Here is a 57,671-nt window from a genome sequence, read left to right on the forward strand (position 1 = left end):
CCGCGAAGCAGGCGGCGGGCGGCTCGGCCGTGGCCCCCACTGCGTCCCTGCTGGACCGGTGGGGGCTGAGCCCCGCGCAGCGCAGCGCGGCGGGGCAGGCGCTGCGCTTTCTGGCGCAGCCGCACAAGCTCTTGGCGCAGCCGGCCGAGCTCCCGGCGGAGCCGGCGTTGGCCACCCCGTCCAGGCAACCGGCAGCCTCGATGACGACGCCTTCGACGTCTGTTTTTGCTCAGCGGGCGGAACAACAGACCGCACCGCTTGCCGAGCGCACATTTGACCAAAAGGTTCTATCCGAAGCGGCACCGTCACCAAGTTTTCCATTTGCTTTGGGTGGCCTGCGCTCGGCGCCAAAGTCCATAACTGGATTATCGCCGTTAGGACATCGGGCTGCCTTGAAGAACTTGCTGAGGTCCATAGTTACGCCGCCGTCAGGCCTACGGCTTGCCATGCAGGCCCTTCGCTCAGCCCGGGGGGACGCCCCCCGCTTCACGCTCTTTTCCCGGCTCATGCGCCTGCTGCCCTTTGGCAGGCCGGCGGATACTCGGCCTCCTCGGTTTTTGCTGTGGGCGGTGACCGGGGCCGGCAAGACGGAAATGATATTTCCGCTGCTGCGTTACGTACTGGACAAGGGAGGGCGGGTCCTGGTGGCCACGCCTCGCCGGGACGTTGTGCTCGAGCTGGCGCCGCGGGTGGCCAAAGCTTTTCCCGGGGTACCGATGGCGGTGCTGTATGGCGGGAGCGAGCAGCGCTGGGAAGAGGCAAGGCTGTTTATTTCCACAACCCATCAGTTGCTGCGTTTTTACGAGGCGTTCGATTTGGTCATCATCGATGAGCTTGACGCGTTTCCGTACCATAACGATCCGATGCTGGAATTTGCCGCGGAGGCGGCCTGCAAAAAAGATGGACGATTCATCTTTCTGTCCGCCACGCCACCCCCGGCCATGCAGCGGGAAATTCGCGCCGGCAGGCTGCCCCATGCCAAAGTGCCGGCCCGTTTCCACGGCCATCCGCTCCCGGTTCCGGTTCGGATTGCGATGGATCCGGTGATGACCTGTCTGCGCCGCCGTTCTCTCCCGCGTTGCCTGCTTCGGCCTCTGGAGGAATCGGTCCGCCGCGGCGCGCAAATTTTTGTGTTCATCACTCGCATCCGGCAAATCGAGCCGTTTACGGCGCTGCTCCGGAGCTGTTTTCCCGGGCTGCCGATGGCGGGAACCTCTTCCCAGGACTGGGAAAGGAGCCGGAAGGTGCTTGATTTCCGCGAAGGAAAAATCAGGCTGCTGGTGACGACGACGATTTTGGAGCGCGGCGTTACGGTGCCGCGAAGCGATGTATACATATTGGATGCGGACAGCGACCTATTCGATGAAGCATCCCTCGTGCAAATGGCCGGGCGTGCGGGGCGCTCGAAGGATGACCCGAACGGAACGGTGGTGTTCGCCTCGCGCGAATGGACGAAATCCCAGCGCGGAGCTCTGCGGCAAATTCGCTGGATGAACAAAGCCGCGCTAAGGGACGGTTTTTTGAAACAAAAGGAGGTAGTCTAAATGACGAAGTCATCCCAAAATTTGACGGTTCGGGGACCCCGCAGAAGAAGACGGAGCGGGACGCGGGTCTATGCGGCGGACGGCAGGCTCCGCCTGCCATCGCCAGAAGTTCATTACGCCTTGACGGAGGGGAATTCCCCTTTGACGGGGTTGTTTTCCTCGCTGCACACTCTGCTTGCCCCTCCGGGAATTCCGTGCTTAACCTGCGGCAAAACGATTTCCGACCGCGTCCGGGGATACCCGGAAATCTGCATGTCCTGCTACTTGTCGATCCCTTGGATCAAGCAAACCCGCTGCCAGATTTGCGGGCGGCCCGTAGGCTGTCCGGATTGCAGCAGACCCGAACGGTCGCACTCCAGTTTTGTGATGAACCGCAGCGCGGTGAGCTACAATGCGGTGATGCGGGAATGGCTCGCTCAATATAAGTTCCGCGGAAATGAATCTTATGGGGCCGTGCTCGCGAGAATGACCGCTCAAGCTCACAGGGCGATGCTGCGGGAACTGGAAGATGCTAATGGCTTTGGGCGTTTCCGGTTTGATGCCGTTACCTATGTGCCGGTCAGCGGCGACCGCATGCACGAGCGGGGATTTAACCAGGCCAAGCGTCTGGCCTACGGCGTTGCTGCCGCCGGACATCTCCCACTGCTTAGTTTGGTGGAACGCTCACGGCATACCGAAAAACAAAGCTTTAAAAGCCGTTGGGAACGGCTGCGGGATTTGCATGACGTATTCCAGCCGTCAGCCCATGGGGTACAGCAGCTGTCGGCGGTTCTGACGGCTGCCGGGCGGAAGCGGAACGGTTTCTCCATGCTCGCCGACCGCTGGTTTGGCAAATACACCCCCGCCGAGCATGTCGCCGAGTCCGGTGTAGCGGGGACGGGACAGTATCCCGTTTCAGCGGCCCTTACTTTTCCGGGTACAGCAGCTATGAAGTTTGCCGATCCTTCTGCGGCCCCCATACGGATCGTTCTGGTTGATGATGTGTATACGACAGGCAGCACCATTGAATCGTGCTCCAAGGTTTTGCATGACATTTGCGGGCGGTTGGGCCGGCAGGCGGAAGTTTACAGTTTGACGTGGGCCCGTTCCTGAATCTTACATTTTTCTGTAAAAAATATAGACGAACCCCCCTTGAATAGAGTAATCTAACATTATATAGATGTTATGTGAAGGGACGATTAAGCATGGGTATGAATCTTGGGAATTGCCCGCGTTGTGGAAAATTGTTTGCCAATAATTTCAGAGACATCTGCCCCTCTTGCATTAAGGAGATCGAAGAGGAGTACGAGAAGTGCCTGAATTATTTGCGTGAGGAGAAATTGGCCACAATTCAGGAGGTCCACGAGGCAACGGGCGTTTCGATCCGGCAAATTACCAAGTTCATCAAGGAAGGGCGCATTTCGGTTGCCAACAACCCGAATATGACGTATCCTTGCGAGGTATGCGGAGTGCTGATTCGGGAAGGTAACATGTGCGATTCCTGCCGTACCCGGTTGACTCGTGATTTTGCCTCGGCCGCGAGGGAAGAAACACAGAAGCTGGCGGGCCAAAACGATAAATCAGGTCATGGAGCCTACAGCGCCATGGACAAATTCCGCAGTCCGTAATCGACAAAAAGACCGATAGTTCGGTATAATATTCTTTATAAACCAATAGTTCGCTATTAAAAATGATTCAAACGCCGCCGATAAACTTAGTAAAGATTATCGGCTTTTTTATTTGGAAAGAAAGGTGGAGCCCATGAAAATCAACGAAACCGGACGGGCCGGAGCCATTAACAATTATCAGCGCCAACTGGATTCCCAGCGTAAAGATACAGACAGTAAAGCACGCCGCAAGGACGAACTTTCTATTTCCGAGGAGGCCAAAGAACTTCTCAAGGCGCAGGAGGAAGGCATGGATACAGAACGCGCCAAAAGAATCGAGGAGTTGAAATCGCAGGTGTCCGCGGGAACGTATCAGGTAGACGCCAAGAAACTGGCGGAGAAGCTGGTTCCGTACTTTAAATCTTTTTTTAATGATAATTAGGGGGCGGCTATGTCAGTTCAGTTAATCATCGACAGTCTGTCGCAAATGGATCAGCAGCAGTCGGCTTTACTGGAAATCATGTTGCAAAAAAAACAAGTAATACTGGACCGGGACTTTGATGAACTGGTACGCATCTTGTCGCGTGAATCCAAAATGCTGAAATCGATTGAAGAGCTGGAACAGCAGCTTCTAACGGTTGCCCAGACTTTTTTGCAGTCCAAGGGGATCAAATCAAAACTGAACTTGACGATTACGGAAATATCAAAACTCGTCTTTGACCCTGAAGAGAAACGGATGCTGATGGAGTTTAAGGAGAAGCTGGAGAGCCGGTTGGCTGAAGTGAAACGGGCGAATGCGCTGAATCAGGAATTGATTAAGCAGAACCTTTCGTTCATCGACTTTTCCTTGAACCTGCTCACCGGCTTCGAGGATGACGATGCGACCTATTCGCCGCCGACGGGACAGGACAGAAAGTCCGCGACCCGAAGAATGTTTGATACAAGAGCTTGATTCATAAAGAAACGCGTAAAGGAGATGGGATAAATGACCTCCACTTTTCATGGAATAGAGACCAGCAAACGAGCGCTTTTTGTAAATACGGTATCGATGCAAACCCTGGGGCATAATATTGCCAACGCCAACACGGAAGGGTATTCCAGACAGCGGGTGAACTTGACCGAAGCGAATCCGATCTGGGCTATGGGGATGACGAAAAGCCAGCAGCCGGGACAATTGGGGACCGGGGTTGAGTACACCAGCATTACCCGGGTAAGAGACAGCTTCCTGGATACGCAATTTCGCCGGGAAAATCAGCTGCTAGGCTCTTGGGAAGTGCTGAATTCGACGATGACCTCCATTCAGAACATTTTGAACGAGCCTTCGGGCAACGGACTTAGCTCGGTCATGGATGATTTCTGGAATTCCTGGGAGACCCTGAACCGCGATCCATCTCTCCTTAGTGCACGTGTAGCCGTGGCCGGGGCTGCCAGCAACATGGTGGATACGTTGAAGCACATTAGCGAATCGCTGACCAATTTAACGACCGATGTGAACTCCAACATCGATAAGAAAGTACAGGAAGCCAACAATATTGTGGAAAATATCGCGCGCTTGAACGTGCTGATTCGCGACAACGAAAGCTTTGGCGACCATGCCAATGACTACCGGGATCAGCGGGATTTGCTGTTGGATAAGTTGTCGACGATCGTTGACGTCCAGTATACCGAGGATGAAAACGGCATGGTCAACATTACGTCCGCAGGTGTCAATGTTTTGGATGGAGAAGCGGTAACCGCTTTGACTGCGGCCAATGCCACCACGGCAACGGCGGGTCAGCTGTATGGATACGTTCAATCGCTGCAGGAAACCGACTTGATCCGCAACCAGTTGAACGGTATGGTCAGCACGCTTGTGTCAGGGGATATTAAAGTCACTTTAAGCAATGGTTACATCACTTCCAGTGATATTGTCGCTTTGAACGATGTGACGGTGGAGGGCATGGGGGTAGTTGTTGCCGGCACCACGATACCAGCGGGCTCCAAGATTACCTCATCGATGGATGTCATGGTGAAAGGCTTCAACGGACTTCATCAGTTGGGTTATACACTTACCGAGCCTACGACTTCCGGTATTCCCTTTTTCGTATCCAACGGCGGTACGTTTGCGATTGACAATATTCAAGTGAATCCCGAAATTCTTGCCAATACGAATAAAATTGCTGCCTCATCGCAGTATGAAGTTGTGAATGGAGTAAATAAGGTTATCCGCGGGAACAGCGACATCGCAAACGCCATTGCCAGCCTGCGGGACGGCATCTTTACCTTCCCCAACGCGTTAACTTCACTGTCCCAGGGGACAACGGACGATTATTTCCGGGCATTGACCGCCGATCTGGGGATTCGGGCCAGCAATACGGAACGCAACTTCAATAATCAGCAAACAATGGCGGACAACCTGCAAATTCAACGCCAATCCGTCAGCGGCGTCTCGATGGACGAAGAATTGGCCGACATGATTCGTTTTCAACAGGCCTATAACGCTGCCGCCCGAAATATGACCACGGTGGACGAAATGCTCGACCGGGTCATCAACCAAATGGGCCGGGTAGGTTTATAACATAGATAGCTTGTAGCTTTGGATTTATAAGGAGGTTTATGGAATGCGTGTAACGGGTATGATGCAGAACTTGCAGCTATTAAAAAACCTGCGAAACATCAACACGGCGATGACAACCGGCCAACAGCAGCTGGCAACCGGCCAAAAAATCAGCAAACCAAGCGACGATCCGGTCGGAACCGGCTATCAAATGCGCTACGATACCGACTTAGCGCGGAGCGACGAGTTTTTGACGAATGCGCAGACAGGCACGGAAATTTTGAAAACGATGGACGCTTTACTGCAGCAGGCGAGCGATGTGTTGAAACGTTCGCGTACGCTGGCGTTGCAGGGTGCCAACGGGACATTGGATGCGCAGCAAAGACAAACGATCTCATCGGAAATTAAACAATTAAAAGAGCAATTGGTTACGATCGGTAACAGCACCTTTAACGGCAGATATTTGTTTAACGGTCAGAAAACGGATCAGGCTCCCTATACCGTAGCTGGAGCGGCTAACGCGCAAACGGATCCCGGATTGTTTTATCTTAACGTAAGCCCGTCCGTCAAAGTGCCGGTAAGCATTACCGGTGAAGTTGTTTTCGGAGCAGCCGGAACGGATAATGCCTTTAAGGTTATGGACGATCTGGCGAATGCGCTCGATACCAATAATGAGGCCGGAATTCAGACAGCCATCGATAATATCGACGTTACTTCCGACCGGCTTAATGTGAGTTGGTCGGAGATCGGGGCGCGGATGAACCGGTTCGAATTAATGACAAACCGGATTCAGGATGAACAGGTAAATATAAAGGAACAAAGATCAAACGTAGCCGACGTGGATTTTTCGCAAGCAATCGTAGATTTGAAGATGAAAGAAAATGTTCTTCAAGCAGCCCTGTCTACGGGAGCGAGAATTATGCAAACCTCGCTGGTTGACTTCCTGCGATGATTAGCGCCATTCTGCCAAATGACTGGGGGAAGTATAGACCGGCGGAAATTAATGTTCGCCTAACTCCCCCCGAATTGGAAACCGATTGGACAAGCGTTTATGATGATTTGGATCTGAAACGTCCGCGTTCACTTACGAGGGAATTAGATGGACAAGCTCAGGCGGCGGTTTTAAGGGACATTTCTTCCAAGGCTCAAGAAGGTGACCGGGTAGCGAATATTTCCTCAGGCGAAAAAAACGTGTTTGGTCACATTGCCCATGAAAGATATATGCGAAAAGGGCAAAAGGAAGTAACGATCGAAGCTCTTCCAAGGCAGGGAGTAATTATCGACTTCCGGATTTATCCCCCAGAAATTCAAGTTGATCCGAGAGGAGCACTTCCAAAATGATGCAGATTCATAGTGAGACATACGGGGTGCTTGAAGTCAAAGAAGAGCAGATTTACTCCTTCGAACCCGGAATTTTGGGTATTCCTGAGATCAAGCAATATGCATTACTGCCTATGCAGGATACCCCTTTCTATGTATTGCATTCTTTAGAGGACGAAGTCAGCTTCATTTTACTTCCTTCTCATCAGGTGGTTGAGAACTATAGCTTTCGCCTTCCGGAAGAAATCGTGGATTCGCTTCAGCTTGCATCACCGGATGAAGTGGGCGTGATGCTTATTGTGAACTTCCAGTCGAGCGAACTGTTTGTAAACCTGATGGCTCCCGTCCTTCTTGCTCCGCATTCGCAAAAAGGATGCCAGTATATTATCAAGGATCAGGAGTTTCCGATCCGGCATCCCCTTCTTATACAAAAAGGAGGCGTGTAGATGCTGGTCCTGAGAAGGAAAATCGGAGAAGCGGTCATGATCGGAGACGAAATCCAAGTGCAGATTTTGGGGATCGAAGGCGATCAAATCAAGCTTGGCTTCTTGGCCCCTAAGGATGTATCTATTTTACGCCAAGAGTTGTACCAAGGAATCGTTGCCGAAAATTTGGCAGCAAAGGAGCAAACCAGTCTATTGCAGCAAGAACAAATCCTGGACCTGCTAAAAAAATTTAAAATGTAAATCATTTTGAAGGTAGGTGGGTTAGGTTATGAACCTGAATCGGTTGGATGCGAATGTTCAAGAGTTAAGGTCCGGGGATTACGGCTTGTCAAAGACGACCCCATCTCTTGCTCAAAACAGCAGCAAAATTGAAGAGCAAAGAGTTCATGCGCTGACAAAGGAAGAACAGACAAAGCTGGAGGAGCAAATCAAGAAGCTTAACGAGTCTATCGCGGCCTCAGGCAAGGAACTCAGATTTAAGTACAACGATGATGCGGAGCAACTGTACGTAGAAGTGCTGGATGCAAAGACGCAAGAAGTCTTAAGTAGCCTGCCGCCGGAATTTATCATCGATCTTTCGGTCAAGATGAAGGAATTAATCGGCATGTTTTTTGATGAAAAAATTTAAAACGAGAGGAAGAGGTGTAAATTATGGGAGTTGCTTTATCGGGTTTGGCATCCGGTATGAATACCGGAGATATCATAAAAGGCTTAATGGATATTGAAAGAGTTCCTTATAAGAAACTGGAAACCAAAAAAAGTACAATTTCAAACAACAAAAGTATTTTTAATAGCATTAATTTGAAATTGAAAAACCTGCGGGACGCAGCTTCGGCTTTCACGGACCTCGGTTCTTTTCAAGTCAGCAGCGCAGTCAGTTCCGACACGACCAAATTGACGGCTACGGGCGGAGGATCTTCGGTCAACGGCAATTATACCGTAGAAGTTACGAAATTAGCCAAGCAGCAGATGAATGCAACAACCTCGATTCAGGTTAAGGATGCGGACGGCAAAGACATAAAGTTTAGCGCTGATGATCTGGCCGCAGCCAGATCGATTTCGATTGGGGGAAAGAGTATTGTCCTGAGCGACGATCTGGACTTAACCAATAAAAGTTATAGTGATGCGCTTTCGACCATCGCAGGGCAAATCAATAAGCAGTTCGGCGATGTTCAGGCTTCCGTCGTTCAAACATCCGATGGATATAAAAGCTTGGTCGTCACGACTAAAGACGGGAAAACAATCGATATGAGCGGTACCGGCTCGTTTACTCTAGAAAATAAAGTGGCGGCGCAACCGGCTATTTTAAAAGTTAACGGTATAGATATTACCAGTTCCAGCAACACGGTAAAGGATGCGATTCCCGGGGTAACCCTGCAGTTGTTGGCCGAAAACACCAAAGTTAATGTAGAGGTCAAACAGGATACGGATAAGATCGCCGAAAAGGTGCAGACTTTTGTCGATGCATACAATGATGTTGTTAAACTCATTCGCGAAAATACCAAAAAGATTGAGAACAAAAAGGATGCGGACGGCAACTACATCGATTTTAAAACGAATCTCCAAAGCGACTCTTTGCTTAGACAGTTGAACTCAGAACTGTATGATATCGTTAGTACTGTTTCCGGCAGCTCCGATAACCTTAGACTTTTGAGCGATATTGGCCTGGAAATCGATAAAGGGAAAAAATCAGCTTCGGACATGACCGGGGAGCTTTCCTTTGATAAAGATGTGTTTAAGAAGAAATTGACAGATAATCCGAGCGCTGTAGAAGAATTGTTTAATGGCGAGAACGGGCTGGGAACCATAGCCAAGGACCGGTTATATAACTATACTAAGGCCAACGGCCTGATGGCTTTGAAAATGGAAGGGCTCGAACAAGACATCGATTTTATTGATGAACAAATGGAGAATATGGATGCAAGATTAAAGCTAAAAGAGGAGAGGCTTACGAAACAATTTACCCAAATGGAAGTAGCGATGTCTAAGCTGCAAAACCAACAATCCTGGATGGCCGGCCAGCTAAGTTCGTTAATGTCGTCCAGTAGCTGATCGTTTTTATAGTTCCTTTTAGGAGATGAAAAATCCATGGCTATGCCCAATGCTTACCAAAGCTATCAAAAAAATAAATACGAGACGGCCTCTCCTCACCGTCTCACCTTAATGTTGTACAATGGAGCCGTGCAATTTGCCGAACGTGCCCATAAGGCCATTTTAGACGGAAGTTTGGAAGATACCAACAAGTACATACAGAAGGCCCAAGACATCATCTATGAATTGATGACCTCTTTAAATGAGCCGGGAGGCGGCGAGTTGGCTCGTAATTTAAAAAATATTTATGTATATTTGATTGATAGGTTAGTGCAGGCTAACATCAAGAAAAACGCCGACTTTGTCGAAGAGGTTATCCGTCATCTCAAAGAGTTGCAGTCTGCCTGGGAGCAAATCGGAAAGGAAGTCAGCCTTGGATAATCACGACACTTCAATCATGGCGGAATATCGGGAGCTTTACGGCCAATTGCTTGAGTGTACGAAACATCAGTTGGAGTTATTATCGGCTGAGGAGTCGCTGGAACGCATGACGGAAGTTTATTTGCAGTCGGCGGAAAAGTGGGAGGAGATCAGAGGCCGGATTGATCGTATGACTATGGAATTTCCGACTTTAAAAGATATTCAGGATGCAGCTTTGGCAGAGATGATGAAGAACATCCAGACTTACCTGCAGATGATTGAAGCCTGGCTCAGCGATTCGATCCAAGAAACGGGCGGTGATTTACGAACGGTAAAGGACCAGAAGATGCTGATGAACGCTTATTACGGCATGAATCGAAGAGGATATCATTCTTTCTATTTTGACGAAAAAAAATAAAAAAATTCTTTGGATAGGTATAAAGTTATATTTTAACGATGCCGATATATTGATTAGGCCACAAGGATGTAGCCAATATAAACCAATCACGGAGGATGATTAGAATGGGAATGTTTATTAACACGAACGTTGGCGCATTGAACGCTAACCGAAACCTGAACTTCAACAACACGTCAATGGGTAAGACAATGGAAAAATTGTCTTCCGGTTATCGTATTAACCGTGCTGCGGACGACGCTGCAGGTTTGGCGATCTCCGAAAAAATGCGCTTCCAAATCAATGGTTTGACGCAAGCGCAACGCAACGCTCAAGACGGTATCTCCCTGATTCAAACGGCTGAAGGTGCTTTGACTGAAGTTCACTCCATGCTGCAACGTTTGAACACGTTGGCTAACCAAGCAGCAAACGGAACTTACGACAGTACTGACCGCGCTAAGATCCAATTGGAAGTTAACGAGCTTGTTGGTGAAATCAGCAACATCGCTCAAACGGTAAACTTTAATGGTATCGACCTTCTTAAAAGTAGTGGTTCTGTTTCTTTCCAAATCGGTTCCGATGCCAATACGTCGATTTCGGTTACTCTTGCAGGAATGAAGCCAGGTGATCTTGATCTTACGGGATTGTCCGTTGCCGGTAATGATGCAGCTGCTGCAAATAGTGCCATTGCAAAAGTTAAGGCTGCAATTAGTACTGTTTCCACTCAACGTGCTACTTTTGGTGCCGTACAAAACCGTCTGGAACACACTGTCAACAACCTGGGCGTAATGGTTGAGAACTTGTCCGCTTCCGAATCGCGGATTCGTGACGCTGATATGGCTACTGAAATGACTTCGTTCACGAAGAACCAAATCTTGGTGCAAGCAGGTACAGCAATGTTGGCTCAAGCTAACTCTGCTCCACAATCCGTTCTTAAATTGCTCGGATAATATTTAACCTTTTTTACGGACCCCCTTTTGGGGGTCTTTTTGCTTTATTTTACCTATACACTTAAGTTGCTTTTATTCCGATATAATAGATATATTTCAATGAGGGCGTGAACGAAATGAAGGTAATGATTAACCAGCAGCAAGAACAAGTCATTGGCGGATCGATTGAGCAGCTTGATAAATGGTGGAAAGAGGCGACGGGCTCTATTTTTCAAACGGGGCAACTTATCCATTGCGTTGAGATTGACGGCAAAATCTTTTATGACGGATACGAACAATATCTATTTCATAATGTGGAGCGAATACAGTGCGTTAATATTAATAGCTTGTCCAGATTGGAAAGTATCGTGTCTACTGAGCAAGAGTTGGATCAATACCTCTGTCGATTTATTCCGGCGGCCAAAGGTGTCGCTAATCGGTTATATGGTGGACTTAATGAGGAGAATGTGGGCTTATTGTCACAAGTTGTACAGGGACTGGGATGGATAAGCAGTGCCCTTGATTTAAATGTTAAACTTTATTCTGAGGAAGCAGGGAATCTTCCGGAGTATCTTACTACAGTGGCTTCAATAAGTCAGTTTATTGGCACTTTGCATGACAATATACAGAATGATGATTTTGTAGGAGTGAGTGATGTGTTGGAATATGAAATCATTCCTGCTCTCGAAAATTATCATTCGCTGTATAAGGAAAAGGTGTCAGCATGAAATTGTTGAAAGCTAACGAACAGATTTTACATAACAAATATCCTGAGTTGGCTAGGGTTATTGACTACAATGTTCCTGATCGGGAACGATATGAAGTGGTTTATACGAAAAACAATGAGTTTAACCTGAAGCGGCACGAAGATGGCATAGAATACTTTTACCATAGTAAATATAATGCCGAAGTGGAAGCTGTTAGATGGATTCAGGCAACGATGGATGGGAAATCAGATAATGAAGGGCCTTTACTGCTGTTTGGAGTGGGAATGGGCCATTTTCTGAAAGCTGTATTGGAAAAGACCGAGGTTAAACAGATCATTGTATATGAGCCTGATATAAATGTATTCCATAGCATGTTACAATACCAGGATGTCAGTGGATTGTTAGACAATGATCGGGTTAAGATGGTGGCTGTGGGAGAACATGAGCTAATCCTTTTAGAGCTAGCAAGTTATATCAGTGAACAGTTATCTGGAACAATTACACTGATCGCTGCACAAATATACAGACGGCTATATAAAGAAACGTTTATTCAATTAGAAAAAGTGATTATAGAAGCAGTCCGCAATAGCAAGTCAAACTTTCAAACTTTTCAAAGATATCAAATGGAATGGGTGCAGAACATCCTTTATAATATCCCGCATTGTATTGTAAATCCTTCTATAGCCGCTCTTAAAGGAATTAGCAATAACGGGGTGATAGCTGTTATCGGTTCGGGCCCATCATTACAGGAAGATATTCATTTACTTGAGCAATTGAAACAAAAATGCATTCTGATTGCAGCGGGTTCCAGTATTCAGATTTTACAGCACCATAATATTGACCCCCATTTGATCGTAACCATGGATGGGGGGATCCCGAATTTAAATGTATTTAAAAATATAGATCGTGGACGAACTCCCTTGGTCTTTGTAAATCAAAGTCATTATCAAATTCAAGATATCTATCAGTCGGAGATGTTTCATTCCACTTTTGAAGGCGATACGATAAGTCAATATTTGCTGGAGGGGCATAAGGGGCCCTCATTTGAACCAACTGCATCAGTCACCGGAACAGCCATGCAATTAGCGGCTTATATGGGCGCAAAGGATATCATTTTGCTTGGGCAGGATCTATCTTTTCCTGATCAAAAGTATTATAGTGCTGGAGCTAATCATGTGACAGAACAAGGCTTGGACAATGCTTTAAGGAATGCAACGGAATATGTAGAAAACGTATCTGGCGGCATGAATCCTACTAGTGCGGTTATGACAATTACACGTAAAAATATAGAATTTATTATCTCTGTTCTACAGCTTAATGGAATAAGGTTTATAAATACTTCTTCCAAGGGAGCAAAAATAAAGGGTGCCGAGTGGGAAAGCCTTGAGGACATCATAAAGGTGTTGCAGGCAAATCAGGTGCCTGCTTTGCATAGTTTAAATGCCATTTCAAAAACGGAAGAAAACTTAAGTGAGAAAGTTTCGAATAAAATGAATCATATATTAAATGAAGCCAAAACACTGGATAAAAGTTTGACTAAGATAAAGCAAGAATTGACTTCAATGGCTAAGAACGTAAAAACCAAAAACGCAAATAATTTAAACAAAAATTTATTGAAAGTCAATAAGCTATGGCAATCAATAACTGATCAAGACATTTTTAAGTATTTTCACAGTTTTGGACTGGCTTATCATATCAACCACTATATGAGATTTGTTCCCAAGATCGTTGACGCAACGAATCCATTCACGAAAGCTGCATTAATTATAGAGCACTTAGGCAAATTAGTAGATGAACTAATTTCTTTTAACCCCAAAATGACTAATTATATCCAACATTCTCTTCATCGCATGGATCAATTGCATCAGCAGGAGGAACAGCTGTGAGTTTATATAGAGGTAAGAAAATTTTAATAACCGGGGGAACTGGGACAATAGGCCAGCATCTCGTTAGACATTTGTTGCAGGAAGAACCCGGTGTTATTCGCATATTTAGCAGAGATGAATTCAAACAGTTTGAAATGGCTCAAGAGCTGCAGCAATATGCTAAACAGTTGCGTTTCTTAATAGGCGATGTAAGAGATGCGCAAAGATTGTCTCGGGCCATGGCGGACGTAGATTTTGTCTTTCACTGTGCTGCTATGAAGCATGTCCCGGCATGCGAATATAATCCTTTTGAAGCCGTTCAAACAAATATAATCGGAACGCAAAATGTAATACAGTCTGCACTGGAAGCTAGAGTGAAAAAAGTCATTTTTGTGAGTACAGACAAAGCCATTGCCCCAACAAATACTTATGGTGCATCTAAGTTAATGGCCGAACGTCTAATTTCTTCTGCACAATACCAAGCGGGTTCAGCCAATACCACATTTGCAGCTGTACGTTTTGGAAACGTTATGGGATCAAGAGGATCTGTCATACCACTTTTTAAAAAGCAGATCGAATCTAAGCGTAAAATTACAGTTACTCACAAAAATATGACTCGTTTTATGATGACTATGGAGGAAGCCACTGAGTTAACCCTTAAAGCTGCAGATTTCGCTCAAGGCGGAGAGGTTTTTGTATTAAAAATGCCTGTAGTTAGATTGGAAGATCTAATTAATGCTGTAATTCTAGAAATGTCAAAAAAAATAGGAGTAACTCCTGAAGAAATAGAGATTGAAGAAATTGGTTTGCGGCCCGGTGAAAAAATGTATGAGGAACTTATGACGGAAGATGAAGGAAACCGGGCAAGAGAATTAAAGGAAATGTTTGTCATTCCAAATGAATTTTATAAAAAGGGAGATTATCCAAATTCAAAGCCTGTTGAAGATGGGAAGTATAGCTCAGAGGATCAAAAAACGTTGGAATTTAATGAGGTAACAGAGTTGCTAATACGTTCACGGGCTTTGGTCTGATAGAACGATATAAAGGCTATTTGCAGTTTATCATGAGTGAACGAAAATCCATAAATACCGGACAAGGTATACTTGTTGGTGGACAAAGGAATCGTGTTCGGTGGGATGAGCGGGTTATGGCTCCATACTGATAGCGGTTCTTTTTCGATATACGTGGGATCAATTTCCAATAAATAAATTCTCTATTCAGTAGAGTAAAATGCCGATATATTATATAACGATAAAAAAAACTACATTCGTTTAACTTTTGCAATTTCGTCATTTGTCGGGGGGATATAATTGATAGCAATTATAGGTGGCGCGGGTTATATAGGCTCACACATGGTGAAGTACTTGCATGAATTAGATGAACCTATTGTTGTATTCGATAATTTTAGTACAGGTCACAGAGAGTTGGTTCCCCAATCTGTTAATTTGGTTCAAGGTGACTTGGCTTCCATAGAGGATTTGCGAGGCTTATTTTCTCAATATCCAGCTATCGATTCAGTTATACATTTTTCTGCATTTGCATACGTAGGTGAATCAGTAGTAGCTCCATCTAAATACTATCGTAATAATTTAGCTAATACAGTGAATTTATTAGATGTCATGTTGGAGGCAGGCGTGAAACATTTGGTGTTTTCGTCTACTTGTGCTACCTATGGAAACCCTGTATTTTCGCCCATAACGGAAGAACACACGCAAAACCCCATTAATCCGTACGGAAGAACGAAATTAATGATGGAGCAGATGATCGAAGATTATGCTGCTGCATATGGCATCAAGTTCGCAGCCTTGCGTTATTTTAACGCCGCGGGTGCAGCTCCGGACGCCTCGATCGGAGAGTGGCACGAACCTGAATCTCATCTGATTCCATTAATTATGGATGTGGCTATCGGGAAAAAAGAGTCCATCCATGTGTTTGGAGCTGATTTTGATACTCCTGATGGAACGTGTATAAGGGATTATATCCATGTCATGGATTTGGCGGATGCTCATTATAAAGCACTGAAATATATTGCGGAAGAAGGACAAAATCTAAAGTTAAATCTCGCAAACGGTCAAGGTTATTCCAACCTGCAGGTTATAGACGAGATTGAAAATATAACGGGATTAAAGATCAATTACTCCATTACAAGTAGGAGACCGGGGGATCCTGGACAATTAATTGGTTGTGCAGACAAAGCAAAACAAGTAATTGACTGGGAACCAAGTTATAATTTGAAACAAATTATTGAAACAGCTTGGACTTGGCATAAGAGAAAATTCGGAGGGCAGTCATGAAAAGGATATTAGTGACGGGTGGCGCTGGTTTTTTGGGATCACACCTAATAGATCGTTTGCTAGAGCAAGGGCATGAAATTGTTTGTGTAGATAATTTGCAGACAGGCTCAATTAAGAATATTGATCATGTAATGGATGCCATTACTTTTATTCAGCATGATATTACTGAGCCGCTTCCTGAACTGGGTGTGTTTGATGAGATTTATAATCTGGCTTGCCCTGCTAGTCCTATTCATTACCAAGCCAATCCAATACATACGTTCAAAACAAATGTACTGGGCGCTCTCCAATTGCTTGAAATTGCACGGAAATGTGGTGCGAAAATTCTGCAAGCTTCGACTTCTGAGGTATACGGAGATCCCATAGTACATCCACAACCTGAGCAATACTGGGGGCATGTGAATCCCATTGGAATTCGCAGCTGCTATGATGAGGGTAAGCGTGGAGCGGAGACACTATTTTTTGATTATGCAAGAATGTATGGTGTTGAAATTAAAGTTGTGCGTATCTTCAATACGTATGGTCCAAGAATGGATGCCCAAGATGGACGAGTTGTAAGCAACTTTATCGTTCAATCTTTGAAAAATCAGCCACTTACTGTATACGGGGACGGGAAGCAATCACGTTCATTTTGCTATGTAGATGATTTGGTAGAAGGCTTTATACGCATGATGGCAACTCCAAAGGAAATAACGGGTCCTATCAATCTTGGGAATCCAAACGAATTTACGATGCTAGAGCTTGCTGAAAAAGTAATGAAGTGGACGGATAATGAATCACCGTTGCTATTCGAGAAGCTGCCGCAGGACGACCCTAAACAACGTCAACCCATCATTGATGAAGCAAAGCGAGTGCTGGATTGGGAGCCAAAAGTGATGTTAGATGAAGGCTTGCAACATACGATTGCTTATTTTATAGAAAAGATGAAAAACTAAGATGCTATGTAATCAACATAAGGGTGGTTTGGACAGTATGAATGTAACAATAATTGGAACGGGTTATGTAGGATTAGTTACGGGAGCAGTTTTATCTGAAATCGGACATACTGTTACTTGTCTAGATATTAATGAGCAAAAAATTGCAGTGTTGCAATCTGGTAAATCACCAATTTATGAACCAGGACTAGACGAAATACTGGAACGTAACATTACCCAAAATCGTTTGTTTTTTACAACGAACTTAATGGATGCTTTCCGAAATACAGAAGTTATTTTTATCGCTGTAGGGACTCCGCAAGGGGATGATGGGTCTGCGGATTTAAGGTATATTGAACAGGCGGCTAAGGATATTGCTACTCATGTGGAACACGATGTGATCGTTGTCGTAAAAAGTACCGTCCCTGTAGGAATGAATGATCGGATAGAACAAATGATTCGGAGTAAGGTGAAACCAGGTATACATGTAAACGTGGTATCAAACCCCGAGTTTTTACGTGAAGGACACGCAATTAACGATACATTCCATGGTGACCGGATTGTTATTGGGGCAGAGGATGAAGAAGCTGGTTATACTGTTGCAGCTTTGTTCAGTGCTATCGATATTCCTGTCTTGCATACTGACCGCCGAAGCGCGGAAATGATCAAATATGCGTCCAATGCTTTTTTGGCAGTGAAAATAAGCTATATTAACCAAATCTCCAATCTTTGTGAGAAGATTGGAGCAAATATTCATGCTGTAGCTGATGGGGTAGGGATGGATCAGCGAATTGGCCGTGCATTTTTGAATGCGGGGTTAGGCTATGGCGGATCCTGCTTTCCAAAGGATACGGAGGCTCTTACATGTTTAGGGCGTCAACACAATGTCTCTGTAAGCATAGTAGACTCTGCCATTAAGGCGAATAAGGATCAGCGCCTACTCTTTATCAATAAAGTACTGAAACATTTCAATGGTAATGTGAAGGATAAGAAGATTGCAGTGTTAGGATTAGCATTTAAGCCAAACACGGATGATATGCGAGAAGCGCCTTCGATTGATATTATTAAAGCTTTAGTAGCTAGGGGAGCTATGATTACCGCTTATGATCCTGTAGTAAAGCATACAGAGCTGTTGAGTGATGTATCGATCGTGTATGCAGAGACAGCTGATGCATGTGTAGAACATGCAGAGCTAATACTTCTCGTAACTGAATGGGCAGAATTTACAGAAATATGTAAAGCCAACCATGATAGAGTATTATATGGCAGAACGCTTTAGTTTTTTTGCATGATTCTATTTAAAACTACTATTGAAAGAGTGAAGTATATGAAGATTCTAGTAACAGGAGCGGACGGATTTATAGGTTCACATTTAACGGAGCAACTTGTGCGTCAAGGTTATGATGTACGGGCTTTTGTTTACTATAACTCCTTCAACTCATGGGGCTGGTTAGATCACGCTTCAAACGATGTAAAGTCACAGTTCGAAGTGTTTTCAGGTGATATTCGTGATCCGTACGGTGTTAAGCAGGCGATGAAGGGATGTACTCATGTCTTGCACCTGGCTTCCTTAATTGCTATTCCGTATTCTTACCATTCACCGGATACTTATGTGGATACGAATATTAAAGGAACATTGAACGTTGTTCAAGCAGCACGTGAACTTGATATAGAGAAAGTTGTACATACTTCCACAAGTGAAGTTTATGGTACGGCACAATACATTCCTATTGATGAAAATCACCCTCTGCAAGGCCAGTCTCCGTATTCAGCTTCTAAAATTGGGGCGGATCAGATTGCATTATCCTTTTATCGTTCGTTCAATACACCAGTTTCCATCTTACGTCCATTTAATACGTATGGACCGAGACAATCTGCAAGAGCAGTTATTCCAACTATCATTAGTCAGTTAGCCAATGGCAAATCAACGATTAAGTTGGGTGCTATTAGTCCAACACGTGACTTTAATTATGTAAAGGATACCGTAGAAGGATTTATTACTGTGATGCAATCTCCAAATTCAATTGGCGAGGTCATCAATATTGGCTCAAATTATGAAGTTGCAATTGGAGAAACTGCCCAGCTTATTGCTGAGATTATGGGTGTTAACCTCACCATTGAGACAGATGAACAACGTCTGCGCCCCGAAAAAAGTGAAGTAGAACGACTTTGGGCAGATAATAAAAAAGCACTGGAATTGTTAGGATGGAAGCCTGAATACGGGGACAAAGAAGGATTGAGGAAGGGGTTAAGTGAAACGATTGAATGGTTTACTGATCCTGAGAACTTATCCAAGTATAAGGCAGATGAATATAACGTATGAACAATCAATGGAAGCAATTTGCAGACAGTATTAAGCTGGCTTATGGTAAACCATTTGTTCCTTTACATGAACCTTCCTTTAATGAGAAGGAAGTTGATTATGTCACGGATTGTATTAAAACGGGGTGGGTATCTTCTGTTGGATCTTATGTAACATCTTTTGAAGAACAACTAGCCCGGTTTGTTGGTGTGAAACGAGCCGTTGCTGTAGTTAATGGTACAGCAGCATTGCATATCTCATTAAAATTAGCTGGTGTAAGAGAAGATGACGAGGTTTTAATGCCTGCACTTACTTTTATAGCTACGGCAAATGCGGTCTCTTACTTGCAGGCCATTCCACACTTTATAGATGTTAATTTAGAAACATTGGGTGTAGACCCGTTTAAGCTTGATTGTTATTTAGAGCAAATAACAGAGTTGCGTCAAGGAGCTTTGTATAATAAGCAAACGAATCGTCGAATTAAAGCATTGGTGCCCATGCATACGTTCGGTCATCCTTGTATGATGGATGAGCTAGTAGCGTTATGTGAGAAATACAATTTAGTACTTGTGGAAGATGCAGCAGAATCACTTGGAAGTTTTTATAAGGGTAAACATACTGGAAGCTTTGGAGAAGTTAGTGCTATAAGCTTTAATGGGAACAAAATCATAACGACAGGCGGCGGCGGGGCAATTCTTACCGACAATGAGGAGTGGGCGGATTACGCTAAGCATTTAACAACGACTGCTAAGGTGCCTCATAAGTGGGAATATGTACATGATGAAATCGGATATAATTACCGCATGCCTAACATTAATGCTGCTCTAGGAAGTGCACAACTTGAGAAATTGAAAGACTTCCTTGCACAAAAAAGAGCGTTAACAACATACTATGAGAAATTAGTGTCAACGATGGAAAACGTAAAACTATTTACAGAGCCTGCGAATACACACAGTAACTATTGGCTACAAACACTTGTTATAGACGAGTCGACCACGAGTATTGAACAATTGTTAGATTTTCTAAATGAACAAGGTATAATGAGTCGACCCATTTGGTCACCTATGCATAAACTTGTGATGTATCAAAATTGTCCTAGGTCAGATTTAACGATAACTGAGCAATTATGTAGAACTGTCATCAACATTCCAAGTACGCCAATAAGTGAGGTGAAAACAATTGAGTCGTAAGGTTTGTGTTGTAACTGGAACTAGAGCTGAATACGGATTGTTGTATTGGTTAATGAAGCGCATTAAGGATGATCATGAGTTAACATTACAGTTGCTTGTAACCGGAATGCATCTCTCGCCAGAGTTTGGGATGACATACCAACAGATTGAAAAAGACGGCTTTACAATAGATGAAAAAGTAGAGATGTTGCTTTCTAGCGATACCACTACGGCAATTACGAAGTCGATTGGTATGGGAGTTATTGCATTTGCTGACTCCTTTAAAAGATTAGATCCAGACATAGTAGTTGTTTTAGGGGATAGATTTGAGATTTTTGCAGCTTCGCAGGCAGCAATGATCATGAGAATACCAATTGCACATATTCACGGTGGTGAGTTAACTGAAGGGTTAATCGATGATCCCATACGACATTCTATTACGAAGATGGCACATATTCATTTTACTGCTGCTGAGGTTTATAAAAAGCGTGTGATCCAAATGGGTGAACAGCCCGAAAGGGTACATAATGTAGGTACATTAGGGATAGAGGGAATTAAAAGCATTAACTGTCTCAGCAGAGAGGAACTATCGCATCGTATCGGACTAACTTTGGACAAGTTTTTTCTAGTGACACTGCACCCGACTACGTTGCAAAATAGTACGGCCGAAATGCAAATTCAAAGTTTATTGAAGGCATTAGATAGATTTCCGGAGCATCAAATTATATTCACTAAAACTAACGCTGACACAGATGGTCGAATTATAAACCAATACATTGAAAGTTGCGTGAAGGATAATTCCGAGCGAGCTTGTGTGCATGACTCTTTAGGACAGTTGAGATATTTAAGTGCGATTCAACACTGTGAGCTGGTTGTTGGAAATTCATCTAGTGGGCTGCTTGAAGTTCCATTTTTCAGAAAGCCTACTGTTAATATAGGTTTGCGTCAAAGAGGCCGATTAAAAGCAGAGTCTGTTATAGACTGTTCATTTGAAGTAGATGAAATCGTTCAAGCTATACAAAAAGGCCTATCAGTCCCTTTTCGCCGACAAATAGAAAAAATGCCTATGGTTTATGGGGAAGGTAATACTTCAGAGCAAATCGTAAAGGTACTACGAGAGCAAAATCTTGACGATATTCTGATGAAACGATTTTATGATTTAATGAGGTAATTATGAAAATATTATTTATTGGCTGTGTTAAAACTAGTGAGGTATTTTTAAAGGCCATTTTTAATAAAACAGATGCCGAAATTATAGGTGTAGTAACAAAGACACAATCTAATTATAACGCCGATCATGTCGCGCTTAACGGTTTTTGCGAAGAACATAAAATTGATTGGTTGGACTATAGCAACAATGAGCAGCTACTGCAATGGGTAAAGTATAAAAGACCGGATATCATTTATTGCTTCGGTTGGTCCTATTTATTGCCGTCGGACATATATTCGCTACCGCCGCTAGGTGCTGTAGGCTATCACCCTACGTTATTGCCTCGTAATAGAGGCAGGCATCCTATTATTTGGGCACTTGTGTTGGGACTGCAAGAAACAGGCTCTACTTTTTTCTGTTTGACGGATATTCCCGATGCGGGAGATATTTTAAGCCAACAAAAGGTTACTATTGATCCATTTGAAGATGCTAATTCACTTTACAATAAATTGTTAGTAGTTGGTGAAAAACAAGTAATAGAGCTGACTAACAATCTCATGAACCATCATATAACACCTATTAAGCAAAACGAGCAGGAAGCTTCCTACTGGAGAAAGAGAAGTAAAAAAGATGGAAAGATCGATTGGCGAATGAGCAATAAATCGATTGTCAATCTCATAAATGCACTGACAAAGCCATATGTTGGTGCTCACTTTGAACATGAACATAAAGATATTATTGTGTGGAAAGCAGTCATTGAAGATTCACCTGTTAATGACTATATTGAACCAGGAAAAATTATATATGCTGATAAGAATACGTTCGTTGTAAAAACTGCAGATGGGTGTTTGCGCGTCTTAGAATACGAGGGAGACTTTAGAGCTCAAGAAGGGGAATATTTATGAGCAAAAACATAGTTGTTATAGCTCCGCATCCTGACGATGAGACGCTAGGGTGTGGCGGGACATTATTAAAGCATGCCCAAGCAGGAGATAACATATATTGGCTTATTGTTACCAGGTTGGGAGACTCTTATTCGGAGGAAACCAAAAATAGAAAAGCTGAAGAAATAGTTCAGGTTTCGAAGTTGTATCCATTTGAAAAAGTGTTTGAATTGGGATTTGATACGGCTACATTGGACCAAATCTCAGATGGGATTTTAATAGAAAAAATAAGCAAAGTATTTCAGGAAATAAAGCCTAATATTGTGTATGCACCATATCCAAGTGATATACACTCGGATCATAAAGCAGTGTTTGATGCAACCATGGCATGTACAAAATGGTTCAGATACCCTTATGTGGAAAGAGTATTGATATACGAGACGCTATCCGAGACCGATTTTACAATTAATCCTGACAGCAACGGATTTAGACCCAATGTGTTTGTAAATATTGAACCCTATCTTGCAAAGAAGATAGAGTTAATGAGAATTTTTAAATCAGAAATTAGTGAATTCCCGTTTCCGCGTAGTGAAAAATCCATTACATCACTTGCTTACATTAGAGGAGCCGCCGGTGGATTTGAAGCTGCAGAAGCATTTATGTTGTTAAAGGAGAGAGTATTATGAAGACCTATATTATTGCAGAAGCGGGCGTCAATCATAATGGCTCCATAGAATTGGCAAAAAAGCTTGTAAAAGTTGCTAAGGACGCAGGTGCTGACGCAGTTAAGTTTCAAACTTTTAAAGCGGAGAATTTAACTACAAAACAAGCAAAACAAGCAGATTATCAAGTTGAAAATTTAGGCGAAACAACTTCACAATTTGAGATGTTAAAGAAGTTAGAATTAAGCTATGAGGAGTTTGTAGAACTGCAATCTTTTTGTCAAACGGAGCAAATTGAATTTTTATCAACGCCATTCGATTTCGAGAGCGTTGATTTTTTAGTCGATGAGCTCCAGCTTTCTAAAATTAAAATTCCATCTGGAGAAATTACGAATGCACCATTTCTTCACTATATTGCAACAAAAAAAAGACCAATTATTTTATCGACGGGTATGGCAGTAACGGAGGAGATCCATGAAGCATTAGCTTTTATTGCATATGGGCTTGCCAAGCCAACTGAACCGGTTGTGCTAGAGGATGTATTAGCCTTTTACGAGAGTGAGGAAGCTAAGGAATTATTGCGAAAATACGTAATGTTACTGCACTGTACGACACAATATCCGGCACCAGTAGATTCCATTAACTTGAATGTTATCAATGAAATGAAAAAAACGTTTCAACTGCCTATTGGCTTATCTGACCATTCCGAGGGCATTCATATTTCAATGGCAGCAGTTGCGCTAGGGGCTCAGGTTATCGAAAAGCACTTTACGTTAGATAGAGAGCTAGAAGGTCCGGATCATGTAGCATCCTTAACTCCGGATGAACTTAAGTCGATGATAAGAGGTATAAGGGAAGTTGAGCTTGCTTTAGGTGATGGTATTAAGCGGCCAAATGAGGTCGAACTTAAAAATCGCATTCCAGTACGTAAAAGTCTAGTTACTAAAAAAGCGATAGAAGCCGGTGAGCTGTTTACAACGGATAACTTGACGATTAAAAGACCGGGAAACGGTATATCTCCTAATCAATATTGGAACTATATTGGACAGCCTGCATCTAAAAAATATGATGAAGATGAATTAGTATAATAACGAGGTATCCACGATGAGAATTGGTTTCTTTGGTGATTCCATATGGGCGCAAAAAGCTTTAATACGGTTAATTGAGGATAATAAGTATGAAGTAGCTTTTGTCGTACCTAGATATCAGAATCCTGATTTGCAACTCATTGAAATGGCATCCAAGCATCATATACCTGTTCTGAAAATTAAAAATGTAAATGATGAGAATTTTTTAGAGCAAATAAAACGACTAAATATTGACCTGAATGTGTCGATGTCGTTTGACCAAATTATAAAAAAAGATCTAATTCATGTTGCGCGAAGGGGGTTTATTAACTGTCATGCAGGCGCTCTTCCTTTTTATAGGGGGAGAAATATTCTGAATTGGGTACTTATTAACGGCGAACAGCACTTTGGGGTCACGGTGCATTATATAGACGAAGGAATCGACACAGGAGATATTATTTTACAGCATATAGAACCGATAAGCTTGCAAGATACTTACAATGATTTGCTCATAAAATGCTATGATATTTGTCCCGATATATTAATAAAGGCGATCCATGCTATTTATGATGGGACCGCAGAGCGGATACAACAATCAACTATTCATCCAGTAGGCTTCTATTGTGGTAAACGAATGGAAGGGGATGAAATCGTTAAGTGGGAATGGACCTCGGAAAGAATCTACAATTTTGTTCGTGCCATCTCATATCCAGCGCCTTATGCTCAAACGAGATTATCGAATAATCAAACCATTAAAATTGCAAAGGCATCCTTAATAAAGGATGCGCCTATTTACATAGGAACATGCGGAGAGGTTGTTGGAAGAGATCATAGAGGAATTGTAGTGAAAACTGGAGATTCTACCATTCTAATCGAAAAGATTGTGTCCGATGAAGGCGTGTCTGTGCATACACCGCAATTTCCAATCGGGTGTAGATTTAAATAGATAAGGAAGGTATCTCATATGAAGTTTTGGCATAAGGCACTTGTACAATCTAACAAAAATCTACTATACACGATGAAAGTTATTGAAGAATCTACTCTGCAATTTGCAGCAGTTATAGATGAAAACTGGAAATTACTTGGGACGGTTACAGACGGAGATATTCGTCGTGGCATATTGCGAGGGGAAGGATTTGAAGTATCTATTACCTCAATTATGAATTCTAGCCCTATTACGGCACAAGTAGGGAAACAACCTCATATCTATAAGCAAATCATGAAGTCTAAGATGTTAAGACAATTGCCGATTGTTGATGAGAATAATCGAATTGTCGATATTTTATTCATGGATAAATTAGAGGCAGTTATAAATCAAAATAGTGTTGTTTTAATGCTGGGCGGATTAGGGACCAGGCTGCGTCCGCTTACTAATGATATCCCTAAGCCAATGTTGAAGGTTGGAAATAAACCTATTTTAGAAACCATTATTGAAAGCTTCAAGCAATATGGTTATTCGCATTTTATATTTTCGGTAAATTATAAAAAGGAAGTTATTCAAAGTTATTTCCAAAATGGAGAAGCTTTTGATGTGCAAATTGATTATGTAGAAGAAGAGAAGCGAATGGGGACAGCGGGGGCACTTTCTTTGCTGAAAGACCGACCGGAAGCACCGTTTTTTGTAATGAACGGCGATCTGCTAACACAAGTGAATTTTGAACATCTGATGCAGTTCCATTTGTTACATAACTCTATGGCAACGATGTGTGTAAGAGAGTATGAATATCAAATTCCTTACGGTGTAGTTGAAACAGAAGGCACTAATCTAATTAAAATTAAAGAAAAACCTGTTCATCGTAGCTTTGTTAATGCAGGTATTTATGTGCTTAATCCTGAGGCATTGGATTACATTCCGAAAAATGAATTTTATGACATGCCCTCTTTTTTTGAACAGTTAATTTCAAAAGGAAAGGCGTCAGCAGCTTTTCCGATACATGAATATTGGCTTGATATTGGGCACTTAACTGAGCTTGAACGGGCGGGTAAGGAATATACTAAAATTTTCATGAAAGAAGACTTTTGACATGAATGCACTCGTCATTGGATATGGTTCAATAGGTCAACGACATACACGCTTGTTGAGAGATATGGGGATCGAAGTATCCGTTGTTTCAAAAAGATTTCCACAGGACGGTGTTTTCTTCAATAGCTTGTCTACTGCTTTGCAATCGAAAGCATACGATTACGTTATCATTGCAAACGAAACCTCTGCTCATATTGAAGCATTACAAAAAGTTCTCAATAGTGATTGCACGGGGACTATTTTAGTGGAAAAACCTTTGTTCTCAAAAAATGAGTCTATTACACTCAATGGTAGTAAAGTGTTTGTTGCTTATAACTTTAGGTTTCATCCATTAATTATACAGCTGAAAGAAATGCTCCAAAATGAGCGCGTACTAAGTGTTAATGCTTATGTTGGGCAATATTTGCCGAGCTGGAGACCGTCAACCGATTATACGAAGTGTTATTCTGCTTCACGCCAGCAAGGCGGAGGGGTGTTAAGGGACTTAAGTCATGAGCTAGACTATTTAACGCTTTTATTTGGCCAGTGGCAGGCATTACATGCGACGACTACAAAAATTAGCAGTTTGGAAATTGATTCTGAGGATTATGTACAAGCATCCTATGTTACCCATAAAAATATACACATCTCTGTTGAGTTAAACTATATAGATCGTATTAGTCAGAGGTATCTAGTTGTTCATACTGACCATAAGACGATCAAAATTGACTTCATTAATCATTATGTTAATGTTAATGGCGAAGTTACTGAACTAGATAAAATAGATCGGGATTACACGTATATAGAGCAACATAAATCCATTCTAAGAGGATCATCCCGTAGTTGCTCCTTTGCTGAAGGAATCGAGGTTGTGAACATGATCGAGGCCGTTGAAAAATCTTCCTTGCTTAAGGAGTGGGTGTACAATGAATAGAATTTGTACGATATGTGCCCGTGGAGGCTCTAAAGGCGTAAAAAATAAAAATGTGCGAGAGTTATTAGGAATGCCGCTAATTGCTCATAGTATACTTCAGGCAAAGGAGAGTAAGCTCTTTAATGTTGTTGCTGTAAGCAGTGATAGTGATGAAATATTGCAAGTTGCCAAAAGCTATGGAGCGGATTATATGGTAAAACGTCCTAGTGAATTTGCCACTGATAGCGCAGCAAAATTGCCAGCCATTAAACACTGTGTTAGACAAGTTGAAATGGAGGCTGATATCCGTTTTGACACGATAACGGACATTGATGCGACATCTCCATTGCGTACAATCGAAGATTTACAACAAGCAATATTTATGCTGGAAAAGCATGAGTATGCTAGTAACTTAATTACTGCTGCTCCTGCTCGTAGAAGTCCTTACTTCAATCTTGTAGAAGAAAAAGATGGATACGTAGCACTCTCAAAAACATTAGAACAGCCCATAGTACGACGCCAAGATGCACCAAAAGCCTATGATATGAACGCATCGATTTATGTATGGAAAAGAGAAGTGTTTTTAAAAGTAGAATCGAATTTTACGAATCGAACGATTTTGTATGTTATGCCAGAAGAGCGTTCTCAAGATATTGATTCTGAACTTGATTTTGAAATTGTTAAATTGCTTGCAGAGAAAAGAGGAAGTTTAATATGAGTTATATGGGTAAATTTTCATTGGCTGGAAAGGTTGCAATCGTCACAGGTGGGGCAGGAATTATAGGGACCCATTTCTGTAAAGGGCTGGCTGAAGCGGGAGCTAACGTTGCGATAGTGGATCGAAATATTGAAGCAGCCACTAATATGGCGAATGACCTGCGAAAAGAATATGGAGTTAAAGCGGAAGGTATCTATTGTGATTTAACCTTAGAGGACTCAGTTAAAGAAATGGTGGCGAAGACCGTTTCTTTGTTTGGGCAGATTAATATTTTGCATAATAATGCTGCGGGTAAATCCAATAACTTAGATGCCTTTTTTTCTCCCTTCGAAGATTATGATTTGGAGCAATGGAAGGAAATCATGAGTCTCAATTTGGATAGTATGTTTCTTGTTGCCAAGCATGTAGGGAAAGTAATGAAAGAGCAGAAAACTGGGGGCTCAATTATTCAGACATCGTCAATTTATGGTGTATTAGGGCCTGATAATAGAATATATGAGGGATCATACTATTTAGATCGTCAAATTAATACACCAGCTATTTATTCCGTCTCCAAAGGTGGGGTTGTTGCGCTAACTAAATATTTGTCGACCTACTTTGCAAAAGACGGCATACGTGTAAATACCATTACACCTGGTGGGGTAGAAAGTGGCCAAAATGATACTTTTAAACAAAAATACGGCAATCGAATTCCTTTAGGAAGAATGGCGCAACCGGAAGAAATGGTTGGCGCTTTATTATATTTGGCATCAGATGCTTCCAGTTATGTTACAGGACATAATTTGATGGTAGATGGAGGACTGCATGTATGGTAGAAAGGTATATAGTTTGGGGAGCCGGAGACATTGGAACTCAGTTTTATAAACATTGCGTAGAGCTAGACCCGTTGTTTAGAGAGCGAGTCATTTGTTTTGTAGATAAAGACAGCAGCAAGTGGAAGGAAACAATTGATGGAATTGAAATAAGTTCCCCTGATAAGCTTGGTCTGATTGAGGATCAATATAAGATTATTGTATGCACACATTACTATGATGACGTTGTTTCTTATGTAACCCAGAGCTACAACGTTGATCAGCCAGTCATTTATTTTCAATTTTTCTACGATAAGCATCAGGAGATCATTAAGAGAAGGATTGAAAAGTATAGTGATATTATCTTAAGTAGAATGAATGCCTTACAACAGAAACTGTATTCGTTGCTACATTTGGATGCAGGCGGATATGATGATCTGCTTACGTATAAGCTATACACACTTCTTGACCATCGTCATGCTGAAATAGCAAAGTTATTAGCGCTTAGAGATCAACAAATCTACTCGAAGAGAATCGCAATCAATTCATTGCATTTATACTTCCCTGAATTATCTTTAGCCTATTTATACGCAGTAAATGGATGTACGGTTCATTATTTTTATAGATCACGGACGGTAATACAACCGCTGGAGGGGAGCAAATATGCTCCTAAATCGCTCGATATTCTAACAACTTCCATAGAAGAACTGTATTTGAAAGAGTTTTATGCCCACCCTAATATGAAGTTTTTGGAGTATCGAGAGTGTATTGGAGCAGTTAATGATACCGTGGAGAATCTCTATACCACGAAGCATGCCATAAGCTCCACTCGCAGAATGTTCAAGACTGACGACATTGATCTGAATGGGACTGTTGTGAAGCATGTCTATCAGCAACAATTGAAGCAAGCAACAGAAAGCTACTATTTAGGGAAGTATATCTATGAGCATCTTGAGATTGATACTTTCATAACAAGCCATGGAATTTATTCATTATGGGGCCCATGTTTTTCGTATCTAAGAGATCATAATATTCATTCCGTAGTATACGGTACCCATAGCTACAACAAAGAGAAATGGATCATTATTAAAAATGCTGTTGTCCAGTTCGCTAATGAAAGTCTGCAATGGAAGGACTTCAGGAACCAAACGCTTAAAAAGGACCAGTATGCTGAAATAGATGAATATATGAAAAATAGAAGTTCGGGCAATGCTCAGGATACCCAAATCTATTACAGCAAGGTAAATAAAGAAATTGTATCGCCAGTCATGGAGAAAATCATCAAATTTAAGGGAGACAAAAAACTATTTTGTGCATTTCCAAATGTAAGTTGGGATGGTGCGGAGACAGATAGAGATATCGTGTTTAACAATTTGATTGACTGGCTTCAGTATACAATACAGGCCTTTGAACAAGAACTAGATGCAAAATTGATTGTTCGTTTCCATCCTGCGGAAAGCACGCTTCATTCCAGTGTGAAAAATACAAGAAGCTTTCTGGAGGAACGAATGAATCTTAACAGCTTGCAAAATACTTTGTTCATCGATTGCGATGAAGAACTTCTTACCTACGATATGTTTGATTATTTAGATTGTGGGATTATATATAACGGATTTTTAGGAATTGAACTGCCTTACAATGGTATACCGGTAATTACTTGCGGGAACGGCTCTTTTGCTGTAAGGAACATCAATTTCCCAATAGATTCTAAAGAATCATATGTTCATTCACTAAAGAAAATAATTGAAAAACCAGATGATATTATAAAGTATATGGATAACGAAACAATATACAAATTTTTGTACTGGTATTTGAAGAAGACAGCTTTTTATTATCCATTCCTGGAGTCTGTATTAGGGATTAACAAGTATGATGAGCATTTAAATCTTGAGCTCATAAGCAATGCAAGTTTGAAAGAAACATTGGATTTCATTGTGTCCCGATAACTCCCGTGAAAAATAAGTCCAATCTTCGGCCAAGAGAAAAAGACCAAATTAAGATTAAGTATTCATCACTACTTTGATGTGGGAGGACGCAATATGAGAGAGCAGCAGGATAATAAAAGCTACTGGAATGAGTTTTACAAGCAATGTTCCATTACCCAAAATTCAACCTTCTTTGAATTTGTACTACCTTCAGTGACTCCTTATCCGATCGTTGTTGATATTGGTTGTGGTTCGGGACAAGATAGTCGAGCCTTTGCCGAGAACGGAAAACAGGTTTATGCCATTGATGCTTCGGAAGAGGCCATACAACTGAATAAGGACAAGAACTCTCACTCCAATCTGGAATTTAAAAATATAGATATATCCGATCAACACAATTTTCAACAGTGTATAAATCATATTAATCTGAACAGAGGACAGAGCAATTTGTTGATTTACAGTAGATTTTTTCTACACGCCATCTCCGAAGATATTGAAAACATCTTATTACGAGTATTACATGAGAATTTATCAAGCAACGATTTGATAGCTTTAGAATTCAGAACGCTAGAGGATAGTAACCTGGACAAAACCTATAACAATCACTATAGAAGATATATAGATACAGACTTATTTAATGAGAAAATTAAGTCGTATGCCAGTTTTAGCCTGGAGTACTTCCATAAATCTAGAGGGCTGTCCATTTATAAGAACGAAGACCCGTATTTGGCAAGATATTTTATCAGAATAAAGTAATATTTAGACCGCTGGCAGAAGGGACATTGTTGATTATGAAAACAATCGCACAAATGATAGATAGTAACAATCCAAAGTATTTGGAATATGATTTCGAGAAGTTCCAGAATAAAAATATTGATCCTGTCATTTCAGGCGAAAATCTGTTGATTATAAAAAATGTTTTTGACAAGAACAAACTAAGCCATTGGTTGTGTTTTGGTACATTGTTGGGAGCGAAAAGAGAAAACGGATTTATCAAGCACGATAAAGATTCCGATATTGCTCTTTACTACACGGATAAAAAAATACTCGTGCAATGCTTGAAAGAGTTGCTGGAGCAGGGATTTCAGTTAATTCGTACACAAGATGACGATTCATTAGTTAGTGTTACTCGAAAGGGGGAATATACAGACTTTTATTTATTCAAGCTACTAGAGGGCGAAAACAAGAAATATTGGCATTGTGTCGGATACTCTGTCAGCTACGAATTCTTTAATGAGTTTGGCGAATTGGACTTCTTGAATGCTAATTTTTGTGTTCCATTTGATACTGTAGGCTACTTGGAAGAAACGTATGGAACGGATTGGGGAACACCAAAAGAAAATGCTCATGCTGCTCCCAATCTGAATAACGAAATACATCTAAATTATTATAATGTGGCGAACAAATGGCTGAATGATTATATAGATGGTATTCGGTTAAGCACAAAGCTAAATCAGAGCGATATACATGAGGTAATTATTTATGGCTATGGTTCATTCGGAAAAACGCTGCTAAAGGAGCTGATTCAGGATAACGTTCCCATCGTGGGTATTATCGATAAAAATATAACCGATAATACGATTCATGATATTCCAGTCCTGAAGAGTGATGAATTAGTTCAACATTCAGGAGCGTGCGTCATCGTTACTCCGTTCTTGTATTATGATATTATCAAATATGATTTGCTTGAAATACAAAATGATCTGAATATTCTGAACTTGAAAAAATTACTTGCGTAATGATAAGGAGCTACAATGAAAAGAGCTTTCATCACAGGTATCACGGGGCAAGATGGTGCTTATCTGACAAAGCTGTTGTTAGAGAATGGGTATGAGGTGTATGGATTAGTACGGCGTTCCTCTATTGATCGGTATGATCGTATAGAGGAATATCTGCAGCATGAACGGGTCCATCTCCATTATGGAGACATGACTGACTCATCAAACCTTATCCGATTAATGGCAGAAATAAGACCGGATGAAGTATATAATCTGGCAGCAATGAGTCATGTCAAGGTCTCTTTTGATACGCCAGAGTATACGGCAAATGCAGACGGGATTGGTACTCTGCGTTTGCTTGAGGCGATACGTATTTTAGGGTTGGAACAGACGACAAAGATATATCAGGCGTCTACAAGCGAGCTGTATGGAAAAGTACAAGAGACACCCCAATCTGAATCTACACCTTTCTATCCACGTAGCCCTTATGCAGCAGCCAAAATGTACGCCTACTGGATTACGGTTAACTATCGTGAGGCTTATAATATTTTCGCCTGCAATGGCATCTTGTTTAATCACGAATCTCCTTTGCGTGGCGAGACCTTTGTCACTCGCAAAATTACAATGGCAGTAGCTAATATCAAGTATGGTTATCAGGATTGTCTTTTCTTAGGGAACCTGGACGCCAAGCGTGATTGGGGATATGCAGGTGATTATGTAGAGGCGATGTGGTTGATGCTGCAACAGGACATTCCGCAAGATTTTGTTATTGCGACTGGCGAGACAAGAACAGTGCGTCAATTTGTTGAATTAGCCTTTAAGGAGGGAGGGATTGATATCGAATGGCATGGGCAAGGGGTACATGAACAAGGGATTGATCCGACAACCGGAAAGATTATTGTGGCTGTAGACCCGCAATTTTTCCGCCCTACTGAAGTAGACCTGCTGCTCGGTAATCCGGCGAAAGCAAAGAATACTCTTGGTTGGAGCCCTAAAACTAGTTTTAACGAGTTAGTAGCTATGATGGTTCAAGAGGATCTTAGAAGAACAGCGTGCAAAGGCAAACACAATTTAGCTTGAAAAGGTGATTGAAATGCAAGCGAATTCTAAAATTTATGTAGCTGGCCATCGTGGACTGGTAGGCTCTGCTATCGTTCGAAAGTTGCAGGAGAAAGGTTACAACAACATACTGGGGAGAACTAGTCAAGAGTTGGACTTACGTGATCAAGCATCAGTCAAGCAATTTTTCGAAGAAGAGCAGCCAGAGCACGTATATCTAGCAGCCGCTAAAGTAGGCGGCATTTTAGCTAATTCCAATTATCCGGCACAATTCATATACGATAATTTGATGATGCAATCTAATATTATTGAAGCAGCTAAGAACTATGGTGTTAAAAAGCTGCTTTTTTTAGGAAGCACATGTATTTATCCTAGATTGGCTCCTCAGCCGCTCAAGGAAGAATACTTGCTTACGGATGAATTGGAACCAACCAATGAGCCATACGCTATAGCGAAGATTGCTGGCATAAAAATGTGTAACGCCTACAACAGGCAATACGGCACGAACTTTATGAGCGTCATGCCTACGAATTTATATGGTCCCAATGACAATTTTGATTTGCAGAATTCGCATGTGTTGCCAGCATTAATGCGGAAAATACATGAGGCCAAAACAAACGGAAGTGAAACGGTCACCATTTGGGGCAGCGGCACACCTCTGCGAGAATTCCTGCATGTAGATGATCTGGCAGATGCCTGCGTCTATCTCATGGAAAATCACTCAGCAGAGGAAATAGACACCTTCGTAAACATCGGCACCGGTAAAGAAATCTCTATTCGAGAACTTGCAGAGCAACTGTGTAGTATTATTGGCTTCAAGGGTAGACTGGTTTATGATTCAACCAAACCAGATGGCACACCGAGAAAAATAACCGATGTGACAAGACTGGAACAATTAGGTTGGCGCTACACTATTGAATTAGAGGAAGGAGTTCGGGATACCTATCAATGGTACCTTGAGCATGTGGTGAACAACGATGAAAGAACCTAAGATTTCTGTTGTTACAGTCTGTTACAATGCAGCTGACACGATCGAGCAGACCATTCAAAGCGTACTGAACCAAAGCTACTCTAATTTGGAGTATATTATTGTGGATGGCGCATCCACAGATCATACTTTGGATATTATTCATAAATATATGGATCGTATTAGCATAATTGTATCTGAGCCTGACAATGGGATATACGATGCTTTCAACAAGGGGGTGCGATTGGCAACCGGGGATTTTATTAACTTTATGAATGCCGATGATTTTTTTTCCACAGATCAAGCTGTGTCTGAGGTGGCGAATTATTTAGCGTCGAATCCCGATGTACTCATGCTTCACGGCAATGTGAAAGTAATGAATGACTTATCAGGGTACTGGTATATAGATGGACAGTTCCTTACAGTGGAAGATATGGAGAACGGAAGAATGTGTCCGCACCAATCTGTATTCGCACATAAAAAGTTGTTTGAAGAATTCGGTGGATTCGATTTGAAATATAAAATATTGGCAGATGTCGATTTTACTATCAAATGTTTTAAAACTTATGAGCAACTTATTGCATATATCCCGCTTGAAATTGCAACGTTCAGACTTGGTGGAGTAAGTACTCATATTAATTATGATAAAAATCTTCATACTGAAAATGCTATTATTCATTTAGAGCATTTTAACAGTATTCCTAGACGCACTGGAGACTATTTGGAAAATGCGGACGAAAGTCAAAGTAATAGATTCTATAAATTATGGTTGGAAAGTTTGCTAATAGGAAATATGGGGGCTGCATCTATGTTAGCAGCCGGAAACGACAAAAAAGTTATTATATTTGGAACAAAACTAACGGCAACGTTCTTATACTACAATCTAGACAAATATGGAATTGAAGTGAGCTATTTCTTAGATAATGATCAAAGGATGCACGGAAGGCAAATGCATAGTATCCAAATTATATCGCCATCACAGCTAAATGCTGATACAGATGCTACAATTATTATTTCTATTGAGAGATGGTCAGCAGCTAATATCATGAAAGCACAGCTTGGTAAACAATTTGCCAATGCACGAATATACACCTGGCAGGATCTTATTTAGAGGAGAATAGTATGAAAATTATTTTGTTATCCGGCGGATCAGGTACTCGTCTTTGGCCTCTGTCAAATAATTCACGTGCAAAGCAATTTCTAAAGGTCCTACGCAATAAAGATACCAATAAGCCGGAGTCTATGCTGGAACGTGTCTATCATCAGCTGCTAGAGGTTGTGTCCGCAGACGACATTGTTATTGCCTCCAATAAGCTGCAAGTTGATATGATTAATAACCAGTTAGGGAACATTTCGATAATTAATGAACCAGAACGTAGAGATACCTTTCCCGCTGTTGCCTTGGCTTGCTCTTATTTATACTCACATCTTCGTATCTCTAAGAATGAAGCAGTTGCTGTTGTATCAGTAGATACGTATGTTGATACTGAATTTTATGCAATGCTGAAATCGCTGGAGAAGATTGTTCAAGCAACTTATGCAGAGATTGGTCTTATTGGGATAAAACCTACCTATCCTTCTTCGAAATATGGGTATTTAGTTCCAAAGAGAATGGAAGGCTACATGGTTGTTGATCGTTTCAAGGAGAAGCCCGATGAAAAGGAAGCCGAACAATTAATCAAGAACGGCGCTTATTGGAACAGTGGCGTCTTTGTGTTTCAGTTGCAATTGATGCTGGATCGACTTGAGTCATTGAAAATGCCTATTATGTATAGCGAATTAGTGGAGAAATTTAATCATCTACCAAAAAAAAGCATAGATTACGAGTTGGTGGAGCATTTAAACAACATAGTTGCACTTACGTATGAAGGTTATTGGAAAGATATGGGCACTTGGAATACTTTGACTGAAGAGATGTCGCAGTATGTTATTGGGAATGGTGGTCTCAGTGATGATTGCCAGAATACACATATTGTAAATGAGCTGGAATTGCCTGTGAAAGTATTAGGGATATCGAATGCAGTTATTGCCGTAAGTGCCGATGGAATATTGGTTACAGACAAGCCCTCAAGCTCAAGAATGAAGGATATGCTGCATGAAGGTCTATTTTCGAGACCAATGTTTGAAGAAAGACGTTGGGGATGGTATCGCATAGTGGATTATACTAAAACACAGGATAAAGAAGTGCTTACAAAACGCTTATGTGTAAAAAAAGGACACTATTTAAGTTATCACTATCACAATTTGCGTAAAGAAGTGTGGACGATTACCTCTGGGAAAGCTGTATTAGTGATCAACGGAGAAATTAGAAACGTTGAACCAGGAGAAGTAATGGAAATCCCTGCTAAAACAAAGCATTTTTTGCAAGCGCTAGAAGATACGGAACTAATCGAAGTACAGATTGGGACAGAAACGATAGATGAAGATATGGTTTGTGTATCAAATGATGTTGAAGATATTATTTCAAATTTAGAAATGAGAGGTTAGATATGAGTCAAAAGATTTCGGTTATGATCTCTAATTATAATTATGCGTCGTATCTTCCTGAGGCCATTGAGTCTGTTCTTTCCCAAACTTATCAAAATTTCGAATTAATTATCGTCGATGACGGATCATTAGACAACTCTAAAGAAATCATCTTAAAATATAAAGAGAATTACCCTGACAAAATTAAAGCAGTATTAAAGGAGAACGGCGGGCAAGCTTCAGCTTTTAATGCAGCGTTTGAGTTAACTACGGGAAGTATTATTTCATTTTTAGATGCTGATGATTATTGGTACTCGGAAAAATTGAGCGTAATTTCTGAATATCACAAAAGTTATAATGCAATACAACATAACCTGTTAATTAACAACCAATCAAAGTTCACTTATTTGGAAGATAAAGTATGCAAGCAAAAAAGATTGTTGGAAATGTATGGGTTCATGGGGACTATCCCCACCTCTGGTTTATCTTTTTATAAAGATGATATAAAGGATTTTTTTCCTATCCCTAGAGATTCTTATAAGATTTGTGCAGATTTATATCTGAAAATAATGTATTTAAATAAAGGCGATATTTTCTCAATTGATCAGCCTTTAGGATGCTATAGGTCTCACAACTCCAATAATTGGTTCAACTCTCAATTTAGTTCCATTGCTTATAATGAAAATACGCTTAACCATTTGAATGAGATCAGATTAAGGGATGGAAAAGAGAAAATAGAAAAGACGTCTGAAGCTAACACAATTGCTAAGGTCTTTGTTGACTCTTTTGCACTTAGTGAAGAAGATGAGTATATCATTTTTGGAAATGGTGCGCTTGGGACTGAGATCCTTCGTCTACTTAAAGAAAATTTTAATATAGTTGCTTTTACCAACAGTTTCGTCAATGATGAGGAATCTCATTTAAATCTGCCGCTCCTTCCTTTAAAAAGTATCTCCGAAAAATTCCATAAGCCCAAGCTAATAGTTGCCAGCTTTCAAATTACAGAGGTTTTAAATGTGCTCGAAAAGATGGAATTCGATTTGAATTCGGTAGTGACTCCAAAACTTTGAGAGGGACAAACTAAAATGAAATTCTCTGTTCTAATTAATAACTACAATTATGCAAAGTATGTTGCCCAAGCAATTGAGTCGGTCTCACATAAAGATGCTGAAATCATTGTGTACGATGATGGATCTACCGACAATTCCTTGGAAATATTGGATAGTTTTGGGGAAAATATCAAAGTTATATCAAAGAGTAATTATAATCATACTCCAAATGAAAACCAAGCAAATGCAATCTATGAAGCATTTTTACAGTCTTCTGGAGAGATTATATGTTTATTGGATAGTGATGATATGTTTGTCGCTGATAAACTTCATAGAATTGGCAAAGTATTTGATGCTGATCCCAGTGTTACTACTGTGCAAAACTTAATGCTAGAAGTTAACAGTTGTGGCGGACATACGAATATTATTAGGCCTATTTTGAAAGAAGTAGGTGATATTAAAAATTATATTTTTGAAACGCGAAATTTCTTTCATTTGTTTGTTCCAACGAGCGGTTTATCTTTCAGACGATCTTTTTTGGAAAGGGTATTACCTTTGAAGGAGGATGGCTTAGATTACATTTGGCCGGATATGAGATTGTCTTTACTGAGTGTTTTTTATGGAAAGATACATACAATACTGGAGCCATTGACCTATTATAGGATTCATGGAGAAAATGACTCTCATGCCAGGGGAACTTTATTAGGCCATTCTAAATATTTGGAACAGGTATATATTTTCTTCAATGGCTTGGCAAAATCGGAAGGGTATCCTACGTTTCATTTTTCAAGAGAAGTATACTTGGAGAATACCTACTTTTATATGAATCTAGATTATGCCAAACTAATTTCCTTCTGTGCAAGTGCTTCTAGAGTGATAATTTGGGGGGCCGGAGAAGCAGGGCAAAGCATCGCTCACTTCTTGCTTAAGAAAGGAATCTTAGTTGATGGTTTTATAGATGCGAATCGTGATCGTGAAGGCGAAGAAATAATGGGTTTAAAAGTATCGTTGCCAGTGTTGGTGAAAGGAATCAAATATATTGTTTCGCCAATCCATGCTTATGAATCAATTAAAATCAAGCTAAAAAGTGATGATTTGATTGAGGATACTGATTTCATTAATCCTTATATCCAAGGGAGAACGGAATGTACAACACAATAATCATTGGTGCTGGTTATGCCGGTCTTGTTGTAGCGGAGCGCCTTGCTTCCCAAACAAATCAAAAGGTGCTTGTCATTGAGCAACGTCAACATATTGGGGGTAATGCATACGATCGTTTTGATGAACATGGTGTATTGATCCATGAATATGGCCCCCACATATTCCACACACGTTCTAAGGAAGTTTGGGATTATTTATCGCAGTTTACAGAATGGCACTATTATGAACATCGAGTACTTGCGAAAATTGATGGGAAAGAAGTTCCTATACCATTTAATTTAAATACAATTGCAGAAGTTTTTCCTGGTGACTTGGCGGATCGAATACAGCGTAAGCTGGTTGATTCTCTCGGTTATAATGTGAAAGTCCCTATCTTAAAGCTTCGAGAGAAAAATGATGAGGACTTGAAATTTTTGGCTGATTATGTTTATGAAAAGGTGTTCTTACAGTACACATTGAAGCAATGGGGAATTTCACCCGAGGAGCTTGATCCCACTGTAACGGGTAGGGTTCCTGTATATATTTCAAAAGATGATCGCTATTTTCAAGACAAATACCAGGCTTTGCCCAAGTTTGGATATACGAAAATGTTTAAAAATATGCTGAATCATCCTAATATTCACTTAATGCTAAATACAAAGTATCAAGATGTGATGGAAATTACCGCAAACGGACACTCCTTTTTGGGCCAACCATTTAAGGGACAGATAATTTATACTGGCATGATTGATGAATTATTTGATTTTATTTACGGCGAACTTCCCTATCGTTCACTGCGTTTTGATTTCGAGACCTACGACATTAACTATAAGCAATCAGTTGGACAACTGAATTCTCCTAATAGTTACGACTACACTCGTACGACAGAATTCAAGCATTTGACCGGTCAACAACACAGCAAAACCACGTTGGCCAGAGAATACCCTCAAGCTTATATTCGAGGAGAAAACACTGCCTACTATCCAGTTATAAAGGATGAGAATCAGCAGATATATCGGCAGTACAAGAAACTTGCGGATCAGTTAGTTGGAGTTCATCTTGTTGGCAGGCTGGCAGAGTATAAATATTATGACATGGATGCTGTCGTTGCAGTTGCTTTAAAATTATATGACAAGCTGAGGAATTGAGGAGATAATGTATGAGAATATCAGTTGTAATTCCTTTATACAAAGCAGAAGATTATATCATAGAGACATTGGAGAGCGTCATTCATCAATCTTACCCAGTGGATGAAGTATTGGTTATTGATGATTGCGGCCCTGATCATTCAGCCCAATTGGTTGAAGAGTATTCGAGAACTCATCAAAATGTACGTCTTATCCGGCAATCTTATAATCAAGGGGGATCTGCTGCTCGAAATAGGGGAATGATAGAGGCCAAAAATGATTGGGTTTTATTAGTGGATGCTGATGATATATTAGATTTGACGCTTGTAGAAAAGCAAGTCCGTCGTTTGGGGGAGGGCCCACTGGAAGCCGGAAGGCCAATCTCCGCAATACACTCTGCTTATGTGCAAATCGACAGTAACAGCGAGATTGTTCCTAGTAGTGAGATAAGAGGTCAGCAATTATCTTACCAGGACTTGTTTGGAACACTAATTGTTCGAAATTTTATAATCACTCCTACTGGTTTGCTCGTTAATCGGGGTATCATGAAGGAAATTGGCGGATTCAGAGTTGATTTGAAAATCAGTGAGGATTTTGATTTTTATTTACGGTTAGCCAAAGCAGGAAATATGTTATATATTGATGAGCCTCTAGTTAAGCATAGACGTCATCTAACAAACGTTACAGAGAATCTTAGTAAGTCACTGGAGGCCGGACGAGTAATTATTAGGCTTTATCCGTTCGAAGAAATTAAGGAAGCTATACTCCGCAGAAGTTATTCTGAGTCCAAAAACAAAATGGATCTAGCTAAAGTACAATTCTACTTGGGACATTATGAACAAGGCTACAACACTTTGCTTAGCATTGAAAAGGATGAAAACCCAGTATCATCACTTTTTATGAAATCTATATATGCTATTATGCAAGAAAATCTGGAGTTAGCATATACGATGCTTAAACAACTGATAAATCTTGACTCAGGACACATGGCGGCATTAAATAATATGGCAGTAATAATAGCCAAGCAGGGGCATATCAAGGAATCAAGGGAGTTACTCCAGCAATGCTTACAGGGCATGCCAGGATATTTGGATGCAACACATAACCTCAAGGTACTGGACGATACAACCGGTCAAATGAAGTTCCAATATACCCTTAGGGAGCTAAGGACTCACTTATTACGTTATACCTCGCTTTAACTTGGATGATTATAGAAAGGACGGCATATGTTAAAAAACAAAATCACTTTTATTACCGGAGCATCGCGAGGCATCGGGCGAGAAACAGCGATTCAATTTGCCAAGCACGGAGCGGTGCTTGTTCTAAATGGTCAGAATAAGGAAGCACTTGAGCACCTGCAGGCTGAATTACAACGCGAATATAGTGCAGAGGTTTATATTTTGCCGTATGATGTGCGTGATACAGCAGAGATTAAGCATGCTTTTCAATGGATCAAAAAAGACCTCGGAACACTAGATGTGCTTGTCAATAATGCCGGGGTGCTGGATGATGCTCTGCTGGGCATGGTGAATGAGCAGCAAATGGAGTCTACCTTTTCAATCAACATCGAAGCAGTGATCTATCATATGCAATATGCTTCTCGCTTGATGACCAGACAGAAGCAGGGCTCGATCATCAATGTCAGTTCTATTATCGGCAGAACGGGTAATGCAGGACAAGTAGTGTATGCCTCAAGCAAAGCAGCTGTGATTGGGGCAACCTATTCGGCAGCCAAAGAGCTTGGCGTGCATAATATCCGAGTTAATGCCGTTGCCCCGGGCTTCATCGATACCGATATGACCAAGCAGCTGTCCGACGAAAAATATAAACAACGCTTAAGCGAGATCAAGATGAACCGTATTGGCAAGCCGGTGGAAGTCGCTAACACGATTCTGTTCCTGGCCTCCGATCTGTCCTCCTATATCACGGGACAAGTCATTGGTGTGGATGGCGGCATGGTGATTTAACAACATTAATGGCTAAATGGTGGTGATGCTGTGATTACCTTTAAAAAGCTGGATGAAGGTGATTTGGAGCAGGTATTGGAGTGGCGGACAAGCGAGCATGTAACCCGGTATATGTATAGTGATATTGACAAAAATCTGGATAATCAAATGAAATGGTATAAGGCTATTTCAAAGGATGACACCCAGTATTATTGGATCATTGAATATAAGGGGACTGCGATCGGTTTGATGTCCATTAATAACTTGGATAGGAATAACCGGAAGGCTACATTCGGGTACTACCTCGGGGATCTGAGCTACACGATGATAGCAGGACGCATCCATCCTTATTTTTATAACTTTGCGTTTTTTCAGTTGGGCTTAAATAAGCTCTATGCCGAAGTTATGGATGGCAATGATGGTATGATGAAGATGCATCTTCACCATGGGTTTAAGCATGTGGCTACCTTTAAGGAGCACATTTATAAATACGGGTATTATCATGATGTACATTACTTTGAATTGCTGGCCTCGACTTGGAAAGAGAACTGTCAGAAATTTCATAGGTTTGCTGCACAGTTTACGCTGTAATACATCTAAAACGATCATAGGCAAAGACCGATATATGTTATATACGTCTTTAGTTAGGTGGGTAAAGAGATGAATAATGAACAAAAGCTGCGTGAAATCTTTGCAGAAGCGTTACAAATCGATATAGATCGAGTAACTGACGGATTATCCTACAATGGTATTCCTGAGTGGGATTCGATTGCGCATATGACCTTGATTGCCGAGATTGACAATGTGTTTGATACGATGCTGGATACGGATGATGTGCTGGATATGAGTTCTTTTGCCAAGGCCAAGGAGATATTAGCTAAATACGACGTTCAATTTTAGAAATCAAGGGTGTGGTTTAAAGACCATGCCCTATTCTTTTACAGCCTTGAAAGGAGATCGCGATGTTTTTCAATATACAACAATATGGGGAACAAAACGCCGTAATTACGGAGCAAAGCAAGCTTACGTATGCTGAGCTGCAAGCCTTGGCTGATCAGTATGACTTTCGATCTGACGACAAAGAGCTGATTCTATTGCTCTGTGATAACGAAATAGAAATCGTGGCCGCTTATGTGGCGGCCTTGCAAGCGAAGCAGGCTGTAATGCTGTTGAATGCTTCGACCAATATAGAACTGTTAAATCATATTGTTATGACCTATCGGCCGAAATGGATCGTTGTCTCGAGCGAGCTGACCTTTGATGGATACCTTCAGCATGGCAACGTATTAGAACGCGAGCAGCATTCCAGAGCAGCAGCCATTCATTCCGAGCTTGCCGTGCTGCTTAGTACATCCGGCACTACGGGAAGTCATAAATTTGTACGCTTGTCCTACGCGAATATACAGTCCAATGCTGAGGCCATCGCACAGTACCTGGAGATCGATGCTGGCGAGCGGGGGATATTGAATCTGCCGTTATCCTATTCGTATGGATTATCGATAATGAACAGTCATTTTCAAGCTGGAGCCGCCGTGCTGCTAACCGGGGAAAGCGTCGTTGCCAAAACGTTTTGGAACTTCGTGCGGGAACAGCAAGCGACCTCCCTGCCTGGAGTTCCATTTACGTATCAAATGCTGCAACGAATAGGCTTCTTTAAGATGGAGCTGCCGTATCTGCGAACTTTAACTCAGGCTGGCGGTCGTTTGGAAGAGCGGTTGGTGCGTCTCTTGGGCGAGTACGCCAAGGAGCAGGGAAAGCGATTTTTCGTCATGTATGGACAGACCGAAGCTGCGCCGCGTATTTCCTATATTCCTAGTGACAGAGTATTGGATAAAACAGGATCCATAGGCATCCCTATTCCCGGTGGCAGGCTGGAGCTTGCGTCAGAGACAGGAGAGCTGATCTACTACGGTAGCAATGTCATGTTGGGCTACGCGGAGACGCTGGCTGATTTGGCTAAAGGTGATGAGTGCGGTGGGGTGCTGCATACAGGCGATACAGCTACCGTGGATGAAGAAGGATTTTTTACGATTACGGGAAGAATGAAGCGGTTCATCAAGCTGTTTGGTCTTCGTATCAACCTGGATGAAGTAGAAAGAAAGCTGGAGGCACTGCTTCAGCAGCCTATAGCTTGTGTCGGAAACGATGACAAGCTGCTTGTTGCAACGGAATCCAGTCAGCATGTCGCTGAGATCAAACAACATGTTGATCAGTTGTATAAGCTGCATCCCACAGCCTACAGAGTGATCGTGGTCGACGAAATTCCGAGATTGGCCAATGGCAAGATTGATTATCAGGCATTAAAAGGGTGAATAATGATGAGCTATCCCTATGACTTGTGTAAAGAAGCGAAGCAGCAGCAGCTATTGACTGGATTAAATGAGCTTACTTTGCATCATACAGAGAACAACGCGGCATACCGTGCAATGCTTGAAAAATCGGGTTCCCAGCCGCAAAATCATCTTCTTGAATCAGTCCCTTATTTGCCAGTACAGCTATTTAAGCTGATGGACCTGGTCTCTGTCCCACAGGCGAACATCGTGAAGGTGTTAACCTCAAGTGGAACTACAGGTCAGCAGGTATCCAAAATTTATCTGGACAAAGAGACAGCTGCGCAGCAATCCAAGGCATTGGTGGAGGTCATGAAGCCGCTCCTTGGGACACAACGCCTGCCGATGATTATATTGGATACGAAATCCGTACTGAAGGATCGGCGCTCCTTTAGTGCCCGTGGAGCGGGTATATTAGGGTTTGCCAATTTCGGCAGGCAGCATTTTTATGCTCTGCATGATGACATGTCCGTGGACTGGGATGGTCTTGCCCAGTTTGTAAGCAAGCATGAAGGCAGCAAAATTTTGCTGTTCGGATTCACTTATATGATTTGGAAGCATGTGTATTTGGAAGCAAAACAGAAGGGGATCGCGATCGACTTTGGTGACAGCTTGCTAATACATGGCGGAGGCTGGAAGAAGCTTCAGGATGAAGCTGTGGATGCCGCAACGTTCAAATCTGAATTGGGGCGTGTGCTGGGCATTCACCAAATTCATAATTATTACGGCATGGTCGAACAGGTAGGCTCGATTTTTGCAGAGTGCGAGCACGGTCACTTGCATACTCCTAATTATGCGGACGTCATCGTACGGGACCCGATCAGCTTTGCTCCTCTGCCGTATGGACAGCAAGGTCTGATTCAGGTGCTGAGTCTGCTGCCCAAGAGCTATCCGGGTCACAGCTTGCTAACGGAGGACCTTGGAGTCATTCACGGCGAAGATGATTGCCTATGCGGCTGGAGAGGAAAATACTTCAGTGTGGCGGGCAGAATCCCTAAGGCTGAGCTTAGAGGCTGCAGTGATACCTATGCATTCGGACAAGGGGGGCGTGAGGCATGACGAAGAGATTTTTCTTTCCGCATGAACAAGGAGAGCAGACCCTGCAGCAATTGTCAGGCAAGCCGCCCCTGACTCCATTCCACCAGATAGTATTGGATTTTGTGCAAGCTTTGTCTCAACGTTTTGTCAAAATGCGCCAGTACCCAGAAATCGTGGCTCTAGGATTTTGGATGCGTAAAGCGAATATGAAAGCCATTGAGCAGCAATGGGAGCAGGATACAGACGGGCGAATCATGAAAGCGCGAGGGACCGTGTTCCATATTGCGCCGTCTAATGTGGATACCATCTTCATTTATTCCTGGATGCTGTCTCTATTAGCAGGCAATCGCAACATTATTCGCTTGTCCAGCAAGGAACAGCCGCAGCAGCATGCTTTGCTGCAAGCGATCCTTGAAGAGCTGACACAGCCGGCTTACCAAATGCTTGCTGAGCGGAACGTTATTCTAACGTATGAGCATAACGAGCAAACGACAGCCGAGCTTAGCGGAATTTGTCATGTTCGTGTGGTATGGGGAGGCGATGAAACGGTAAAGGCTGTGCGTCGCATTCCACTTTTACCGGTGGCTAGTGAACTGGTGTTTCCTGATCGTTTCTCGCTGTCCCTAATCAAAGCCCAAGCCATTATTGAACTGGAACACGCTGCATTCGTGCAACTCGTTCATCAGTTTTATAACGATGCCTATTGGTTTGATCAGTTGGCCTGCTCTTCCCCTAGGCTGATCGTATGGCACGGAGAACATGAGCAGGTTGAGCGAGCGCAGGACAGATTTTGGCAGATGCTTGAGCAAGTGCATACTGCTAAGGCTGCGGAACTGCTTCCGGCGCTGCAGGTGCAGAAGCTGACGACAGGCTTATGGCTGTCTGCAGAGCAAGAGGCGATCCAGATGAAGAACCGCCCTGCTTTTGCGAGAGTTATGCTCAATCAGGTAACGGCGGAAGTAAGAGAGCGTCATTGCGGCGGTGGCTTTTTCCTGGAGACGGCTGTGAACGAACTGTCCGATCTGGTCCCCATGTTGAATGACAAGGATCAGACGTTATCCTATTTCGGTTATGACAGGGAGGAATTACTGGAGCTGGCCGCCCGCATTCATGCTCGAGGCATTGATCGTATCGTCCCGATCGGCAAGGCGCTGGACTTTCATGAGGTATGGGATGGACAAAGCTTTTTACACTCATTTACGCGAGAAATTGTTATTATATAATGGGTTGAAACGATGCAGAAAAAGGAAGTGCGCAGCTAATGAAAACAATCGTGGTTATTCAAGCAAGGATGGGTTCGACGCGATTGCCGGGAAAAATCTTAATGCCGTTAGGCGATCACGATAATCTGTTCTATGTAACATCCCGCTGCAAAAGTATTCGCGGGGTCGATGAGGTGATTGTGGCTACTTCAAGGTTACCCCAGGATGATGCGGTGGAGCAGTGGTGCAGCAAGCATCAGATCGTCTGCTGTCGCGGCTCGGAGGAAGATGTATTAAGCCGTTACATGGAAGCGGCTCAGCTCTACCAGCCCACTTATGTTGTACGAGTCACAGCCGACTGCCCCTTTGTCGATGTGGAGATGGCGGAGGCCATGATTCGGCTAATCCAGCAGGAGCAAGTCGATATCGTCGATCTGGGGGCTGCTTTGCCTAGGGGGCTTGCTGTCGAGGCGATCTCCTACTCTGCATTGCAGGTTATAGATAAGCAAGGACAAGAGCCTCGTCACAGGGAGCATGTGACCTATTATGCTTACGAATATAGAGAGCAATTTACCAGAGCGGTGTATCACCCTCCTGTGAACCGACTGCATCCTCAGCTTCGCATCACGCTGGATACGGAGGAAGATTACGCATTAATCTCTGCGGTAGCAAGACATTTCAATGATCCTTACATCTCTAGCGCAGAGGTCATTCAATACTTGCTGGAGCGTCCTGAACTTGCTAGCCTCAATGCTCATGTGGAGCAGAAGCCAGTCCTATGATCAATCACAGCTAAAATGCTTATATCAAATAAAAGCCGGTGGTATAGTTGGAAGATATCGTACTTATCCGAGCAGACGCTTCGGAGGAAATCGGAACTGGACATGTGATGCGCTGTTTAGCTCTGGCGGATGAATTGCAACGTCATGGTCATCAATCTTGGTTTATCTGCCGGGCGCTTAAAGGTCATATGGCAGAGTATATTAAAACTCGAGGATTTAATGTTTATGTGATGGAAACGCAAGATCCTTTATCTTTAGAGAGTATGGAGTTTGATGTTCAGTTTACTGCCGATATCGCTTTAAATTTAGAAGTAAAGCCTAAATGGATGATTGTTGATCATTACGGAATAGATGAGCAGTGGGAATCGAGAATCTGCCCCTACATCGAAAAACTGCTGGTTATTGATGATTTAGCCAATCGGAAGCATCATGCGGATGTTCTACTGGATCAGAACTTAGCCAGAAACCCGGGGGGAAGATATCGTGATCTTGTCCCGGATAAGTGCAAATTACTGCTTGGACCATCCTATCTGCTGCTTCGGCCGTCATTTTATACAGAACGTCGGAAGTTAAGGAAAAGGACTGGGCAAATACACAGACTGCTAATGTTCTTCGGGGGAAGTGACCCTACCAATGAAACGACAAAAGCGATTGATGCGTTGAAAGAACTTTCGCTGTACGATTTAACGGTTGATGTCGTGATTGGTCATTCTCACCGATTTAAAGAAGAAATTAAGCGAAAATGTGAAACGATTGATCGTCTCACTTTACACATACAAATTGAGTATATGGCCGAATTGATTGCCGCTGCTGACTTTGCACTAGGGGCCGGAGGTGTCGCTATGTGGGAACGATGTTACCTCGGTCTGCCTTCATCCGTCACTGTAGTGGCTGATAATCAATTGGAGGCTGCGTGTTTAGCCGATCAAATGGGGGTTATTTGGAATTCCGGAGCGTATAGACAAATGAATTCACATAAATATGCCGATATTTTAAAGAGAGCTATAGCTGCTCCCGAGGAGATGAGGGCTATGAGCAATCGCTCTCTGGAGTTGATGAACAGCCATGCCGAGACTAGTGGCAGTCAAGTTATTAAAGAGCTTTTTTTCGAAACACTATAATTTACGTTTTAGCAAAAACATGGGGACAATTGGGAGGCAATGATGGAGGAGAAGCTGAAACAGCTAAAGAATATTAAAAAGTTGTATGACCAGCAAAAAAACATTATCCAACATCTAAAGAAAAGTGCAGGAGAAGAGGCTAACTCTACCTCTGATATTTTGATTAGTTATGATTTTCAGGCGGGCAGCTACATACAAAGTTATTATAATAACCGCAAACCAAGAGATGATTTTGCCGCTAAACTTGCTGAAGTAATAAACGGCCTGGGATCGATAGATTCTATGTTGGAGGCAGGGGTTGGGGAAGCCGTTATGTTAGGTAACTTGATAACCCGGCTAAAGCAAAGGCCCAAGGACATTTATGCTTTTGATCTATCCTGGTCCAGAATTAAATATGGGGAAAAATTCCTGAGAAGTTTGAATATTAATGATGTAAAGCTTTTTACCGGGGATATGTTTTGCATGCCAGTCAAAGAGAATTCAATGGATCTTGTTTACACAATACATGCCGTTGAACCAAATGGCGGCCGAGAACGGGAAGCCTTGACTGAATTGTATCGAATTGCTAAAAAATATGTACTGTTGATTGAGCCTGCATTTGAACTGGCCGATGAAACAGCGAGACAGCGAATGTTATCGCATGGATATGTCACAAATTTGTATGGTACTGCTAAGGAACTCGGGTACAAGGTTATTGAATATCGCTTGTTTGAGGTGAATCTCAATCCGTTAAACCCGGTGGGATTAATGATCATTCAGAAGGATGATAGTCACGGTGAAACCGAAGAGGGGAACGACACAGACATACTGTGTTGTCCAATTACAAAAACAACGTTAGCACTCAAGAGTGCGGCTTATTACTCAACTGAAGGGATGCTTGCGTACCCCATCCTTGAGCAAATCCCGTGCCTTTTGCCGCAAAATGCCATCGTCGCTACTCATTTTAATGACTTTCAATAGGACAGGGTGGGATTCATGAAATTTCAAATTGGTAACCGGTGGATTGGTAAAGATCAAAAGCCATTTATTATCGCAGAAATGTCCGGTAATCATAATCAATCGCTGGACCGGGCGCTGGCCATTGTGGAAGCTGCTGCCAAAGCCGGGGCTGATGCTTTGAAGCTGCAAACTTACACGGCGGATACGATGACCCTGGATCTTCATGAAGGGGATTTCTTTATCGAAGATCCCAATAACTTATGGAGTGGTTCGTCACTTTATAACTTGTATCAAGAAGCTTATACCCCATGGGAATGGCACGAACCTATATTTAAAAAATGCGCCGAATTAGGTTTACTTGCTTTCAGTACCCCATTCGATGAGACAGCGGTAGATTTTCTGGAGAGTTTACATGTTCCGGCCTATAAAATAGCTTCATTTGAGAATACGGATATTCAACTTATTCGGAAGGTTGCGGCTACGGGAAAACCTCTTATTATATCGACGGGAATGGCTTCTATAGCAGAGTTGGATGAAACTGTTCGGGAAGCAAGGAAGGCTGGCGCAAAGCATATCGTGTTGTTGAAATGCACAAGCACTTACCCTGCCTCGCCGAATAATACAAACATATTTACCATCCCCCATATGGAGCAACTGTTTAATTGTCAAGTTGGTATTTCCGACCATACCATGGGCGTCGGCGTGTCAGTGGCAAGCGTTGCTCTTGGAGCCACAGTGATCGAGAAGCACTTCACCCTCAGCAGAGCTGAAGGAGGGGTTGATTCCGCTTTTTCACTTGAGCCTGATGAGTTGCAAGCATTGGTGGTTGAGTCCGAGCGGGCCTGGCAGGCTCTGGGGACGATCACTTACGGAGCAACGGATCGAGAGGTTCCATCATTAAAACATCGCCGTTCTCTTTATATTTCCCAAGATGTAAAAAAGGGAGAAGTATTGACAAAAAACAATGTAAAGGCTATTCGACCAGGCCTAGGATTACCGACGAAATATTTAGATCATCTCTTAGGGAAAACGGTTAAAAAAGATATAAAGAAGGGTACTCCTGTAACGTGGGATTTATTGTAGTAACTTACGATATTAATTGATTTCTGTTAGAAACGTTTAGGCTGGAGTTGATTGGATATGGGTGAAAATGAGATTACCGAAATGGACGAGTTATTTGACCGCTTGTTCCCGATATGCCGAAGTATAACCGGGGCGGGTTTGCGTGAAACTTTGAATATTTTGTCAGAGTATATTCCACTTGAGCACTTTGGAGTGAAGTCAGGAACTGAAGTTTATGACTGGACGGTCCCTAAGGAATGGGTTATTAACGAAGCTGTGTTGAAAGGACCGGACGGAAATACGATTGTTGATTTTAAGGATCATAATCTTCATGTCTTGAACTATAGTGCAGCAGTCAATAAGGAAATGGAATTGGAAGAATTGCAGGAACACCTTTTTTCCATTCCGACACTGCCCGAGGCTATTCCTTATGTAACTTCTTATTATAAAGAACGTTGGGGATTTTGCCTCCCGCATAAAGTAAGAGCAGACCTCAAACCGGGGAAGTACCATGCTTATATCGACAGTGAATTGATAGATGGAGAATTAAACTATTCTCATGCTATATTGCCCGGAAAGAGTAAAAAGGAAGTACTTATTAGCGCATATGTTTGCCATCCTTCTTTAGCGAATAACGAGCTAAGCGGGCCTATTGTGTCAGCTTTCCTATATAAACGACTGTCTAACCGTTCCAGAAGATTTACTTATCGGTTTGTTTTTCTTCCCGAAACGATTGGCAGTATAAGCTACTTGCATCGTTTTGGTGAAGAAATGAGGTCCAAGATTTACAGCGGTGTCGTACTCACCTGTTTGGGCGGCACTTCATCATTAAGCTATAAAATATCGAGAAGAGGAGATGCCCCAATTGATTTAATGTGGAAACATTTAAATCAATTTCATGTGCTGGAAGGAGATACTAGACCGTTTACTCCGACTCATGGATCGGATGAGAGACAGTACTGCTCCCCAGGGTTTAACTTTCCAGTTGGGCAAATGGCCAGAAGCGTCTATGGGACTTATCCCGGTTATCACAATTCTCTGGATACTAAAGAAACGATGACGATTGAGGCATTACACAAAAGTCTTAATGAATTAGAACTGCTAATTGAGGCTCTGGAGTGGGATGGCTATTATATCAATAATTCCCCATTTGGCGAAGTCAAACTGGACAAACACGGGCTATACCCTGATTTAAATGCTGCCGGAACGGGTATGGGGCTTTCGACTAATCAATTAAATGACAACAGAGTACAGTTATCGCGGATCTTAATGATTCTCAACTATTCTGATGGAGAGCATCCATTAAGAGAAATCGCTGAAAAATGCCATTGCAGCATTTTAGAACTTGTACCTATCATAAACTTATTATTGGAGAAAAAAATCATCTCAGGACCATTTGATGAGAAGGGAGAACTATATTGAAACTGTTGTTATTAACCGGTTCACATCCCCGTCACCTATATTTTGCACAGACTTTGTATAATGCCGGGTATTTAACTTCTCTTATTATTGAGCAACGTGAAGAATTCCTTCCCTTGCCGCCAGCTAACATAGAAGAGAGAGATAAGAAGTTATTTTTAAGGCACTTTGAAGACAGGGAACGGACGGAGCACCAAGCCTTCGGCGAGATTGACTTATCAAACTGGACTGTACCGGCTCTGTACGTTAATACATCCGAATTAAACGGGCCATCCGTGATAGATTGGGTTACTAAATATGATCCCGATGTTGTAATCAGCTATGGGGTTCATAAACTGAATGTCGAGGTGCTGAGATTATTTCCACAGTATTCATGGAATATCCATGGCGGCTTGTCTCCATGGTATCGTGGGAATACTACTTTATTCTGGCCATTTTATTTTATGAAGCCCAACTGGGCGGGAATGACCATACACCGTTTAACTTCGAAATTGGACGGTGGGGGAATTATTCATCATTCTGTGCCTCAATTAAATTACGGCGATGGGATACATGATGTGGCCTGCAACGCCGTAAAGCAAACCGCGATTGACCTGATAGAAATTCTAAGGAAGATATCTTTAGGTGAAAGCATCGTAGAAGTACCGCAAAAGAGCAGCGGTAAGTTGTTTACTTCGGCGGATTGGGAGCCCTATCATCTTCGTGTAATTTACGAGTTATATGATAACAATATAGTAGATATCTATTTGGACGGGAAGCTTGGAAATACGCCTCCTCCACTGGTACGTGCTTTTTGAAGAATTATATTTTAAGGAGTTTCTAACCTATGAACATCTTACTCACCGGCGGCGCCGGATTTATCGGGCGTTGGGTTGCCAAACGCCTTTTGGATGAGGGCCATAATCTTTGGATTTTGGACGATCTGTCCAATGGGCGGGAAGAAAATATCTGCGAGTTTCACGGCCACCAAGGATTTAAACAGTTCATCAAAGGAACGATTTTGGACGAGCCGTTGCTCACCGATTTATTCGGCCAGCATAAGTTCGATATTTGTTACCATCTCGGGGCTTCCATCAACGTCCAAGATTCGATCGACGACCCGCGAACAACGTTTAATAATGACACGGTCGGCACGTTTTATATTTTGGAGCAATGCCGCAAGTATAATACCAAGGTCGTATTTATGAGCACCTGTATGGTCTATGATCGGTGTAATGACGACACCGGCATTACCGAGCTGCATCCGACAAAACCGGCCTCGCCTTACGCCGGGGCTAAGGTTGCCGCGGAAAATATGGTTCTCTCCTATTATTATGCTTACGGATTGCCAACCGTGGTCATTCGCCCATTCAACACCTACGGTCCGTTTCAGAAGACCGGCGGTGAGGGTGGCGTGGTTGCTATTTTCATCAAAAATGAATTGGATGGAAAAGAGCTTCGCATTTACGGAGAAGGCACACAGACGCGCGATCTTCTTTATGTGGAGGATTGTGCAAACTTTGTCGTTTCAGTTGGTTTTTCCGATGCCGTTAATGGTGAGCTTGTGAATGCCGGATTGGGACGGGACATTGCGATCAACGATTTGGCGTTGCTTATCGCGGGGGATCGCACGCAGATCAGGCATGTGGAGCATATTCACCCGCAGAGTGAAATTCAGAAGCTGCTATGCAATTCGCGAAAGGCTAAACAATTGCTCGGTTGGGAGCCGCGGGTAACCCTGGAGGAAGGAATTGCCCGGACGCGCGAGTGGATTCGATCCGGAGGGTTGGATTAGCAACCGGTGAAATTTGCATTTTAAGGAAGAAGGGAAAGCGGAATGTCAAAAGAACATGAATCTAACCAGCCGGTTCGCGCTACACTGCTGCCTTATGGGCAGCAGTGGCTGGATGAACAGGATATTGAAGCGGTGGTTCAGGTGCTGCGGGGAGACTTCATCACCCAAGGGCCCGCCATTCATGCTTTCGAGCGAAAAGTTGCCGAATATGTCGGTGCCAAATATGCTGTGGCTTTTACGAATGGAACGGCCGCGCTTCATGGCGCCTGTTTCGCTGCGGAGATCGGCCAAGGCGATGAAGTGATAACGACGCCGATTACTTTTCTGGCCAGCAGCAACTGTGTGCTTTATCAAGGCGGTACGCCGGTTTTTGCAGATATCGACATAGATACGTACAATGTCGATCCGGCGGAGATAGAGTCGAAAATAACCGAACGAACCAAAGCGATCATAGCGGTTGACTTTACGGGGCAGCCGGTGGAAATTGACCGAATCTCGATGTTAGCGCATGATCGAAACCTCGTTTTGATTCAGGATGCCGCGCATTCGCTGGGAGCTTCTTACGCCGGGCGTAAGATAGGCTCCTGGGCCGATATGACAATGTTTAGCTTCCACCCGGTTAAGCATGTCACGACCGGCGAAGGTGGCATTATTACGACGGACGATGACCGTTACTATGAGCGGTTGTTGTTATTCCGCAGCCACGGGATGACCCGGGAACCGGAAAAATTAACGCGGACGGACGGACCGTGGTATTACGAAATGCAGGAACTAGGCTACAATTACCGGATGACCGATATGCAGGCGGCGTTGGGCGCAAGCCAGATGGACAAGCTCGACGGTTTTATTGCAAGAAGACAGGAAATCGCCGCAACCTATAATGAATTTTTCACCACGTTGCCAGGCCTTGTCGTTCCAAAGCAGCATCCCATGGCCGAGTCCTCATGGCATCTTTACGTAATCCGCTGGTTGCCGGAGTACTTTTCCGCAGATCGAAGAGAGATCTTTGAGGCGCTCCGTGCGGAGAATATCGGGGTAAATGTGCACTATATTCCGGTCTATTTGCAGCCTTACTATCGGAAATTGGGTTTCCCCCCTGGTCTGTGCCCCAATGCCGAAAATTACTACAATACGGCGGTGACTTTGCCTCTTTTCCCAAAAATGACAGACCATGATGTGGCCGATGTGCAGGCTGCGGTGAAGAAAGTGTATGACCGGTATTTGAAATCAAATTTCGATTAAATATTTTTTTAAATATAAGCGAGGGGTTATTTTGTCGATCGAGCACGAAATAGTTGTGGCTGCTCATCCCAACATTTATACTGGCAAGAACAGAAATCTGAATATTTATTTTTCTGAGCCATCTGAAGGCGTCAATAAACAAACTGGACTAGTACTATTTATTCCAGGTTATGGCGGACATGCTAAGAGCAAGGTATACCAAAAAATGCGTAAAAAATTTGCTGATCAATATAATTTGGTATGCATACAATGCGATTATTTTGGTTTTGAATATATGCAGTTAGAGGATATGCAGGAATCTTTGGACAACTTTAATGATATGTCCCTTATGCAGGCTTTAGATAATTTGACGGCTATTCTAATGGTTAAAGAAGTATTGAAGGAAAATCATATTCCATTTAACGGCCGGAAATTAATTTGCAAAGGACAGTCGCATGGCGCTTATTTGGCTTTGTTATGCAATCGCTTTGCGCCACAATTGTTTTCGATGATTATAGATAATTCTGCTTATCTGCTGCCAGTGTACTTGGATCATAGTCGAAATGTACCCTCGCATAATTTGACTAAGCGATACTATGTCTCCGATTTAAACTTAGATAGAGAAATAATGAATTTAAGCAATTTGTATCACGGTTTCCAGAACAAATCTAATATCGTAAGCTTTCATGGCGTATATGATCAATTAATCGGAATTATTGAAAAGATAAATTTTTGCGGTACTATACCGAACTGTAAATTAAATGTTGTTAACGATGTTACTCTCTATAAAGGGGCATTTAAAACACCCCTTCATGGTATGGATGCCGATTTCTTCAAATTTTTTGAATTAGTTATGGAAAATTATGAGTCAGAAGCAGAAAATGATTTTCAGCTCCCTGAAGTGAAGGTGTCGACTAAACGAAATACATATACTTTTGATTATTCAAGTGGACTTGTTAGATTGGATGTTGAATAAAAACTTTCTATATAAGTTGAACTAAAGGCAGCAAGCGAGCGGATCGGGAGGATTCTGAATGAAGACTATAGCGTTGACCATGATCGTCAAAAATGAAGAGAAGGTTCTGGCGCGCTGCCTCGACAGCGTCTGTAAACTGGTGGATGAGATTATTATTGTCGACACGGGATCAACAGACCGCACTAAATCGATAGCTCAAGCCTACGGCGCGAAAATCTACGATTGGATATGGAATCAAAATTTTGCGGATGCCCGAAACGCCGCGTTAGAGTACTCGACAAGCGATTGGAACCTGGTATTGGATGCTGATGAGTATGTAAAAAGCGAGGACGGGGCCGCTATTCGTCAGTTTATAAACGGCGAGAAAGCAATCGGCAGATTCAAAATCGTCAACCAATTTATAGGTGATGATGGTTTGGAATCCACCGCGCAAAGCTTTATATCGCGGATTTTTCCGTCCGGAGTCAGATACGAGGGCAGCATCCATGAACAGTTGGTTTCCGATCTTCCCAGAGTAAAGCTTTCTGTGGAGATTTGGCACGATGGTTATCTAAAATCGAAAGCTGAGCGGAATATTCCTATTTTGAAAAAAGAGATTGAAAATAGCCCCCAAGACTCGTACTTTCATTTTCAGATCGCCAAAGAATACAGAGGGATTAACGATCATGCTCAGGCATGTCAGCATCTTGAGCAAGCATACAGGCTGCTGACAAGAAGAGAATACTATGCTCCCAACGTTGTCGTCAATTTGCTTTATGAATTGATTGCATCGGGCCAACTGGAGGCCGGCCTGCCGGTGATTCAGCAGGAAAGGGATTTTTTACGGGATTTCAGCGATTTTCATTTTGCTTGCGGGATATTTTACATGAAGCTGATTTTAAGCAATACCGCGAAATATGTCGACTTGTTTCCGCTCATTGAAGCATCATATTTGCGATGCCTGGAAATTGGAGAAACGGACCAATATGACAGCGTAAGGGGAACCGGCAGTTTTACCGCATTGCACAATTTGGGTGGCCTTTATGAAGTGATGGGGAACATAGGCAAGGCAAAGGAGTGTTATCGGGAAGCTGCAACAACATATGGTTACCAGCCATCGAACGAAAGGTTAAAACAACTGTAAGCTATTTTGGCAGAACAGTATTCGGAATTGATTGGAGCAGATGAGATGAAGACACTCACTAGCATCATTATCCTGACATACAACCAACTGGAATACACAAAGCAATGCATTGACAGCATTCGGAAATATACTGAACCGGGAACTTACGAATTGATTGTGATTGATAACAAGTCTACCGATGGAACCCCCGAGTGGTTAAGCCAACAGCATGATATTCTGGCCGTACTGAATGATCGGAATGAAGGTTTTCCGAAAGGCTGTAATCAAGGCATAACTCTTGCTAAAGGTGAGAATGTTCTTCTTTTAAATAACGATGTAATAGTAACTCCTAGATGGCTTGATCTTTTGGTGGAGTCTTTATACAGCGATGAACGCATTGCAGCAGTAGGGCCCGTAACCAATAGCATGTCCAATTTTCAACAAATTGACGTTCCTTATAAAACGATAGAAGAAATGTTTGTTTTTGCTGATCAGTTTAACGGAAGCAATCCAAATGTCACTGAATTTCAAGAAGCTTATGAATATAGATTGCGATTAATGGGTTATTGTTTGTTGATAAAAAGACAGGTTATCGATCAAATTGGGTTACTGGATGAAAGGTTTACTCCAGGCAATTTCGAGGATGATGATTTCAGCTTTAGAA

60 protein-coding genes (1 of these 60 running past the window's edge) are annotated in these 57,671 nt (G+C 42.4%); all 60 read left to right on the plus strand.

Going from position 1 to position 57,671, the window contains the following annotated elements; all coding sequences use genetic code 11:
• Positions 1-1,544, plus strand: a 1,544-nt coding sequence (locus ACLD72_RS31005) for a helicase-related protein (protein WP_458476500.1), incomplete at its 5' end; no start/stop codon positions are given.
• Complete coding sequence (locus tag ACLD72_RS31010; protein ID WP_411003097.1) at positions 1,545-2,636, plus strand: ComF family protein; 1,092 nt, start codon at positions 1,545-1,547, stop codon at positions 2,634-2,636. It begins immediately after the preceding gene.
• Between the two features lie 98 nt (positions 2,637-2,734).
• The gene (locus tag ACLD72_RS31015; protein WP_411003099.1) at positions 2,735-3,151 is read left to right on the plus strand and encodes a TIGR03826 family flagellar region protein; all 417 of its coding nucleotides are present in this window, start codon (positions 2,735-2,737) and stop codon (positions 3,149-3,151) included.
• A gap of 133 nt (positions 3,152-3,284) precedes the next feature.
• On the plus strand, positions 3,285-3,572 hold the full coding sequence (flgM, locus tag ACLD72_RS31020) for a flagellar biosynthesis anti-sigma factor FlgM (RefSeq protein ID WP_251591905.1): 288 nt from the start codon (positions 3,285-3,287) through the stop codon (positions 3,570-3,572).
• A gap of 9 nt (positions 3,573-3,581) precedes the next feature.
• Positions 3,582-4,082, plus strand: coding sequence for a flagellar protein FlgN (locus ACLD72_RS31025; protein WP_411003096.1), 501 nt, complete (start codon positions 3,582-3,584; stop codon positions 4,080-4,082).
• Between the two features lie 33 nt (positions 4,083-4,115).
• Entirely contained in the window at positions 4,116-5,687 is a 1,572-nt protein-coding gene (gene flgK, locus ACLD72_RS31030) for a flagellar hook-associated protein FlgK (RefSeq protein WP_411003095.1), read from the plus strand.
• Positions 5,688-5,730: 43 nt separating this feature from the next.
• On the plus strand, positions 5,731-6,618 hold the full coding sequence (gene flgL, locus ACLD72_RS31035) for a flagellar hook-associated protein FlgL (protein WP_411003094.1): 888 nt from the start codon (positions 5,731-5,733) through the stop codon (positions 6,616-6,618).
• Complete coding sequence (locus tag ACLD72_RS31040; RefSeq protein ID WP_411003093.1) at positions 6,615-7,007, plus strand: DUF6470 family protein; 393 nt, start codon at positions 6,615-6,617, stop codon at positions 7,005-7,007. The genes flgL and ACLD72_RS31040 overlap by 4 nt, the downstream gene beginning before the upstream one ends.
• On the plus strand, positions 7,004-7,432 hold the full coding sequence (gene fliW / locus ACLD72_RS31045; protein WP_411003092.1) for a flagellar assembly protein FliW: 429 nt from the start codon (positions 7,004-7,006) through the stop codon (positions 7,430-7,432). The genes ACLD72_RS31040 and fliW overlap by 4 nt, the downstream gene beginning before the upstream one ends.
• Entirely contained in the window at positions 7,433-7,672 is a 240-nt protein-coding gene (gene csrA, locus ACLD72_RS31050) for a carbon storage regulator CsrA (RefSeq protein ID WP_213509716.1), read from the plus strand.
• 28 nt (positions 7,673-7,700) lie between these two features.
• Entirely contained in the window at positions 7,701-8,060 is a 360-nt protein-coding gene (locus ACLD72_RS31055) for a flagellar protein FlaG (RefSeq protein ID WP_411003091.1), read from the plus strand.
• 23 nt (positions 8,061-8,083) lie between these two features.
• Positions 8,084-9,484 carry a flagellar filament capping protein FliD gene (fliD, locus tag ACLD72_RS31060; RefSeq protein WP_411003090.1) on the plus strand — a complete coding sequence of 467 codons (1,401 nt, stop codon included), beginning with the start codon at positions 8,084-8,086 and terminating at the stop codon, positions 9,482-9,484.
• Between the two features lie 36 nt (positions 9,485-9,520).
• On the plus strand, positions 9,521-9,904 hold the full coding sequence (gene fliS / locus ACLD72_RS31065; protein WP_411003089.1) for a flagellar export chaperone FliS: 384 nt from the start codon (positions 9,521-9,523) through the stop codon (positions 9,902-9,904).
• Entirely contained in the window at positions 9,897-10,301 is a 405-nt protein-coding gene (locus ACLD72_RS31070) for a hypothetical protein (RefSeq protein WP_411003088.1), read from the plus strand. The genes fliS and ACLD72_RS31070 overlap by 8 nt, the downstream gene beginning before the upstream one ends.
• 104 nt (positions 10,302-10,405) lie before the next feature.
• Complete coding sequence (locus ACLD72_RS31075) at positions 10,406-11,227, plus strand: flagellin N-terminal helical domain-containing protein (RefSeq protein ID WP_411003087.1); 822 nt, start codon at positions 10,406-10,408, stop codon at positions 11,225-11,227.
• A 116-nt stretch (positions 11,228-11,343) separates the two neighbouring features.
• On the plus strand, positions 11,344-11,934 hold the full coding sequence (locus tag ACLD72_RS31080; RefSeq protein WP_411003086.1) for a hypothetical protein: 591 nt from the start codon (positions 11,344-11,346) through the stop codon (positions 11,932-11,934).
• A complete protein-coding gene (locus ACLD72_RS31085; protein WP_411003085.1) occupies positions 11,931-13,799 on the plus strand; it encodes a motility associated factor glycosyltransferase family protein in 1,869 nt (622 codons plus the stop codon). The genes ACLD72_RS31080 and ACLD72_RS31085 overlap by 4 nt, the downstream gene beginning before the upstream one ends.
• Positions 13,796-14,809, plus strand: coding sequence for a UDP-N-acetylglucosamine 4,6-dehydratase family protein (locus ACLD72_RS31090; RefSeq protein ID WP_411003084.1), 1,014 nt, complete (start codon positions 13,796-13,798; stop codon positions 14,807-14,809). The genes ACLD72_RS31085 and ACLD72_RS31090 overlap by 4 nt, the downstream gene beginning before the upstream one ends.
• Before the next feature lie 279 nt (positions 14,810-15,088).
• Positions 15,089-16,072 carry a UDP-glucose 4-epimerase GalE gene (gene galE / locus ACLD72_RS31095; protein WP_411003083.1) on the plus strand — a complete coding sequence of 328 codons (984 nt, stop codon included), beginning with the start codon at positions 15,089-15,091 and terminating at the stop codon, positions 16,070-16,072.
• Positions 16,069-17,007, plus strand: coding sequence for a UDP-glucuronic acid decarboxylase family protein (locus ACLD72_RS31100; protein ID WP_411003082.1), 939 nt, complete (start codon positions 16,069-16,071; stop codon positions 17,005-17,007). Before galE ends, ACLD72_RS31100 begins: the two co-directional genes overlap by 4 nt.
• Before the next feature lie 37 nt (positions 17,008-17,044).
• Positions 17,045-18,265, plus strand: a complete 1,221-nt coding sequence (locus ACLD72_RS31105; RefSeq protein WP_411003081.1) for a UDP-glucose dehydrogenase family protein — start codon at positions 17,045-17,047, stop codon at positions 18,263-18,265.
• A gap of 48 nt (positions 18,266-18,313) precedes the next feature.
• Entirely contained in the window at positions 18,314-19,309 is a 996-nt protein-coding gene (locus ACLD72_RS31110) for an NAD-dependent 4,6-dehydratase LegB (protein WP_411003080.1), read from the plus strand.
• Entirely contained in the window at positions 19,306-20,478 is a 1,173-nt protein-coding gene (locus ACLD72_RS31115) for a LegC family aminotransferase (RefSeq protein ID WP_411003079.1), read from the plus strand. Before ACLD72_RS31110 ends, ACLD72_RS31115 begins: the two co-directional genes overlap by 4 nt.
• Before the next feature lie 52 nt (positions 20,479-20,530).
• A complete protein-coding gene (gene neuC / locus ACLD72_RS31120) occupies positions 20,531-21,628 on the plus strand; it encodes a UDP-N-acetylglucosamine 2-epimerase (protein ID WP_458476501.1) in 1,098 nt (365 codons plus the stop codon).
• A gap of 2 nt (positions 21,629-21,630) precedes the next feature.
• Positions 21,631-22,512, plus strand: a complete 882-nt coding sequence (locus ACLD72_RS31125; RefSeq protein WP_411003077.1) for a methionyl-tRNA formyltransferase — start codon at positions 21,631-21,633, stop codon at positions 22,510-22,512.
• Positions 22,509-23,177 (plus strand): PIG-L deacetylase family protein, encoded by a 669-nt coding sequence (locus tag ACLD72_RS31130; RefSeq protein WP_411003076.1) that lies wholly within the window; start codon positions 22,509-22,511, stop codon positions 23,175-23,177. The genes ACLD72_RS31125 and ACLD72_RS31130 overlap by 4 nt, the downstream gene beginning before the upstream one ends.
• On the plus strand, positions 23,174-24,241 hold the full coding sequence (neuB, locus tag ACLD72_RS31135) for an N-acetylneuraminate synthase (protein WP_411003075.1): 1,068 nt from the start codon (positions 23,174-23,176) through the stop codon (positions 24,239-24,241). Before ACLD72_RS31130 ends, neuB begins: the two co-directional genes overlap by 4 nt.
• 16 nt (positions 24,242-24,257) lie before the next feature.
• Entirely contained in the window at positions 24,258-25,166 is a 909-nt protein-coding gene (locus tag ACLD72_RS31140) for a methionyl-tRNA formyltransferase (RefSeq protein ID WP_411003074.1), read from the plus strand.
• A gap of 18 nt (positions 25,167-25,184) precedes the next feature.
• Complete coding sequence (locus tag ACLD72_RS31145) at positions 25,185-26,243, plus strand: nucleotidyltransferase family protein (RefSeq protein WP_411003073.1); 1,059 nt, start codon at positions 25,185-25,187, stop codon at positions 26,241-26,243.
• 1 nt (position 26,244) lies between these two features.
• Positions 26,245-27,156 (plus strand): Gfo/Idh/MocA family protein, encoded by a 912-nt coding sequence (locus tag ACLD72_RS31150; RefSeq protein ID WP_411003072.1) that lies wholly within the window; start codon positions 26,245-26,247, stop codon positions 27,154-27,156.
• A complete protein-coding gene (locus ACLD72_RS31155) occupies positions 27,149-27,853 on the plus strand; it encodes a cytidylyltransferase domain-containing protein (RefSeq protein WP_411003071.1) in 705 nt (234 codons plus the stop codon). Before ACLD72_RS31150 ends, ACLD72_RS31155 begins: the two co-directional genes overlap by 8 nt.
• On the plus strand, positions 27,850-28,668 hold the full coding sequence (locus tag ACLD72_RS31160) for an SDR family oxidoreductase (protein WP_411003070.1): 819 nt from the start codon (positions 27,850-27,852) through the stop codon (positions 28,666-28,668). The genes ACLD72_RS31155 and ACLD72_RS31160 overlap by 4 nt, the downstream gene beginning before the upstream one ends.
• Positions 28,662-30,590 (plus strand): hypothetical protein, encoded by a 1,929-nt coding sequence (locus ACLD72_RS31165; RefSeq protein WP_411003069.1) that lies wholly within the window; start codon positions 28,662-28,664, stop codon positions 30,588-30,590. Before ACLD72_RS31160 ends, ACLD72_RS31165 begins: the two co-directional genes overlap by 7 nt.
• Before the next feature lie 93 nt (positions 30,591-30,683).
• On the plus strand, positions 30,684-31,325 hold the full coding sequence (locus tag ACLD72_RS31170) for a class I SAM-dependent methyltransferase (RefSeq protein ID WP_411003068.1): 642 nt from the start codon (positions 30,684-30,686) through the stop codon (positions 31,323-31,325).
• A gap of 35 nt (positions 31,326-31,360) precedes the next feature.
• Complete coding sequence (locus ACLD72_RS31175) at positions 31,361-32,308, plus strand: LicD family protein (protein ID WP_411003067.1); 948 nt, start codon at positions 31,361-31,363, stop codon at positions 32,306-32,308.
• 15 nt (positions 32,309-32,323) lie between these two features.
• Positions 32,324-33,367 (plus strand): GDP-mannose 4,6-dehydratase, encoded by a 1,044-nt coding sequence (gene gmd, locus ACLD72_RS31180; RefSeq protein WP_411003066.1) that lies wholly within the window; start codon positions 32,324-32,326, stop codon positions 33,365-33,367.
• A gap of 13 nt (positions 33,368-33,380) precedes the next feature.
• Positions 33,381-34,337 (plus strand): GDP-L-fucose synthase, encoded by a 957-nt coding sequence (fcl, locus tag ACLD72_RS31185; protein ID WP_411003065.1) that lies wholly within the window; start codon positions 33,381-33,383, stop codon positions 34,335-34,337.
• Positions 34,324-35,424: a glycosyltransferase family 2 protein gene (locus ACLD72_RS31190; protein ID WP_411003064.1), complete on the plus strand. Its 1,101-nt coding sequence runs from the start codon at positions 34,324-34,326 to the stop codon at positions 35,422-35,424. Before fcl ends, ACLD72_RS31190 begins: the two co-directional genes overlap by 14 nt.
• Before the next feature lie 11 nt (positions 35,425-35,435).
• Positions 35,436-36,800: a sugar phosphate nucleotidyltransferase gene (locus ACLD72_RS31195; RefSeq protein WP_411003063.1), complete on the plus strand. Its 1,365-nt coding sequence runs from the start codon at positions 35,436-35,438 to the stop codon at positions 36,798-36,800.
• Between the two features lie 2 nt (positions 36,801-36,802).
• Positions 36,803-37,849 (plus strand): glycosyltransferase family 2 protein, encoded by a 1,047-nt coding sequence (locus tag ACLD72_RS31200; RefSeq protein ID WP_411003062.1) that lies wholly within the window; start codon positions 36,803-36,805, stop codon positions 37,847-37,849.
• Positions 37,850-37,864: 15 nt separating this feature from the next.
• On the plus strand, positions 37,865-38,989 hold the full coding sequence (locus tag ACLD72_RS31205; protein ID WP_411003061.1) for a glycosyltransferase: 1,125 nt from the start codon (positions 37,865-37,867) through the stop codon (positions 38,987-38,989).
• A complete protein-coding gene (gene glf / locus ACLD72_RS31210) occupies positions 38,974-40,116 on the plus strand; it encodes a UDP-galactopyranose mutase (protein WP_411003060.1) in 1,143 nt (380 codons plus the stop codon). The genes ACLD72_RS31205 and glf overlap by 16 nt, the downstream gene beginning before the upstream one ends.
• A gap of 11 nt (positions 40,117-40,127) precedes the next feature.
• The gene (locus ACLD72_RS31215; protein WP_411003059.1) at positions 40,128-41,294 is read left to right on the plus strand and encodes a glycosyltransferase; all 1,167 of its coding nucleotides are present in this window, start codon (positions 40,128-40,130) and stop codon (positions 41,292-41,294) included.
• 27 nt (positions 41,295-41,321) lie between these two features.
• On the plus strand, positions 41,322-42,062 hold the full coding sequence (locus tag ACLD72_RS31220; RefSeq protein WP_411003058.1) for an SDR family NAD(P)-dependent oxidoreductase: 741 nt from the start codon (positions 41,322-41,324) through the stop codon (positions 42,060-42,062).
• Positions 42,063-42,092: 30 nt separating this feature from the next.
• A complete protein-coding gene (gene pseH, locus ACLD72_RS31225) occupies positions 42,093-42,632 on the plus strand; it encodes a UDP-4-amino-4,6-dideoxy-N-acetyl-beta-L-altrosamine N-acetyltransferase (RefSeq protein ID WP_411003057.1) in 540 nt (179 codons plus the stop codon).
• 69 nt (positions 42,633-42,701) lie between these two features.
• Positions 42,702-42,941 carry an acyl carrier protein gene (locus ACLD72_RS31230; protein ID WP_411003056.1) on the plus strand — a complete coding sequence of 80 codons (240 nt, stop codon included), beginning with the start codon at positions 42,702-42,704 and terminating at the stop codon, positions 42,939-42,941.
• Between the two features lie 62 nt (positions 42,942-43,003).
• On the plus strand, positions 43,004-44,353 hold the full coding sequence (locus tag ACLD72_RS31235; protein WP_411003055.1) for an AMP-binding protein: 1,350 nt from the start codon (positions 43,004-43,006) through the stop codon (positions 44,351-44,353).
• Between the two features lie 6 nt (positions 44,354-44,359).
• Positions 44,360-45,430, plus strand: coding sequence for a LuxE/PaaK family acyltransferase (locus ACLD72_RS31240; RefSeq protein WP_458476502.1), 1,071 nt, complete (start codon positions 44,360-44,362; stop codon positions 45,428-45,430).
• The gene (locus ACLD72_RS31245) at positions 45,427-46,632 is read left to right on the plus strand and encodes an acyl-CoA reductase (RefSeq protein ID WP_458476503.1); all 1,206 of its coding nucleotides are present in this window, start codon (positions 45,427-45,429) and stop codon (positions 46,630-46,632) included. The genes ACLD72_RS31240 and ACLD72_RS31245 overlap by 4 nt, the downstream gene beginning before the upstream one ends.
• Positions 46,633-46,670: 38 nt before the next feature.
• Positions 46,671-47,393, plus strand: coding sequence for a cytidylyltransferase domain-containing protein (locus ACLD72_RS31250; RefSeq protein ID WP_411003052.1), 723 nt, complete (start codon positions 46,671-46,673; stop codon positions 47,391-47,393).
• 47 nt (positions 47,394-47,440) lie between these two features.
• On the plus strand, positions 47,441-48,514 hold the full coding sequence (gene pseG / locus ACLD72_RS31255) for a UDP-2,4-diacetamido-2,4,6-trideoxy-beta-L-altropyranose hydrolase (protein WP_411003051.1): 1,074 nt from the start codon (positions 47,441-47,443) through the stop codon (positions 48,512-48,514).
• Between the two features lie 42 nt (positions 48,515-48,556).
• Positions 48,557-49,474 (plus strand): methyltransferase domain-containing protein, encoded by a 918-nt coding sequence (locus tag ACLD72_RS31260; RefSeq protein ID WP_458476504.1) that lies wholly within the window; start codon positions 48,557-48,559, stop codon positions 49,472-49,474.
• Positions 49,475-49,489: 15 nt separating this feature from the next.
• Positions 49,490-50,536 carry a pseudaminic acid synthase gene (gene pseI / locus ACLD72_RS31265; protein WP_411003049.1) on the plus strand — a complete coding sequence of 349 codons (1,047 nt, stop codon included), beginning with the start codon at positions 49,490-49,492 and terminating at the stop codon, positions 50,534-50,536.
• Positions 50,537-50,593: 57 nt separating this feature from the next.
• Complete coding sequence (locus ACLD72_RS31270; protein ID WP_411003048.1) at positions 50,594-51,937, plus strand: DUF4910 domain-containing protein; 1,344 nt, start codon at positions 50,594-50,596, stop codon at positions 51,935-51,937.
• Positions 51,934-52,731, plus strand: a complete 798-nt coding sequence (locus ACLD72_RS31275; protein WP_411003047.1) for a formyltransferase family protein — start codon at positions 51,934-51,936, stop codon at positions 52,729-52,731. Before ACLD72_RS31270 ends, ACLD72_RS31275 begins: the two co-directional genes overlap by 4 nt.
• A 29-nt stretch (positions 52,732-52,760) precedes the next feature.
• Positions 52,761-53,708, plus strand: coding sequence for a dTDP-glucose 4,6-dehydratase (locus ACLD72_RS31280; protein ID WP_411003046.1), 948 nt, complete (start codon positions 52,761-52,763; stop codon positions 53,706-53,708).
• 42 nt (positions 53,709-53,750) lie between these two features.
• Positions 53,751-54,950: a UDP-4-amino-4,6-dideoxy-N-acetyl-beta-L-altrosamine transaminase gene (pseC, locus tag ACLD72_RS31285; RefSeq protein WP_411003045.1), complete on the plus strand. Its 1,200-nt coding sequence runs from the start codon at positions 53,751-53,753 to the stop codon at positions 54,948-54,950.
• A 31-nt stretch (positions 54,951-54,981) separates the two neighbouring features.
• Entirely contained in the window at positions 54,982-55,905 is a 924-nt protein-coding gene (locus ACLD72_RS31290) for a DUF2920 family protein (protein WP_411003044.1), read from the plus strand.
• A gap of 79 nt (positions 55,906-55,984) precedes the next feature.
• On the plus strand, positions 55,985-57,028 hold the full coding sequence (locus tag ACLD72_RS31295; protein WP_458476507.1) for a glycosyltransferase: 1,044 nt from the start codon (positions 55,985-55,987) through the stop codon (positions 57,026-57,028).
• Between the two features lie 6 nt (positions 57,029-57,034).
• Positions 57,035-57,671, plus strand: partial view of a glycosyltransferase gene (locus ACLD72_RS31300; RefSeq protein ID WP_458476505.1) — the beginning only. 1,187 nt of this gene lie beyond the right edge of the window; only the first 637 of its 1,824 coding nucleotides appear in the window; its start codon is at positions 57,035-57,037; its stop codon lies off the right edge, out of view.

The organism is Paenibacillus lacisediminis (assembly GCF_046567315.2).

Coding starts and splice junctions, on each gene's coding strand:
- neuB (WP_411003075.1), top strand. CDS start 23,174: ATGAAGACCTATATTATTGCAGAAGCGGGCGTCAATCATAATGGCTCC.
- ACLD72_RS31150 (WP_411003072.1), top strand. CDS start 26,245: ATGAATGCACTCGTCATTGGATATGGTTCAATAGGTCAACGACATACA.
- ACLD72_RS31230 (WP_411003056.1), top strand. CDS start 42,702: ATGAATAATGAACAAAAGCTGCGTGAAATCTTTGCAGAAGCGTTACAA.
- ACLD72_RS31010 (WP_411003097.1), top strand. CDS start 1,545: ATGACGAAGTCATCCCAAAATTTGACGGTTCGGGGACCCCGCAGAAGA.
- ACLD72_RS31155 (WP_411003071.1), top strand. CDS start 27,149: ATGAATAGAATTTGTACGATATGTGCCCGTGGAGGCTCTAAAGGCGTA.
- ACLD72_RS31200 (WP_411003062.1), top strand. CDS start 36,803: ATGAGTCAAAAGATTTCGGTTATGATCTCTAATTATAATTATGCGTCG.
- ACLD72_RS31190 (WP_411003064.1), top strand. CDS start 34,324: ATGAAAGAACCTAAGATTTCTGTTGTTACAGTCTGTTACAATGCAGCT.
- ACLD72_RS31215 (WP_411003059.1), top strand. CDS start 40,128: ATGAGAATATCAGTTGTAATTCCTTTATACAAAGCAGAAGATTATATC.
- ACLD72_RS31170 (WP_411003068.1), top strand. CDS start 30,684: ATGAGAGAGCAGCAGGATAATAAAAGCTACTGGAATGAGTTTTACAAG.
- ACLD72_RS31125 (WP_411003077.1), top strand. CDS start 21,631: ATGAAAATATTATTTATTGGCTGTGTTAAAACTAGTGAGGTATTTTTA.
- ACLD72_RS31040 (WP_411003093.1), top strand. CDS start 6,615: ATGATTAGCGCCATTCTGCCAAATGACTGGGGGAAGTATAGACCGGCG.
- gmd (WP_411003066.1), top strand. CDS start 32,324: ATGAAAAGAGCTTTCATCACAGGTATCACGGGGCAAGATGGTGCTTAT.
- ACLD72_RS31235 (WP_411003055.1), top strand. CDS start 43,004: ATGTTTTTCAATATACAACAATATGGGGAACAAAACGCCGTAATTACG.
- ACLD72_RS31075 (WP_411003087.1), top strand. CDS start 10,406: ATGGGAATGTTTATTAACACGAACGTTGGCGCATTGAACGCTAACCGA.
- flgM (WP_251591905.1), top strand. CDS start 3,285: ATGAAAATCAACGAAACCGGACGGGCCGGAGCCATTAACAATTATCAG.
- flgK (WP_411003095.1), top strand. CDS start 4,116: ATGACCTCCACTTTTCATGGAATAGAGACCAGCAAACGAGCGCTTTTT.
- ACLD72_RS31115 (WP_411003079.1), top strand. CDS start 19,306: ATGAACAATCAATGGAAGCAATTTGCAGACAGTATTAAGCTGGCTTAT.
- fliW (WP_411003092.1), top strand. CDS start 7,004: ATGATGCAGATTCATAGTGAGACATACGGGGTGCTTGAAGTCAAAGAA.
- ACLD72_RS31245 (WP_458476503.1), top strand. CDS start 45,427: ATGACGAAGAGATTTTTCTTTCCGCATGAACAAGGAGAGCAGACCCTG.
- neuC (WP_458476501.1), top strand. CDS start 20,531: ATGAAGCGCATTAAGGATGATCATGAGTTAACATTACAGTTGCTTGTA.
- ACLD72_RS31295 (WP_458476507.1), top strand. CDS start 55,985: ATGATCGTCAAAAATGAAGAGAAGGTTCTGGCGCGCTGCCTCGACAGC.
- glf (WP_411003060.1), top strand. CDS start 38,974: ATGTACAACACAATAATCATTGGTGCTGGTTATGCCGGTCTTGTTGTA.
- fliS (WP_411003089.1), top strand. CDS start 9,521: ATGGCTATGCCCAATGCTTACCAAAGCTATCAAAAAAATAAATACGAG.
- pseC (WP_411003045.1), top strand. CDS start 53,751: ATGTCAAAAGAACATGAATCTAACCAGCCGGTTCGCGCTACACTGCTG.
- pseI (WP_411003049.1), top strand. CDS start 49,490: ATGAAATTTCAAATTGGTAACCGGTGGATTGGTAAAGATCAAAAGCCA.
- ACLD72_RS31220 (WP_411003058.1), top strand. CDS start 41,322: ATGTTAAAAAACAAAATCACTTTTATTACCGGAGCATCGCGAGGCATC.
- ACLD72_RS31110 (WP_411003080.1), top strand. CDS start 18,314: ATGAAGATTCTAGTAACAGGAGCGGACGGATTTATAGGTTCACATTTA.
- ACLD72_RS31205 (WP_411003061.1), top strand. CDS start 37,865: ATGAAATTCTCTGTTCTAATTAATAACTACAATTATGCAAAGTATGTT.
- ACLD72_RS31055 (WP_411003091.1), top strand. CDS start 7,701: ATGAACCTGAATCGGTTGGATGCGAATGTTCAAGAGTTAAGGTCCGGG.
- ACLD72_RS31130 (WP_411003076.1), top strand. CDS start 22,509: ATGAGCAAAAACATAGTTGTTATAGCTCCGCATCCTGACGATGAGACG.
- ACLD72_RS31015 (WP_411003099.1), top strand. CDS start 2,735: ATGAATCTTGGGAATTGCCCGCGTTGTGGAAAATTGTTTGCCAATAAT.
- ACLD72_RS31085 (WP_411003085.1), top strand. CDS start 11,931: ATGAAATTGTTGAAAGCTAACGAACAGATTTTACATAACAAATATCCT.
- ACLD72_RS31025 (WP_411003096.1), top strand. CDS start 3,582: ATGTCAGTTCAGTTAATCATCGACAGTCTGTCGCAAATGGATCAGCAG.
- ACLD72_RS31145 (WP_411003073.1), top strand. CDS start 25,185: ATGAAGTTTTGGCATAAGGCACTTGTACAATCTAACAAAAATCTACTA.
- fcl (WP_411003065.1), top strand. CDS start 33,381: ATGCAAGCGAATTCTAAAATTTATGTAGCTGGCCATCGTGGACTGGTA.
- ACLD72_RS31270 (WP_411003048.1), top strand. CDS start 50,594: ATGGGTGAAAATGAGATTACCGAAATGGACGAGTTATTTGACCGCTTG.
- fliD (WP_411003090.1), top strand. CDS start 8,084: ATGGGAGTTGCTTTATCGGGTTTGGCATCCGGTATGAATACCGGAGAT.
- ACLD72_RS31160 (WP_411003070.1), top strand. CDS start 27,850: ATGAGTTATATGGGTAAATTTTCATTGGCTGGAAAGGTTGCAATCGTC.
- ACLD72_RS31140 (WP_411003074.1), top strand. CDS start 24,258: ATGAGAATTGGTTTCTTTGGTGATTCCATATGGGCGCAAAAAGCTTTA.
- ACLD72_RS31240 (WP_458476502.1), top strand. CDS start 44,360: ATGAGCTATCCCTATGACTTGTGTAAAGAAGCGAAGCAGCAGCAGCTA.
- ACLD72_RS31100 (WP_411003082.1), top strand. CDS start 16,069: ATGAAAAGGATATTAGTGACGGGTGGCGCTGGTTTTTTGGGATCACAC.
- ACLD72_RS31165 (WP_411003069.1), top strand. CDS start 28,662: ATGGTAGAAAGGTATATAGTTTGGGGAGCCGGAGACATTGGAACTCAG.
- ACLD72_RS31195 (WP_411003063.1), top strand. CDS start 35,436: ATGAAAATTATTTTGTTATCCGGCGGATCAGGTACTCGTCTTTGGCCT.
- ACLD72_RS31080 (WP_411003086.1), top strand. CDS start 11,344: ATGAAGGTAATGATTAACCAGCAGCAAGAACAAGTCATTGGCGGATCG.
- ACLD72_RS31250 (WP_411003052.1), top strand. CDS start 46,671: ATGAAAACAATCGTGGTTATTCAAGCAAGGATGGGTTCGACGCGATTG.
- ACLD72_RS31260 (WP_458476504.1), top strand. CDS start 48,557: ATGGAGGAGAAGCTGAAACAGCTAAAGAATATTAAAAAGTTGTATGAC.
- ACLD72_RS31280 (WP_411003046.1), top strand. CDS start 52,761: ATGAACATCTTACTCACCGGCGGCGCCGGATTTATCGGGCGTTGGGTT.
- csrA (WP_213509716.1), top strand. CDS start 7,433: ATGCTGGTCCTGAGAAGGAAAATCGGAGAAGCGGTCATGATCGGAGAC.
- ACLD72_RS31175 (WP_411003067.1), top strand. CDS start 31,361: ATGAAAACAATCGCACAAATGATAGATAGTAACAATCCAAAGTATTTG.
- ACLD72_RS31105 (WP_411003081.1), top strand. CDS start 17,045: ATGAATGTAACAATAATTGGAACGGGTTATGTAGGATTAGTTACGGGA.
- flgL (WP_411003094.1), top strand. CDS start 5,731: ATGCGTGTAACGGGTATGATGCAGAACTTGCAGCTATTAAAAAACCTG.